Origin of the sequence: Lysinibacillus macroides (genome assembly GCF_001281525.1) — a bacterium.
In the GTDB taxonomy this organism is placed as follows: domain Bacteria; phylum Bacillota; class Bacilli; order Bacillales_A; family Planococcaceae; genus Lysinibacillus; species Lysinibacillus macroides.
In genome coordinates this window covers 1,053,583-1,111,253 of the sequence record NZ_LGCI01000005.1, presented here as the reverse complement: position 1 = coordinate 1,111,253, position 57,671 = coordinate 1,053,583, and the positions used below count along the sequence as shown (strand labels likewise).

General features: G+C 37.3%; 54 protein-coding genes (2 of these 54 only partly in view). 19 read left to right on the top strand and 35 right to left on the bottom strand.

Annotated features, from left to right (window positions below; genetic code table 11):
• The 3 genes from ADM90_RS08275 to ADM90_RS08265 form a co-directional block, all read left to right on the top strand.
• Positions 1-443 carry the 3' portion of a hypothetical protein gene (locus tag ADM90_RS08275; protein ID WP_053994505.1) on the top strand. 22 nt of this gene lie to the left of the window's left edge, so only the last 443 of its 465 coding nucleotides appear in the window; its start codon lies off the left edge, out of view; its stop codon occupies positions 441-443.
• A gap of 110 nt (positions 444-553) precedes the next feature.
• Positions 554-1,075, top strand: coding sequence for a hypothetical protein (locus ADM90_RS08270; protein ID WP_053994504.1), 522 nt, complete (start codon positions 554-556; stop codon positions 1,073-1,075).
• A 60-nt stretch (positions 1,076-1,135) separates the two neighbouring features.
• Positions 1,136-1,834 (top strand): response regulator transcription factor, encoded by a 699-nt coding sequence (locus ADM90_RS08265; RefSeq protein ID WP_053994503.1) that lies wholly within the window; start codon positions 1,136-1,138, stop codon positions 1,832-1,834.
• Between the two features lie 11 nt (positions 1,835-1,845).
• Here the strand turns inward: ADM90_RS08265 and ADM90_RS08260 are convergent, their stop codons facing one another.
• From ADM90_RS08260 to ADM90_RS25320, 4 genes are all read right to left on the bottom strand, one after another.
• Complete coding sequence (locus ADM90_RS08260) at positions 1,846-6,966, bottom strand: sensor histidine kinase (RefSeq protein ID WP_053994502.1); 5,121 nt, start codon at positions 6,964-6,966, stop codon at positions 1,846-1,848.
• Positions 6,959-7,348: a hypothetical protein gene (locus tag ADM90_RS08255; RefSeq protein ID WP_152927982.1), complete on the bottom strand. Its 390-nt coding sequence runs from the start codon at positions 7,346-7,348 to the stop codon at positions 6,959-6,961. The genes ADM90_RS08260 and ADM90_RS08255 overlap by 8 nt, the downstream gene beginning before the upstream one ends.
• Before the next feature lie 240 nt (positions 7,349-7,588).
• Positions 7,589-8,269, bottom strand: a complete 681-nt coding sequence (locus ADM90_RS08250) for a helix-turn-helix transcriptional regulator (RefSeq protein ID WP_235473379.1) — start codon at positions 8,267-8,269, stop codon at positions 7,589-7,591.
• Positions 8,270-8,338: 69 nt separating this feature from the next.
• A complete protein-coding gene (locus tag ADM90_RS25320) occupies positions 8,339-8,470 on the bottom strand; it encodes a hypothetical protein (protein ID WP_268766608.1) in 132 nt (43 codons plus the stop codon).
• 107 nt (positions 8,471-8,577) lie between these two features.
• Here ADM90_RS25320 and ADM90_RS08245 point away from each other — a divergent pair, with 107 nt between their 5' ends.
• Both ADM90_RS08245 and ADM90_RS08240 read left to right on the top strand, forming a co-directional pair.
• On the top strand, positions 8,578-9,501 hold the full coding sequence (locus ADM90_RS08245; RefSeq protein WP_053994500.1) for an EamA family transporter: 924 nt from the start codon (positions 8,578-8,580) through the stop codon (positions 9,499-9,501).
• 135 nt (positions 9,502-9,636) lie between these two features.
• Positions 9,637-10,683, top strand: a complete 1,047-nt coding sequence (locus tag ADM90_RS08240; RefSeq protein ID WP_053994499.1) for a Cj0069 family protein — start codon at positions 9,637-9,639, stop codon at positions 10,681-10,683.
• A gap of 66 nt (positions 10,684-10,749) precedes the next feature.
• Here ADM90_RS08240 and ADM90_RS08235 read toward each other — a convergent pair whose 3' ends face one another.
• Entirely contained in the window at positions 10,750-11,382 is a 633-nt protein-coding gene (locus tag ADM90_RS08235; RefSeq protein WP_053994498.1) for a LysE family transporter, read from the bottom strand.
• Positions 11,383-12,325: 943 nt separating this feature from the next.
• Here ADM90_RS08235 and ADM90_RS24470 point away from each other — a divergent pair.
• Positions 12,326-12,499, top strand: a complete 174-nt coding sequence (locus tag ADM90_RS24470) for a hypothetical protein (RefSeq protein WP_161804062.1) — start codon at positions 12,326-12,328, stop codon at positions 12,497-12,499.
• Positions 12,500-12,784: 285 nt separating this feature from the next.
• Here ADM90_RS24470 and ADM90_RS08230 read toward each other — a convergent pair whose 3' ends face one another.
• Genes ADM90_RS08230 through ADM90_RS08220 form a run of 3 tightly spaced genes read right to left on the bottom strand, consistent with a single transcriptional unit; the run spans position 12,785 to position 17,884 of the window.
• The gene (locus ADM90_RS08230) at positions 12,785-15,253 is read right to left on the bottom strand and encodes an FtsX-like permease family protein (protein ID WP_053994497.1); all 2,469 of its coding nucleotides are present in this window, start codon (positions 15,251-15,253) and stop codon (positions 12,785-12,787) included.
• The gene (locus tag ADM90_RS08225; RefSeq protein WP_053994496.1) at positions 15,250-16,014 is read right to left on the bottom strand and encodes an ABC transporter ATP-binding protein; all 765 of its coding nucleotides are present in this window, start codon (positions 16,012-16,014) and stop codon (positions 15,250-15,252) included. Before ADM90_RS08225 ends, ADM90_RS08230 begins: the two co-directional genes overlap by 4 nt.
• Complete coding sequence (locus tag ADM90_RS08220) at positions 16,004-17,884, bottom strand: ABC transporter ATP-binding protein (RefSeq protein WP_235473377.1); 1,881 nt, start codon at positions 17,882-17,884, stop codon at positions 16,004-16,006. Before ADM90_RS08220 ends, ADM90_RS08225 begins: the two co-directional genes overlap by 11 nt.
• A gap of 63 nt (positions 17,885-17,947) precedes the next feature.
• Between ADM90_RS08220 and ADM90_RS08215 the strand changes: the two genes are divergently transcribed.
• Positions 17,948-19,072: an IS4 family transposase gene (locus ADM90_RS08215; RefSeq protein WP_053994495.1), complete on the top strand. Its 1,125-nt coding sequence runs from the start codon at positions 17,948-17,950 to the stop codon at positions 19,070-19,072.
• Between the two features lie 183 nt (positions 19,073-19,255).
• Here ADM90_RS08215 and ADM90_RS08210 read toward each other — a convergent pair whose 3' ends face one another.
• From ADM90_RS08210 to ADM90_RS08180, 6 genes are all read right to left on the bottom strand, one after another.
• A complete protein-coding gene (locus ADM90_RS08210; RefSeq protein ID WP_053994494.1) occupies positions 19,256-19,765 on the bottom strand; it encodes a hypothetical protein in 510 nt (169 codons plus the stop codon).
• Between the two features lie 18 nt (positions 19,766-19,783).
• The gene (locus ADM90_RS08205; RefSeq protein ID WP_053994493.1) at positions 19,784-20,314 is read right to left on the bottom strand and encodes a MauE/DoxX family redox-associated membrane protein; all 531 of its coding nucleotides are present in this window, start codon (positions 20,312-20,314) and stop codon (positions 19,784-19,786) included.
• 89 nt (positions 20,315-20,403) lie between these two features.
• Positions 20,404-21,442 (bottom strand): IS630 family transposase gene (locus ADM90_RS23765; protein ID WP_152927960.1). Its coding sequence is split into 2 segments (ribosomal slippage): positions 20,404-20,943 and positions 20,945-21,442, totalling 1,038 coding nucleotides; the frame shifts between segments, so codons are not numbered across the junction.
• Positions 21,443-21,514: 72 nt separating this feature from the next.
• Entirely contained in the window at positions 21,515-21,883 is a 369-nt protein-coding gene (locus ADM90_RS25515) for a MauE/DoxX family redox-associated membrane protein (protein ID WP_053994492.1), read from the bottom strand.
• Positions 21,876-22,325, bottom strand: coding sequence for a hypothetical protein (locus ADM90_RS08185; RefSeq protein WP_053994491.1), 450 nt, complete (start codon positions 22,323-22,325; stop codon positions 21,876-21,878). The genes ADM90_RS25515 and ADM90_RS08185 overlap by 8 nt, the downstream gene beginning before the upstream one ends.
• A 105-nt stretch (positions 22,326-22,430) precedes the next feature.
• A complete protein-coding gene (locus ADM90_RS08180) occupies positions 22,431-22,655 on the bottom strand; it encodes a hypothetical protein (protein WP_053994490.1) in 225 nt (74 codons plus the stop codon).
• A gap of 409 nt (positions 22,656-23,064) precedes the next feature.
• On the opposite strand from ADM90_RS08180, the gene ADM90_RS08175 reads away from it, so the two are divergent.
• The gene (locus ADM90_RS08175; protein ID WP_053994489.1) at positions 23,065-24,612 is read left to right on the top strand and encodes an ISL3 family transposase; all 1,548 of its coding nucleotides are present in this window, start codon (positions 23,065-23,067) and stop codon (positions 24,610-24,612) included.
• A 163-nt stretch (positions 24,613-24,775) separates the two neighbouring features.
• Here ADM90_RS08175 and ADM90_RS08170 read toward each other — a convergent pair whose 3' ends face one another.
• Positions 24,776-25,984, bottom strand: a complete 1,209-nt coding sequence (locus ADM90_RS08170; protein ID WP_053994488.1) for an asparagine synthase-related protein — start codon at positions 25,982-25,984, stop codon at positions 24,776-24,778.
• 224 nt (positions 25,985-26,208) lie between these two features.
• Between ADM90_RS08170 and ADM90_RS08165 the strand changes: the two genes are divergently transcribed.
• Positions 26,209-27,561 carry a transposase gene (locus ADM90_RS08165; RefSeq protein ID WP_053994487.1) on the top strand — a complete coding sequence of 451 codons (1,353 nt, stop codon included), beginning with the start codon at positions 26,209-26,211 and terminating at the stop codon, positions 27,559-27,561.
• 56 nt (positions 27,562-27,617) lie between these two features.
• On the opposite strand, the gene ADM90_RS08160 is transcribed toward ADM90_RS08165, so the two are convergent.
• The 3 genes from ADM90_RS08160 to ADM90_RS08150 are packed head-to-tail and all read right to left on the bottom strand — an operon-like array spanning position 27,618 to position 28,795.
• Positions 27,618-28,133, bottom strand: a complete 516-nt coding sequence (locus ADM90_RS08160) for a hypothetical protein (RefSeq protein WP_053994486.1) — start codon at positions 28,131-28,133, stop codon at positions 27,618-27,620.
• Positions 28,114-28,542: a lasso peptide biosynthesis B2 protein gene (locus tag ADM90_RS08155; RefSeq protein WP_053994485.1), complete on the bottom strand. Its 429-nt coding sequence runs from the start codon at positions 28,540-28,542 to the stop codon at positions 28,114-28,116. Before ADM90_RS08155 ends, ADM90_RS08160 begins: the two co-directional genes overlap by 20 nt.
• Positions 28,535-28,795 carry a PqqD family protein gene (locus ADM90_RS08150; protein WP_053994484.1) on the bottom strand — a complete coding sequence of 87 codons (261 nt, stop codon included), beginning with the start codon at positions 28,793-28,795 and terminating at the stop codon, positions 28,535-28,537. The genes ADM90_RS08155 and ADM90_RS08150 overlap by 8 nt, the downstream gene beginning before the upstream one ends.
• A 69-nt stretch (positions 28,796-28,864) precedes the next feature.
• Here ADM90_RS08150 and ADM90_RS08145 point away from each other — a divergent pair, with 69 nt between their 5' ends.
• The 5 genes from ADM90_RS08145 to ADM90_RS08130 all read left to right on the top strand — a co-directional run bounded on the left by ADM90_RS08145 (position 28,865) and on the right by ADM90_RS08130 (position 33,313).
• Entirely contained in the window at positions 28,865-30,061 is a 1,197-nt protein-coding gene (locus ADM90_RS08145; protein WP_053993757.1) for an IS256 family transposase, read from the top strand.
• Between the two features lie 506 nt (positions 30,062-30,567).
• Complete coding sequence (locus tag ADM90_RS08140; RefSeq protein WP_053994483.1) at positions 30,568-31,131, top strand: accessory gene regulator ArgB-like protein; 564 nt, start codon at positions 30,568-30,570, stop codon at positions 31,129-31,131.
• A 1-nt stretch (position 31,132) separates the two neighbouring features.
• Complete coding sequence (locus tag ADM90_RS24240) at positions 31,133-31,282, top strand: AgrD family cyclic lactone autoinducer peptide (RefSeq protein ID WP_152927980.1); 150 nt, start codon at positions 31,133-31,135, stop codon at positions 31,280-31,282.
• Positions 31,283-31,741: 459 nt separating this feature from the next.
• Positions 31,742-32,548, top strand: a complete 807-nt coding sequence (locus ADM90_RS24465; RefSeq protein WP_161804061.1) for a GHKL domain-containing protein — start codon at positions 31,742-31,744, stop codon at positions 32,546-32,548.
• Positions 32,549-32,560: 12 nt separating this feature from the next.
• Positions 32,561-33,313: a LytR/AlgR family response regulator transcription factor gene (locus ADM90_RS08130; RefSeq protein WP_053994481.1), complete on the top strand. Its 753-nt coding sequence runs from the start codon at positions 32,561-32,563 to the stop codon at positions 33,311-33,313.
• Positions 33,314-33,406: 93 nt separating this feature from the next.
• On the opposite strand, the gene ADM90_RS08125 is transcribed toward ADM90_RS08130, so the two are convergent.
• Positions 33,407-34,147, bottom strand: coding sequence for a tetratricopeptide repeat protein (locus ADM90_RS08125; RefSeq protein WP_235473375.1), 741 nt, complete (start codon positions 34,145-34,147; stop codon positions 33,407-33,409).
• Between the two features lie 87 nt (positions 34,148-34,234).
• Complete coding sequence (locus ADM90_RS08120) at positions 34,235-35,944, bottom strand: methyl-accepting chemotaxis protein (protein ID WP_053994480.1); 1,710 nt, start codon at positions 35,942-35,944, stop codon at positions 34,235-34,237.
• A gap of 202 nt (positions 35,945-36,146) precedes the next feature.
• Here ADM90_RS08120 and ADM90_RS08115 point away from each other — a divergent pair, with 202 nt between their 5' ends.
• The 4 genes from ADM90_RS08115 to catA all read left to right on the top strand — a co-directional run bounded on the left by ADM90_RS08115 (position 36,147) and on the right by catA (position 39,833).
• Positions 36,147-36,344 carry a hypothetical protein gene (locus ADM90_RS08115; protein WP_053994479.1) on the top strand — a complete coding sequence of 66 codons (198 nt, stop codon included), beginning with the start codon at positions 36,147-36,149 and terminating at the stop codon, positions 36,342-36,344.
• A gap of 155 nt (positions 36,345-36,499) precedes the next feature.
• Positions 36,500-37,729, top strand: coding sequence for a saccharopine dehydrogenase family protein (locus ADM90_RS08110; protein WP_053994478.1), 1,230 nt, complete (start codon positions 36,500-36,502; stop codon positions 37,727-37,729).
• Positions 37,726-38,865, top strand: coding sequence for a carboxynorspermidine decarboxylase (gene nspC / locus ADM90_RS08105; RefSeq protein WP_053994477.1), 1,140 nt, complete (start codon positions 37,726-37,728; stop codon positions 38,863-38,865). Before ADM90_RS08110 ends, nspC begins: the two co-directional genes overlap by 4 nt.
• Positions 38,866-39,182: 317 nt before the next feature.
• A complete protein-coding gene (catA, locus tag ADM90_RS08100) occupies positions 39,183-39,833 on the top strand; it encodes a type A chloramphenicol O-acetyltransferase (protein ID WP_053994476.1) in 651 nt (216 codons plus the stop codon).
• Positions 39,834-39,888: 55 nt separating this feature from the next.
• Here the strand turns inward: catA and ADM90_RS08095 are convergent, their stop codons facing one another.
• From ADM90_RS08095 to mce, 5 genes are all read right to left on the bottom strand, one after another.
• Positions 39,889-40,371, bottom strand: coding sequence for a chemotaxis protein CheW (locus ADM90_RS08095; RefSeq protein ID WP_053994475.1), 483 nt, complete (start codon positions 40,369-40,371; stop codon positions 39,889-39,891).
• Between the two features lie 25 nt (positions 40,372-40,396).
• Positions 40,397-41,512: a M20/M25/M40 family metallo-hydrolase gene (locus ADM90_RS08090; RefSeq protein WP_053994474.1), complete on the bottom strand. Its 1,116-nt coding sequence runs from the start codon at positions 41,510-41,512 to the stop codon at positions 40,397-40,399.
• Between the two features lie 144 nt (positions 41,513-41,656).
• Positions 41,657-42,610, bottom strand: coding sequence for a hypothetical protein (locus ADM90_RS08085; RefSeq protein ID WP_053994473.1), 954 nt, complete (start codon positions 42,608-42,610; stop codon positions 41,657-41,659).
• A 133-nt stretch (positions 42,611-42,743) separates the two neighbouring features.
• On the bottom strand, positions 42,744-44,291 hold the full coding sequence (locus ADM90_RS08080) for an acyl-CoA carboxylase subunit beta (RefSeq protein ID WP_053994472.1): 1,548 nt from the start codon (positions 44,289-44,291) through the stop codon (positions 42,744-42,746).
• A gap of 5 nt (positions 44,292-44,296) precedes the next feature.
• A complete protein-coding gene (gene mce, locus ADM90_RS08075; protein ID WP_053994471.1) occupies positions 44,297-44,710 on the bottom strand; it encodes a methylmalonyl-CoA epimerase in 414 nt (137 codons plus the stop codon).
• Positions 44,711-44,835: 125 nt separating this feature from the next.
• On the opposite strand from mce, the gene prli42 reads away from it, so the two are divergent.
• Positions 44,836-44,931, top strand: a complete 96-nt coding sequence (gene prli42, locus ADM90_RS24235; RefSeq protein WP_152927979.1) for a stressosome-associated protein Prli42 — start codon at positions 44,836-44,838, stop codon at positions 44,929-44,931.
• Between the two features lie 24 nt (positions 44,932-44,955).
• On the opposite strand, the gene ADM90_RS08070 is transcribed toward prli42, so the two are convergent.
• The 10 genes from ADM90_RS08070 to ADM90_RS08025 form a co-directional block, all read right to left on the bottom strand.
• Complete coding sequence (locus ADM90_RS08070; RefSeq protein WP_053994470.1) at positions 44,956-45,930, bottom strand: aromatic acid exporter family protein; 975 nt, start codon at positions 45,928-45,930, stop codon at positions 44,956-44,958.
• Positions 45,931-46,103: 173 nt separating this feature from the next.
• Positions 46,104-46,544: a BrxA/BrxB family bacilliredoxin gene (locus tag ADM90_RS08065; protein ID WP_004231203.1), complete on the bottom strand. Its 441-nt coding sequence runs from the start codon at positions 46,542-46,544 to the stop codon at positions 46,104-46,106.
• Positions 46,545-46,680: 136 nt separating this feature from the next.
• The gene (gene meaB / locus ADM90_RS08060) at positions 46,681-47,778 is read right to left on the bottom strand and encodes a methylmalonyl Co-A mutase-associated GTPase MeaB (protein ID WP_053994469.1); all 1,098 of its coding nucleotides are present in this window, start codon (positions 47,776-47,778) and stop codon (positions 46,681-46,683) included.
• Positions 47,778-49,931 (bottom strand): methylmalonyl-CoA mutase, encoded by a 2,154-nt coding sequence (gene scpA, locus ADM90_RS08055; RefSeq protein ID WP_053994468.1) that lies wholly within the window; start codon positions 49,929-49,931, stop codon positions 47,778-47,780. Before scpA ends, meaB begins: the two co-directional genes overlap by 1 nt.
• On the bottom strand, positions 49,928-51,631 hold the full coding sequence (locus ADM90_RS08050; protein ID WP_053994467.1) for a methylmalonyl-CoA mutase family protein: 1,704 nt from the start codon (positions 51,629-51,631) through the stop codon (positions 49,928-49,930). Before ADM90_RS08050 ends, scpA begins: the two co-directional genes overlap by 4 nt.
• 121 nt (positions 51,632-51,752) lie before the next feature.
• Complete coding sequence (locus ADM90_RS08045; RefSeq protein WP_053994466.1) at positions 51,753-53,090, bottom strand: dihydrolipoamide acetyltransferase family protein; 1,338 nt, start codon at positions 53,088-53,090, stop codon at positions 51,753-51,755.
• Positions 53,091-53,194: 104 nt separating this feature from the next.
• The gene (locus ADM90_RS08040) at positions 53,195-54,178 is read right to left on the bottom strand and encodes an alpha-ketoacid dehydrogenase subunit beta (RefSeq protein ID WP_053994465.1); all 984 of its coding nucleotides are present in this window, start codon (positions 54,176-54,178) and stop codon (positions 53,195-53,197) included.
• Complete coding sequence (locus ADM90_RS08035) at positions 54,178-55,194, bottom strand: thiamine pyrophosphate-dependent dehydrogenase E1 component subunit alpha (RefSeq protein ID WP_053994464.1); 1,017 nt, start codon at positions 55,192-55,194, stop codon at positions 54,178-54,180. The genes ADM90_RS08040 and ADM90_RS08035 overlap by 1 nt, the downstream gene beginning before the upstream one ends.
• Positions 55,195-55,241: 47 nt before the next feature.
• Positions 55,242-56,669, bottom strand: coding sequence for a dihydrolipoyl dehydrogenase (gene lpdA, locus ADM90_RS08030; RefSeq protein ID WP_053994463.1), 1,428 nt, complete (start codon positions 56,667-56,669; stop codon positions 55,242-55,244).
• A gap of 196 nt (positions 56,670-56,865) precedes the next feature.
• Positions 56,866-57,671, bottom strand: the 3' portion of a protein-coding gene (locus ADM90_RS08025; protein ID WP_053994462.1) for a Leu/Phe/Val dehydrogenase. 271 nt of this gene lie beyond the right edge of the window; only the last 806 of its 1,077 coding nucleotides appear in the window; its start codon lies off the right edge, out of view — the gene reads right to left on this strand; the stop codon is at positions 56,866-56,868.

Here is a 57,671-nt window from a genome sequence, read left to right as displayed (position 1 = left end):
CAGAGAAGGTCATGGATACGTATGAACAAATGCAGACAATCTTAAAATCTTTTCTTACCTATGATTTAAGAGAATTGCCTTCTCGCTATGAATTTTGGTATCGTGTAGCTATTCGCCAGGAGGAATTGCGAACATTACAGGCAGCGCATCGAGCAAAAATTTCAATGATCTCTGCGGTTGGTCGCTTTCATCAAGTCCAATATAATAGCATCACACAAAAATTAGCTAAGCTGGAGCGTTTAGCTGATATTTATAAAATGTTTTGTATAGAGGAGGAACGTGAGGTACTCAACCATCGACTACACTTTCATAAAGAAACGATTGCTGCTTTATACGAGCATATTCAGCAGAAAGAGCTGTACACCTATTGTGATACAGTCCAGCAGCAATTTTGGGAGGCTGTCCGTGAAGATCTTCTCAACGCGGTTGCCCATCTCGACTGATAGAAAGGTATAACAGCTCTTAAACTACTTGGCTCCATTTTAAGGATGCGTTGACTATTTTTCATACTTTTAGCGATCTATTACTTTACTAGAAATGAGAGGAACGAATAATGATACCTTGGATTATAGCGGCGGAAATTGCCTTTTGGATTGTCATTATCATAGGGCTAATTAGTCGCTATGTATTGAAAATGCCAAAGTTAAGCATTTTCTTCTTTGCGTTAACACCTGTTATTGATTTACTGCTAATTATCCTGACAACCATTGATTTAAAAAGAGGGACACCTGCTTCGACTTCTCATGGCATTGCGGCGATTTATATCGGTGTGTCCATCGCATATGGGAAAACCATGATTGCCTGGGCAGATGAAAAATTCCAACAATGGTTTTTCAAAAAGCCGAAAAAAACACCACTCACTGGCAAGGCTAAAGGTCTATATGATATGAAAATGCTTGTGCGTCATATTAGTGCATTTGCCATCGGTGCTGGCTGCTTATATGGCATGATCCGATTTGCTGGTACAGCTACCGATACATCTCCGTTACTGCAAATAATGAAAGTCTGGGGCATTGTTTTAGTAATTGATGCCGTTATTAGTTTGTCGTATGTCATTTTCCCAAGTCGAAAATAATGTCCCTCTACTCTGCATCGACATTTGTATGGCTACAATGGAAGGAGCTACCTCACGAGAATGAACGAAAAAATTTTAATAGTAGAAGATGATATTGATATTATGGAGGTGCTTTCTCTAACAGTTGCTAAGGCAAACTATACCGTACTAAAAGCAACATCCATTGCGCAAGGCTGGCATATGGCTATTACTGAACAGCCCGATTTAATTTTATTAGATGTCAATTTGCCAGATGGCACAGGCTTTGAGCTGGCGAAAAAGGTTCGTGATCAATCAGATGCCATTATTATTTTTGTCACGGTTAATCATTTTATTGACCAAAAACTTGAAGGCTTTGAAGTTGGTGCAGATGACTATATTACAAAGCCATTTATCCCAAAGGAATTACTGGCACGTGTACAAGCGAATTTAAAGAGAAAATCATTATCAAGAAAAAGCAATATTATACATATTGATAATTTATCGATTCATTTTGATGAAAAAAATGTTTATAAAGATGGCAAACTTTTAAATTTATTTACAAAGGAAAAGCTATTGTTATTCTTTTTGATTGAGCATGTCAATCAAGTCGTTACAATCGAGCAATTAATTAACCATGTATGGGGATACGATGGGGTAGCCGATTCAAAAACACTTTCTGTTCATATAAGTACCCTTCGGCGTAAAATTGAGAACACACCCGCTAAGCCAAAATATATTCAAACGGTGAGAGGATTTGGCTACCAATTTGTCTATCAAAAAGAGAGTGATGAGCCCTAGCTAGAGCCCCATCACTCTCTATAAACCATTGCTGTGACCAGTGGTAATGTAAAGCTAAAGACCGTTCCCTTTTGTTCCAGGCTTTCAACAGTGATTTCTCCATTATGCTGTGTAATAATTTGCTTACAAATAGCCAAGCCAATACCATGTGAAGTTGCTTGATTCATCGAGGTAGCCCGATAGTAGCTATCAAAAATAAAGGGCAAATCACTCTTAGCTATCCCAATGCCACTATCCGTTATCGAACAGCGTACATACAACTCCTCTACATGGATAGAAAATTGAATACTGCCGTCTGTTGTATATTTCATCGCATTGGTCATTAAATTTTCAATTACTTGTGTGATCCGCATCTCATCCATCAATAATCGTGCCTCTGGATAGCCGTCAAAGTATGCACTGTAGCTTAAACCTAATTGCTTTACATCATCCTCGTAGCGGTAGGCAAATCGTTGAAAGTATTCCTTAGCTGTCATTTCTGTATAAGTAAATTCGGCTCTGCCTGCCTCTAAATTGGCTAAATCAAATAAATCTTGAATCAGTCGATTTAGTGACAATAGCCTTTCCTTACTTCTGATTAAATACTTCTCTTTTGCTGCCTCGTCTTCAATTACACCCTCTAGCATTAATTCGATATAGCCTAAAGTAGAGGTTAATGGTGAGCGCAATTCATGGGAAATACTATGCAATAGCTTTTTGCGCTCTAATTCATTTTTTTCTAAGCGCTCATTCACTGTTTTTAAGTCTCGATTGGTTTCGTCTAATTCCTTTGTACGCAGATGCACCCGCTGTTCTAATTCGGCATATATTTTAGCATTTTCAATGGATACAGCAATTTGTGCAGCGATTACTTGCAGCAAATGAATATGGGACGGATGAAATGCATTGGTCATTAATGTATTCTCGAAATATAAAGCCGCAATAACCTCATTTTTATGAACAATCGGTAGACATAGAATGGATTTAGCAGAGGAGTATGTCAACAATTGATGATAGCCCTGTCCATTTTGCATAATGATATGCTCTTTACTTTTCAGCACATAACGTAATATGGACTGCATCGTCGCACTGACATCCTCTATTTTTTTATCCTCATACATCGTAAATGTTGTCGCCAGTGCTTCTGCTTTTGCTAATACCATAAATTGTTGCTGCTGTTTATGGATAAAATAGCCAACATCTGCCCCAATATGCTTTAATAATGAAAATAAGCTTTTATGCAATAAATCCTCCATCCGTATAGCCGTAGCAAAGGATTGTGTCGTTTCAAAAACCGTCATCATATCAACGGTAAGTGCTTGTTTACTTTGACTTTCTGGTATATGCTGCACCTGATAAGCATTCTCCCATCTCCTCGCAATGGCTTCCGCTCCCCATGCCTGCATACTCTGAATCGCATTAATAATATAATGCCTTGCTGTTTTAGGCTGCTGTTTGGAATAATAGTAATTGGCTGCACGTTCATAGGCAAGCCCTGCATCCTGGACAAAATGATGCAGATTGGCTAATTGAATAGCCCTATCATAATAAAGCTCAGCATCCTTATCTTTCTTTTTCAAACGATAATATTCAGCCATTAATAAGGCATAAAGGTGCTCATAATTCTCGGCAGCATATCGTGACCATTTTTTAAATTTTTTAATGCTTTGGTGAATGTCAGCGTAATACACTCTTCTTTCCTGCTTACTACATTTTTGCTGATAAAGCAAAGACAATTGCCACATGGCCCGATAAAAATAATAGATAGTAGTAGTCGGCAGTGTATACGTTTCCTTGCTTAATTCCTTTAATTCCTTTAAAATTGCCTTTCCTTGCTGTTCATCGCCTAATAAAAAAGACATCTGCAAGCGTACTGCATAATGGGTAATTTTAATGGCGGGTTGATCCTGTATTCTAAAGGGATAGGCCCAATGGACAGGATGGTAGGGATAGCGAAGGATCTTCATCCATCTCCCCATTTCAGCTAAAAAGTCTATGGATAACGTGCTTGCTTGGCTGGAAAACTCCTCCTGCTGATGTCTAATTTCCTGCTGCAAATCTTGAAGGGTCGTGCCTTGAATCAATCTTATTACAACAATAAAACAGGAGGCGGAGGACACTAAATGATATAAGCCAATTTCCTGGTTTTTTTGTTGAGCCGTACTAATATATTGAATACTGGTCTCATATGGCTCGGTCCAGTGGCTAATAAATACACCATATACATAATACGTATGGCCTTTAATATATATACTCTCCTGCCTGTCAGCAACCGTGATGGCAAGCTTGCCAAAACGAGTGGCTTCGTTGACATTGTCAAAGCCTGCATTCAACAGCAGAGCATAGTTAATGAATACCAAACCACTTTTCGATGTTGTACCATACTTTAATTGCAAGCGTAGCCCTTTCATTAGAAGAAGGCCTGTTAAGTTAGGATTTAGTAGAAAGGCACTTGCTGTCATATTAATAATTAAATGAATTAATACATCAATTTCCTTATTATCTGTTGCTGGATGCTGCAATAAATCCTGATCAGACATCTGTCGTAAAGCCAATTTTAGCAATAAAAATTCCTTTAAAAGCTGTGATTTTTTTGGATGTTTTGTAATGTTTATACGAGCGACTTGTAAACCTGCTAGCCCCGCCTCCAAACCAATCGTAGGATTATCAGACTCAATATATAGCACGGTTTTTAAATTATTAACCAGTAGCTTTTCTAGTACGGTTTCGGAATGCTGTAAAGCTTCTGTTAAATGGATTTCTGAGAGGTCATAGTACCCTGCTATATACTCACACTCTCCTAAGTTGGCATATAGTTTAACAGACTGTTCTCTGAGAGCTGTCCAATGATTCGGCGGCAATAGCTCCTTACTCATTCTAAAATAATAAAGTGCATTGTCAAAAAGCCCCATTCGCTTCGCCTCAAGCCCTAGTTTATAATTCCAGCTCACTAATCGCTGCTTTTCCTCCCTATTTAATAATTCCTGGGCATAATTATAATGCTTAACAATGTCATTTAAGCGATAATAATCTCCCATATTTGTCTCGTCCTCTGTTAATAGCTTACCAATTTGATAATGTAGCTTCATACGCTCCTGCACTGGTAAATCATGATAGGCTACCTGCTGAATTCGATCATGGACAAATTGAAACTTCAGCGGAATCGTGTGCAAGATTCCCTCATGCTCAAACTTACTAGCCCATTTAAAATGAGCATCCAATGGTATAATGAAGCCGTTTTCCATCAGGATATCCATAAACCTTAGTAATTCCTGTGCGGAGATAGCCACAAGCTTTAAAACAGCACTTAGCTCAAACTGGCGACCAAAACAGGCGATCATCCGCAATAGATGATGAGCGTCTATCGTTAATGTAGACATTCTATTTTCAATAAAGGCTAGGAGCTCCTTGTTTAAAAATAATTGATTGAATTTTTGAAGACTAAACTGCCACTCCTTTCGCTCAGCATGAAAATAGATGGTGTTATTTTGCTGCAATGAACGAACAGCTTCTTTAATAAATAATGGATTCCCTTTTGTTACATGAAATAATTGCTGCGAAATCAACTGGATCGTCTCTGGCTTCGCATGAAAGGATGCTTCCAACCATTGCTGTACAGCCTCTTTCTTCAAAGGTGGTAAATGAATGCGATCCCCAGAAACAATAGGCAGTCCTTTTGACATGTTCATCTCATTCGATCGAAATGTGCCAATAATCATAAAATATCCAGCTCGATGCTGCTCAAAAATTTGTGACATAATATCCATCGTACTGCTAGTTGCCCAATGTAAATCATCCACAAACCATACAACTGGCTTTTTTTGCAGCGCAAAGGTTAATAATATTTTTTGAATCGACAACAGCATATAAGAATGAAGCTGTTTTGTATTTTCACGAACCTCCTGTTGAATCTCCGTTTCTTTATTGATAAACCATTTGAGTTCAGGCAGTAAATGGACTAACTCATCGGTTATAACAAGCTTTACATCCTGAAATAACTTTTGCCATAATTGAACAGATTTTTCACCCTCCATATAAATTAGCTTCAATAAGTTTCGTAATGGATGGGCATCAATCGTATAGTCGTTTTCCAGCTGTAACTGCTCATACTTCGTTGTGATAAAATATCCTTTCGCCGCTGCTATTTCTCCCTTTAGCTCATAAACAAGCCTCGATTTGCCATAGCCAGCCTCACCTAAAATCGTCACTAGCTTTTTATCGCCTCTTGCTACCTGCTGAAAGATCGAAGAAAGCGCTGCAAATTGCTGCTCTCTGCCATAGAGCTTCGTTGATAGCCCACTACTTAACTGCATATCCTGTTCGCCTAAGGGAAAGTTCTCAAGTGGCTCATCTGCCAATAACTTTTGCTGAATATAAAGCAAATCCTCCTTTAGCCCAATGGCACTTTGATAACGTAAATCTGGATTTTTTGCTAACAGCTTATCGATGACCTTCCAAAGCATAGGTGGAAAGCTACTTTGAGCACTTACCAATGCATCTGGATTTTTTGTGATAATTTCATAAATAAGATCAACAGCGTCCTTCGCCTGAAAAGGTAAGTGTCCCCTTACTATTTCATAAAAAATAATACCAAGCGCATATAAATCAGAACGGTAATCTACAGCTACATTCACTCTTCCTGTTTGTTCTGGCGCATAATAAGGCAATTGTTCGATGTGCTCATAGGGATTTTCTATGACCACTGGTGACTCAGCATCATATTTTGCACTATACGTTGAGCTTAATAGCCTTATCTTTAAGGAATTTGGATTGATTAAGATTTGCCGCGGATTTAGATGCAAATAGAGCAATTCACTTTGCTGCATTTTTATACAAATATTGGCCAATTCAATAGCTATTTGTAAAAATTGATGCAAAGAAATATGATGATAGGTCAATTGCTTTAAGGGCACGCCATTAAAATTCTCATAAATAATTGCATATTGACTATCAATATAATCGACGGCAATCGGCTTTAACAGCCAAGGGTTTTGCTCCTGTGCAAATAAAGAAAATTCATATTGTAGCTTTGCTCTTTTTTCAGCAGAGTTATGGTGAATGCTTTTAACAAGGACCAAGCTATTGTATTTTTGCATATACATTCTTTGCAAATGCCAATCCTGTGTCGACTGTAAAAGAATACAATCATTCATCAGCAAGCCCTCCTTCCACGCTAGTATTTATGATAGTTGTCGCTGTTTGATAGTTTTCTACTGCTTGCCTAATATTTATTTTCTGCTCTGATAAACCAGCAAAACTAAAAACAAATTGCTCTAATTTCTCCGCAGTCATATGGTATAGCTTCCATTTTTGATGTGGCATATCTATTAGCTTCTTGTGTTTACTAAACACAAATATAGCTTTTGCCTCACAATAGTCTGCTATTTTTAATAATTCATCCCTTGTTGTATTCTCCAAAATCATTGGATATAGCCCCTTTGAATAAAAAATTCCTTCTACTAACAACAATGGAATACTAGATCTGAATTCTTGATCGATCCAAAAAATAATAGCACTTCCCTTTTTCATTAACAAACGATTTTCACATATAAATCCTCACCTAGTACAGAGCCTTCCTGTAGATCAGCTATTTTTATTGGCATGACTCTCACATCAAACACTCCTCCTACTTTCTATATATTTACTACTATAAAAAATGAAGGTTAAAATTGGGTTAAACTATTGAAATTTTTTCGAAACGATAAAATAGGGATTGTCTGCTACTTTGTCAGTCAGCTAATAATGGAAGTACTCCTTAGAAATCGTGAAATGTGTTTATGGTAAAAATTTTTTTCGATATATGTGTGGTGGATAGCCTGTATATTCTTTGAATTTTTCAATATAGTAGCTTACTGTACTAAAGTCCATCATCGCCGCAATCGTTGTAATGGAGTGCTCTCGATTCTGCAATAGCGCAATGCTTTTGCGAAGTCGATAGTGTAAGAGATAGGTAAAGGGTGTCAGCCCCACGATCTTTTTAAAAAAGCGACTGCATTCTGCTGGGCTTACATAAACATGTGCGGCTAAATCTGCCAATGTGATTTTTTGGTGGTAATGCGTATGTAAAAAATCCAACATAGCCTTTGGCCGTTCGTGCTGCACAATTGTAGAGGGTGCCATGATATCCTCTGTTAGCATGGATTGTGCGAGCATAGATTCCCATATCCCTAGCAGCTCTCCCCAAACCTTCAGCTCGAAAAATGGGGCTTGCTCTTGCAATAAATTAGCCATGTGCTTCACTTTTTGGGATAATTCATCTGTTAGTTTTCTATAAGATAGTCGATTATTTGTTATATATGGCTGAATGTACTTTGCCATTATAATGCTGTCCTCACGTCCTCCTATAAGCAGAGGGTCTATATTCACACAATAGGTAACAGCCTGCTCAACGTGATATGGCTTTGCTTCATGGAGCCTTGATGTATTAATAAATAACCCTTCCCCTGTTTCAAGCACCACTACATCCGCCTCTATTCGATACTGTACACAGCCGCTTTTGATATAGACAAATTGTATTTCCTTATGTCAATGCAGAGGGAGAACATCCATACTTGCTAAACGTAGAGTGGTTTCATACAAGGCAACTGGAAATTCCTTTGAACCATATAATGTCAGCTCCTGTAAATCTCTGGCGATTTTAATATGGGTTAAAGGCATTTAGATCACCTCAATATATTGAAATTTTTAACCCTATAATTCGTTATTTATTTCGATTGAAACCTTTTATAATTATCTTATATTGATAGTTTAGGAGATGTGATCATGTGAAGCAAATTATCGAGAAAAAACGTACACTTGGCTTGCTACTCGTTATTTTAGGAGCGAGCTTTTGGGGAATTGGTGGAACGGTAGCACAACGGCTGTTTCAGCAGGACAATATCGCTGTAGAATGGCTTGTATCTAGCCGTTTATTGTTAGCGGGTATCTTACTGATCGCACTCTATAAAATAACCCACCGTCAAGCATCCATATTTGTCATATGGCGCACGAAGCAAACAGCCTTTCGACAAATTTTATTTAGTTTACTTGGTATGCTAGCTGTTCAATATACATATATGATGTCGATTGCGATTGGGAATTCCGCAGTAGCAACACTGCTACAATATCTAGCACCGCTATTTATTATGGCATATTATTTGCTTACAAGGCACAGCGCATTGACAAGGCAGGATGGCATTGCCGTAACACTAACACTTGTTGGGACATTTTTATTGTTAACAAATGGCTCCTTCTCCACACTGTCTGTTCCCTTTATGGCCGTGTTTTGGGGAATATTATCAGGGCTATCGCTCGCCTTTTATTCCATCTATGCTGTTCCACTTTTACAGCAATTTCATTCATTGCTTGTGGTCGGCTGGTCCATGCTGATTGGTGGAACAGTTATGAGCTTTTTCCATCAGCCGTGGCTTATTGATCTCTCCACTTGGACATTTTCCACAGTGCTTTATTATCTTTTTATTATTATTTTTGGCACGATGCTTGCCTTTTGGTTTTATATTGCGAGTTTACGTTATTTATCACCAAAGGAGGCAAGCTTACTAGGTAGCCTCGAACCATTAACAGCCGTTATTACAAGTGTATGGTGGCTAAAAATTTCCTTTGGCGGCTATCAATTTATGGGCACATTACTGATTTTACTCATGATTTTATATCTCACTGTCTTTCAGAAAAAACAACGAGAAAGATAGTTAGCCATAGTGAATACCTCCTAAAAAGATGTAGGAAACTATAAAATTATACATAAAATTTACATATTTCATATATCTTTTTTCCTTATTCCACGATTATACTAAATGTAATAATGGATAAAGGGAGGTATTTTTATGGATAAAAAGGTGATTTTCTTTGAGGTTGAGGGTGGCACAGATAAAGGGCCTGACGGCTATCGTCCTGATACAATGCCAATGGTGGATGCATTAAAGAAACGTGGGCAGGAGGCAGAGGTGATTTTCTTTGATGTGACGAAAAAGCAGCAAATTTTTGATTACGTAAAGGAACATGCTATTGCTTATGTATCACGTATTAATCCTGGCAACTTACAGCATGAAGAAGAATATTTCGCCATGTTACGAGAGCTATGCCAAACAGGAATTATTGGGATGCCACATCCAGATGCGATGATTAGCTATGGTTCGAAGGATGTCTTATCGAAGCTTACTGCTACAAATTTAGTGCCTGATGATACATTTGCTTACTATACAATTGAAGCGTTTAAAGCACAATTCCCTGCTTCCTTAGCTTTAACAGAACGAGTACTCAAGCAAAATCGTGGCTCAACAGGTGAAGGTATTTGGCGTGTAAAATTAGCTGAACCGCTAGCAGACGGCGCTACGAAAGTCCCGCTTGATGCAAAAATTAAATGCACAGAAGCGAAGGACAACCATGTAGAATATTGGCAGCTTGGCGATTTTATGACTTTCTGTGAGCAGTATATTACAGGGACAAACGGGATGCTAATTGATATGCGCTTCCTGCCACGTATTACAGAGGGCGAAATCCGCTTATTAATGCTGCGCCATCATCCTGTCCATGTGGTACATAAAAAGCCCGCAGACACGGAAGATGCTTTTAGTGCAACACTGTTCTCAGGCGCACAATATCGCTATGACACGCCTGAGGACTGGGCAGAGCTGGTGCAAAACTTTTTAGCACAGCTGCCTCAAGTAACTAGCTTATTAGGCAATTATGACCTACCGCTTATTTGGACAGCAGATTTTATGCTAGATACGAATGAAGCTGGTGAAGACTGCTATATTTTAGGCGAAATGAATTGCTCCTGTGTTGGCTTTACTTCAGAATTATCACTTGCCCATCAAGTGGCAGAGGAAATTTTAGCTTATATCCATGAAAGTACCAAAGTGACTTCATAACCTACCAACCTCCATCGCGTTAACATAATAAAAATCCACATACACGTGGATTTTTATTTGTTATATTTATCTATAGACCTTTATTGCTTGTATAAATTCGTAAATAAAATATCCTGCAAAGCCAATTAATAAAAAGCCTGCTAGCATCGTCAATGTTTTAATCATCTTACGGTTCAATGCTTTACGTGTCATTGAGACAATCGTTAGTAAACCAATATCATGGAGTAAAATCCCACTTAACACACCCGCCGCAATAATTAAAAAGTTTGTTGGCTGTCCTTGACTATAAGATTTTGCCAGCACTACGCCAAATACATTGACCCAAAACACAAGATTACCAGGCGAGATAGCGACCAATAGACCATTAAAATAAGAGGCAAAAATAGATTTTGTGACTTTTTCTCCTGCCAATGTAATATCCTGATCTGCATTCTTAATGGAATCATAGCCCAATAAGAATAAAAAGCCTGCACCGATCAGCCACATTGGCAACTGAATCATAGGCATCGCTAAAATGGAGGCTAGTCCCATATACAGGGCAAACACCAACACAACATCAATGGTCATACCCCCAAGCCCTACAGCCCAGCCATGCATAAAACCATTTTTGAGCCCTTGCTTGGTCATTTCCACTGTAATAGCCCCTACAGGCATCGCAATCGCAAGTCCTACTAATACATATGCTACATATAAACTCAAACAAACAACTTCTTTCATCTTATCGATAAGCTTCATACGTCCGTTTATTTGCTTAATATAGCATAAATATACCGAAATTGAAATAATTATTAACAATTCTTATTGGAGCCAGTTTTCTTCTCCACGTTTCCCTTTTCTATATTCATCTCAAATTCCCATAATAGACTGCATCCATTAGTTAGTAGGATTCATCTTGCTTCTCAGGCTTTAGTAGATTACTTTTTAGGTGAATTCACCATTGTCTTTATAAAACAAATCATACTCACATTTTTCTGTACACCATCTATTTTAATGGACATCGGATGTGTCATAGAAACACCCTGATAACTTTTGCCATCATAATGGACAACCAACGCTCCATCGCTCTGCTCATCAATCGATATTAAATCCTATGAGTATGGAGTCACTGTTTCATAGTGATAAATAATATGAAAAGCTACTAATAATAGAAAAGCTGTTATGAAAACAGCAACATTAACAAGCCTAACCTTTTACACAATCATCTTTTTTCACCTTTTCTAGCAATCTCACTTTATTTTTTACAGGCATCGTTAATGTTTGTATGAGCCGTTCATATTCCTTTTGACAAGTTGGACATTTGGCTAGATGCTGACTCCTCACTCACCACATCATCTACATACAATGGCAAAATATCTTGAATGATTGTACATTTAATCTTGTTCATGTTGCTTCCCTTCATATACGCCATAATTTTCTTTTTACCCGATAAAATGTCACCTTGCCAGCTATCATTTTTCCCAAAAAGTAAACCGATTTTGTCAAAGGGCCGCTCGCCAAAAACACATAAAGTAGAGACCTCTTTAACCCGTATTAACAGGCTGTAAGACCCCTACTTTAAAATAGTTAATGAAAACAAAATAATTAAGTGAGGGTTCAAACAGGCTGTAAAAACCCATTTGGTGAAACGTTCAATCAGTGGAGGATGAGGAAAACCCCACTGATTGAAGGTTCACTTTATACTGATCATCCATTGTATGCAGGTAATGATGCACAGCAAAAGCCGCTTCTTCATCCATTAAATGCTCCACCAATCGAATTTATAATACGGGGTTCTCTATCTGTTGTGTATAACGTTGTTGCTTTTTATAATGTGTAAAGTATGGATTTTTTGCAATCGTAAACAGACATGCATGCACATCCTTTTTTCCATCAAACTGATGAATGGATTTCAGTGACTTAAAAAGTTTCCTGTGTGATTTCCTCTGCGATATGCTTATCTGTCATCAATGATTTCATATTATAAATACACATCATGAAAATATACTTGATACATTTCCTCCACATCCATCAATTAAACTCCCTTCTCTGAACTACCAAACTTTAATTTTGTTATAGAAAATAGACATATTCACTTTAGCTGAATACGTCTATTGGAGCTTTATTATTTATTGTCTTTTGTTAGTTCTTCTGATACTGATTGCCTGCTTAACTTTATAGAAACTGGAATTGACAAGATAACACTCATCAGAAGCATACCTCCTCCAACTAGAAAAATGAGAGTATAGTTAATCGCAAGTGGAGTTTGGTCAATAACTAAGACTGAAAAAGTCAAAATTAAACCGGCTAAAGTTCCCAGGCATAGACCAATTAATACATATGTTATAATTTGTGTCATAATTACTTTCATGATTCCTATAGGATGCACACCCATCACCCTTAATACGGCAAATTCTTTTCTTTTAGAATAGATGTTATTGATCAGAGTGCTAAAAGTACCTGCTAAAACTAAAATAAATATTGATGCGAGAATAACTATAAAAATTGACCACCTCTGATAAAACATTTCAGTAGCTTGTTCTACTGTTTCTCTATAGCTGTTTACCTGCAGTTCAGGATACTGCTTCTTTAAATCATTCAGGGCAGCTAAAGTACTTGCAGAGTGAGTCGGTGTAACAAATAGTTTATGGAATGTAGTGAATTCGTTCCTAAATGCTTGATTCGACCAGTCTAAATAAGCATCCCCTCTATGAATCTGACTTATTCCGCCAACGACAAAATCGTTTATAGGTAAGATTCTTTGTTGCTCCTCTGAGTAAAGTCCAAGATTCATATGATCTCCAATTTTTAATTCAAAACGTTCTGCTAAATCATTAGATATAACAATAATATCCCTATTATTTCTCTCAATAGAAGAAATAATCCCCTGTTTTTCTAACCCTTCTAAATCTGCTAATGCATAACTAAATGGTAACGGTTTTTCTTCATTTAAAAACTCAGCTTCAAACATGGTACTTACTGTACTGGCTGCTGAAATGTTTGGAAGCTCGGTTATCTTTTGTAACAATTCCTCAGGATTAATAGATGATTCATACATCAGACGACTACTCACTACAATAGAAGTGGGGTAGTCCCTTTTTAGCTGATTCAGTTCATTTTGCTGAATCGTTTTAAGTATAACCGAACCAAAAACAGCAATCATTATCAGCATACTAATTGTTAAAATGATAAATGTGTTTTTTCGTACTTGAGGCAATAAGTTTTTAATAGCAATATATGATTCTTTTCCAAGTATCCTTTGTAAAAAAGGCAGAACTCTTTTTAGGATTTCCGGAAGATAAATGGGAAATAAAGTAAAAATACTGATTAGCAAAAGTAGTGAAGCCCCGAGTATAACACCAACACTCTTTCCGTCATCTGGAACAACTGCTCCAGCTATCAGTAGTAAAATACTGATGATGCCTATCAATTTCCCCATTTTTTTCCGATTTTTTTTATAACTAAAATCCAAACTTTCATTCTCCTGAATAACTTTAAGAGGTAAAATTTTTACCACCTTAAATAACGGAATCATTAAAAACAATTGAATAATAATCGCACTAGCAGCAACTATAAAAAGGGCTGCCTTTATGTCAAACATAACCGAAGAAGTCGTAAAAGAAAATAGTTTTTCTAGCCAGCCATGCATAAATTGCTGACTCCCCCATGACAATAAAAAGCCAAATAAAACCCCAGTCAGATTTATTAAACTGCTTTGGACAAAAATAATAACGACTAGTTGTTTTGCTGTAGCTCCTATTGACCGTAAAATAGCTAACTGGTTCTTATTTTTATAAAGAAGTAAATCAAAATTAGATACAATTAAAAGCGAAGTGACACATAAAACAATAATGGATAATATCTTTACAAAAATCGTCAAAGAGTTGATATTAGATTTAAGAAATTCATCTTCTTCTACAATCGTAACTTTCACATCAGAATTATTTTCAATGATTTTATTAGACAACGCCATAAAATCTATGTTTTGTAATGTTTTTATCATCACAATGTAAGTAGGAGGCGTATCATATTCCTTCTGTTCGTGGATAAATGAAAGTACACTTTCTCTTGAAAAAATCATTCGATCTGGTGCTATTCCAGTTTCTTTTAAATCACTGATAATATCTGTCAAAATGAATGTTTTCTGCTCAATCTTGACTTGTTCTCCCACTTTTAGATTAAGTGCTTCTGCTAAGCTTTCATTCATGACAACAGATTTATTATTCAAGTCTCGGTTAAACTTATAACGACTTTTAGCTAGTGAATCATTTTCAACGCCTACTGTGTAAATATCCGCTTGTAAGGAATCTACCTGAGCCTGTGTAACAATCACCTTAGATATTTCTTCTATTTCCGGGGTCTTTTCGAGAAAACGATAAAAAGTTGATTCTGTTTCTTGCGTATATTCCACATATAAATCCATTTCACCATAAAGGTCTTTAATCTCTTGGCTAACAGTCTTTTTCGCACTTTCTGCATACAAAACAATTGTAATGAAAAGACAAACAGCAACTGCAATACCAAAAACTGAGGAAAACACGATAAATTTATTTGTTTTAAATAAACGTAAAGCTACCCCATATATTGTTTTCATACACTTTTCTTCCCTAATATATTCTGAAACTTACCCATAATCTCCTCAATATCTCCTGTTCCACTACAATGATATTCATCAATAATTTGACCATCATGAAAAAATAGTACACGATCTGCATAGGTAGCAACTAGAGGGTCATGTGTGACTAATAAAATGCTTTGCGTAAATTGTTTTTTCATATCGACAAGCACTTTCAGCACCTCAGTAGATGTATTAAAATCCAAATTACCTGTTAGTTCATCTGCTAGAATGATAGGTGGTGTTGTAATGATTGCTCTTCCAATAGCTACACGCTGTTGTTGACCTCCTGATAGCTCTACAGGGCGGTGATTCTTCCATTTTGTTAACCCCATCAACTCTATCATTTCATTCACTTTTTGTTCAATCTCTTTGCTATTGTATTTTTGTAAGATAAGTGGAAGAGTAATATTTTCAGCAACAGATAAATCCTTTAATAAATTGAAATTTTGGAAAATAAAACCTATATTCTCACGGCGATAATCCGTAGCTCTAGGTTCATCAAAAATATCATTGGAGTCTATACCATTTAGTTTTATTTTTCCCGAACTGGGTTGATCAAGTGCTCCGAGAATATTCAGTAATGTACTTTTCCCAGATCCACTTGTACCCATAATTGCAAGCATTTCACCCTTACGCAGCTGAAAACATATATTTTTGAGTGCATGTACATTTGATTCTGCACTTTCATATATCTTTGATATTTTTTCAACAGACAACACTATCTGACTATTTACCATATGTCACCTCATCAATATTCGTATCTTGATACCAACTTAATTGAGAAATATACATCTCATAATATAAACCCTTACGTAACATTAACTCTTCATAATTACCTTCTTCTACAATTTTCCCTTTATCCATCACAACAATTCTATCTGCGTATTTGGTAGGACCTAATCTATGTGAGATAGTAATACTTGTCTTATCTTTAGATAACTCGTTGAATATTCTAAATATCTCTAATTCGGATACTGGGTCCATAGCAGCGGTAGGTTCATCTAAAATAATTAAATCCGCATCTTTCATAAAGCCTCTTGCAATAGCTATCTTCTGCCACTCTCCCCCTGACAGATCTTCACCGTCTGGCATCTCACGGGTCAAATAAGTTTCTAATAAATGGTCCAAAGAATTAACTTTATCATATAAATTTACATGTTTAAGTAATCTGTATATATGACTATCATCTTCTCGTTTCTTAAGATCTCCAAATCCAATGTTATCCCTAATACTAAATTTATATTTGAAAAAATCCTGGAATATGGCGGAGATAAAAGAAAAATAATTCTCCTTTTTAATTGAACGTGTATCTATCCCATTAACGTATATAGAACCATCAGTTACTTCATATAAACCTGACAAACATTTAATTAGTGTGGTTTTCCCAGATCCGTTATACCCTACTATTGAAACTTTTTCACCTTTATTAAATGTAAGTGATAAGTCATCAAGAACTTTCTGTTTATTTGAGGGATAGGAAAAAGATATGTTTTTTAGTTCAATTTTTTGAATTTTTTCAATTTCATAGGTTAAAGCCTTTTTATCAGCATGACCCTTTTCTTGATAATTTAATATCTCTATTAAAGCTTCATTGAAAATAGCAGTTTCAAATATAGAACCCAGGTTACCACCAATTGAAGAAAAAATTGCCTGTACAGTAACAACTGATCCTAAAAGAGCGACATAATCACCAATTGTTAAGTTATTCTGTGTAATTTGTATCACCAGCAAAACTGATACGCCCAAACTAGCTAGCTGTAAAAAAAGCACAGCTAGTACCTGTGTTTTAGCTTCCCAAAATTCAACATCTAAATTTTTCTTTTGAATTTGTTTATATAAAATAGACCACCTTCCAATTAAATAGGGTCCTAAACCAAATAATTTCAATTCTTTAATTGAACTCTTGTTGATAAATAGGCTATCCGTAAATTCTAATTCTCTTGATACGGCTGATGTAGAAACTGCCATTTTATAATTCTTCAATTTAACTATAAAGATTAATATGATCCCTGGAAGAGTGGATAGAAATAAAGCTATAGGCATGGTCCAATGAATAGTTAACAAAATAACAAAAACACTAATTAAAGATATTAAATTTCTTAATACCCCAATTATAGATCCTATTACTTTAATACCATTTCCACTTATAGCTGAATTAGCTAAATTTATACGGTCAAAAAATCTGTTATTTTCATACTCCTCTAATGGCATATATATTAGTTTAGATAGCATCATCTTTTTTAAAACAAAATTTACTGTTTGTGCCATCCTACTTAGAAGATATTTTTCTATAGTTCTAATAAAGGCTTCACAATACTGTAGAACAAAGTTTAATAATAGAAGGGAAAGAGCATATTTGTAATAACTTGAATCTGTTCCGAGTTTGGTAATAGTGTCAATCGTATTTTTATTTAGTAAAATTAATATTGCTGGAATACCCGCACTTAACATAGATAATACAAAGAAGGAAATAAAGCTTATTGGATGTTCTTTATAAATATGCTTAAAAAAATACTTTTGACTTTCATAAAATACCACTAGTGTCGCATTAAAATGATTCACCTTTATTGAATAAATTAAATTTTCTGTAATTTTATTTATGCACAAAAAAATCCTTTATAATGGTTGGGCGGTAGTAAACCATCCAAATCCAAAATAAAGGACATACGCATGGATAAGTTTACACGAAAAACATCATTTGAACAATGGCTTTCGCCGATTTCCACTACACAATTAGAAGAACTGGTTGAAGCCCATCAATTAAATTACTATACAAAGAAGCTACACATCGCTTCATTTTTGAAATTACTCCTGTTTGCGCAGTTGAATGAAACAGAAAGTCTGCGTGCAGTCAGTGAGACATTGTTTTCAGATGACCTTCAAAAAGCAACAGAATTAGATTCCATCAGCTTTTCGCAATTAGGACGCCGATTAAATCAAGTGCCGACAGAGGTATTCCAACAGATATTTTTAGATTTAGTTATCCAAATTCATGAAAAGTCTCAGTATGAACAACGTCGTAAAAACACGACACCGCTGAAAATCATTGATTCGAGTACGTTACCATTGAATTTAAACAACCATAAATGGGCGGAGTTTCGCAAAACAAAATCAGGAATCAAGCTTCATTTGCGCCTTGTATACTTAGAAAAAGGCTGTTCCTATCCAGACAAAGCGGTTTTAACAAACGCGATTGAACATGATCGTGGTCAACTAGAGGTACTCGTTGATGACAAGGATTGCCTTTACGTTTTTGACCGTGGTTACTTAGATTATGAGCGATTTGACCGCATGACGGACGATGGTTATTTTTTCGTTTCGCGCTTACGAAAAAACGCGGTTATCCGTGTAATCGAGCCGTTTGAGCTGCCAGAAGATTCACTTGTTTCATCCGATGAAATGGTGATCATTGGCACAACACAAAATCGAGCAGAAAATGTCTTTCGTCTTATCAAAGTATTGGATTCAAAAGGAAACGAACTGCAGCTTATCACAAATCGTTTCGACCTAAGTGCGGATGAAATCGCTGAACTGTACAAATCACGCTGGGCAATTGAGCTGTTTTTCAAATGGCTAAAGCAGCACTTGAACATCAAAAAGTTCTACGCACAAAGCGAACAAGGCGTTCATAATCAAGTGTACATCGCGATGATTGTGTATTGTTTACATGTCCTGGCACAACTGAACACAAACAGCTCGAAAACGTACTTGAAAATCAGTCGTTTACTCAAAGCATCCCCGTGGAAATCGGCTCACTTATGGATACGAAAAATCGGTGGGAAAGTGGTCCCCTAAAGGTTTTTCCGCTTCTGTTACTCAGATTAAAGGTTATAGTAAAAAAATGGATGATTACTACCTCTGTCCAAGTGTCTTTGTTTTTCTTCTAAAATGGAAAATAAATAAAACAGAAAATTCAATTAAAATTCACGCGACGCTAGTGATAAAATACTAAAAATTTATTTTTATTTGCTTTTAAAATCATAAAATAGAATCCTCTAATTCTACAAGATTAAGTATATTGCTTACATTTATTAATCCTTTTGATATAAGCTTTTTGCTAGGATCAACTTTTATATATAAAGGAAAACCTTTTATCTCAAATTGTTCTAATAATCTCTCATCAATCAAAAAGGTTCTATTTTTATGAGAAGATTTTTTAATTTCTTTAGTGTTATTATTATTTTTTACTATAAGTAATCGTATATTTTCAAAGTATCTATCATTTAACAAATCTAATTTTTTTAAAATTTTCTTACATTCCCCACAATCTATATCTAATAGTAAATAAATGATCTTTTTTTTATTCTCAAATAGACTTACATTATTCCCTTCCAAATCTTCGATTAATAAGCTTGAGGGGATAGATAAATTTTTTTCTAAACCTACTTTATCGCTAATGCTTATTTTTTTTAGAACAAGATATAAAAGTCCCATTAAAACTATAGTTATCATTATTAAACAATATGTAGCTGTTGTTACAATAGACATTTGTTAAGTTCCTCCAGCCTATAGTTTACCCAGTAAATTATTATTTATTGTGTCGATTGTTGATCTGATGAAAATTAATGTGATTGTTCCGAGAACTGAAACTATTACAACTAGTATTAGCTCATGCAAAATTATTTTGTTATTAACAAGCATAAGAAATCCTGGCTTTTCAGTTCCTATATTTAAAAATACAATAATCAACATAATAAGAGACTGAACTATACCTCCATAACCTAACTCTGTTTTTAACAACTTCCCGAAACAAGAACAACTTTTCTTCTCTTTATTCGTTAAAGATTTAATATTCACTAGTAAAAATATTGAAAAAATTATTACTGAAATAATATTAACTAGTAAACTTTCACTTACTAAAAAAAGAGAAATGGCTAAAAAAATTTCTACAATAGAGAATAAGATACCTAAAAGTTTTGATAGCTGGAAAGAATTGAGCCCTAATTCAACAAATAAGTTTGCTGCAGAGTTAGGGGTTAACATTTTCATAACTCCCGAAAGTAATAATAGAAAACCAACAGACATGCTAAAGATCATAATAATCAAAAGACTCCTTTTTATCCTCTGTTCTCTAATCCAAATATTAGAATAAAAATAAATAAAATAAATAAATTATAGATTGAACTTTAGAACCTAACACAAAGTCGGTCGATTATACCTTGTGTATCTTCACTTTGACAACGGATAAATTCACGAACAGCGAGTTTGATTTGCGATGTACTTGAAAAAAAGACATTATGAATGACGCTGTCTTTCAACCATTTCCATAGCCCCTCAATTAAATTCAATTGCGGGCTGTAAGGTGGTAAAAACACCAGTTGTAATCGATTTTGATGCAGCTTTAAAAAAGGCTGAATGAGCTTCGCATGATGAATGCGAGCGTTATCGAGGATCATGACAATTTTTCCATTTGGGTAATGAGCAATGACTTTTTCTAAGAAACGCAGGAAGACTTCTGCATCGTATTTCTCTTCTTCGACGCAGAAGATTTCACCTGTTTCATAATTTAACGTACCGATTAATTTCACGCCTTGATGCTTACCGTATGTGGGGATTTGACGCTGTTTCCCTTTTGGAAACCATGACTTTTGAATGGCTTGGTAGTCACGAATCATGGACTCATCTTGAAAGAGAAGGTGATCGATTTCCTCATACAATAGCTTTTTTTAAAGCAGGAAATGTTTCTTCTTTAAATGTTTTTTGCTTTTCTGGGTCCGCATTCGCCAACGTATAGGTAGGGCGCGTATGACTAAATTGCATGCGTTCTAATAATTTAGACATGCCACGTAAAGAATAGGACACAGCCCATTCACGTTTCACGAGTGAAACGAGTAACGCGAGCGTCCAATTCGTATACGGTGCAAATCCCACATCAGCAGGCGTTTTCGTTGTGACAATCTCAGCCAACTCAGCACGTTGTTCGATGGTCAAACGATGTGGTTTACCTGTAGAAATCCCCATGCGTAAACCTGTTATGCCTTCTTTTTTATAGGCTTTAATATATTCACCAACAGTTGCTCGATTGCGTTGAATGATCATCGCAATTTCAACGTTATTTTTTCCTTCAAGGTGTAGAAATACAGTCTGATACCGCTCAAATAGTCGCTTATCCTTTGTTTGTCGCATCGCCGTTTGAAGTTCTTCTCGTTGTTCATTGCGTAACATGTGGGATCATCCTTTCGACAATAAGTTTGTATTCTTTACCCATTTTGAAGGAGATAGAAGCTTTAGTTCAATTTATATAGTAAGTAAATTTTTTAACGATACTTCCTTTGGAACATTTAAAGGAAAGCAGCCACAGTTATTCGAAAAACTTTTATTAATATTCATAATCATTATTAACAAATAAATAGATTGTAAAAATATACCTAGAGATAAAATTATCTTTAAATTAACTGGATATAATAGACCTAACGAAAGAATAACTTCTAAGCTCAAAAAAAATGATACTACTATTCTTAATATCTTCTGTTCTTTAAAAAAATTGTAACTTTCAAAAGCTAAATAAAGTTGATAAGGTTTCCTCAATTTAGAAATACTACTTTTCAAGAAAAGTAACCCTAGGGGAATACTAACTACTTTGGTTAATATTGCGGCACTATCCATTCATTATTTCCTTTCTATCATGGAAATTTATGATTTTTTTTATAAGTGATGTAGCATCATCAAATTCAGCGAAATTAATAATTTCTGTAACTTTTCCATCTTGAAAATAGAGAATACTGGGAATAGTATTCAAACTTAATTTTTCTAAAATATTCAAATCAAACATTGTATCTCTATCAGCAAGCGAGATATCAAGAAGTAAACAACTTCTTTCTGAACTTAATTTTTGGTTGATTATTTTAAAAAGGCTTATATCATTTATGTATGTTTCTTTTGATCCTACAATAATATAGCCCTCGTATCCTTCAAGATCTAAATTGTATTTATCACTTTTTACTATATTTTTTAGAAATTTATGATTATTAGCAAGCGAATAATACGTATAAAAATAGCTAAAAATAAACACAAATATAAGAATGAAGTCTACAAAACTCATTTCCATTTTGTTTTCACCTTTATTTAAGTAGTATTGATTTTCAGATTTATTAAAGAACTGTGATATTTGTACAAGGGTTTGTTATTTATATTAGTACTTAAACAAAATTAATTAACAATTATTTGATTCACTGCTACAAGCTTTTGTCCACTTACATTGATAGACAGCAACCAATCCAGGCAACCATCCGACGTGAACTTCCTTTTTTCTAGTCGTCCAGTAAGTACCTGTTTTATCTAATGTCAAATTTTCTGCACCGAAACCACATTCACCTTGAATTAATTTTTCACTTTTTCCTAGTTTAATCATTGTTGGCTTTACATATTGCGTCATCATTATTGATAACCTCCTTGTTTTTCCCTTGTACAAATAATAGAATTCTCTTATATTAATTTTTGTTGCAGGAAGTATAAACACCATTTTAAGTATGTACAAAACATTCGTTTAACCGTGTACATTTTTGATTCCCAGTGTCTATTACAATTTTACTTGGAGAGGCGAGCATGATAGCCTTGTTTGGTCAGCCAGCTCTTGGAATAACTGGCTTTTGGTTAATGAATCATACGAGTAGAGGTCTCCAGGTCAAGTTGTAATTATTCATACACATGTATAGAGAAACACACTTTGAGCGAAAGTGTACATGCTTAGTCAAGCAAAAATGTACATTCTCGTGGTTCTTACGCTCTTTTGGTGAAAGCAACGACTACTTGTTTTTCGGGTATAGTATTAAAAAGGACTGATTTTCATGTTGATACCTTGGCAGGCACCTGAAAAACAGCTTTCGCTTTATTCACTTCAAACAACAGAAACAGCTGTTATCCTTTATTTACAACTGACAAAAACATATGCATTTTGTCCATCGTGTGGCTCGCAAAGTAAGCACCAACACAGTTTTTATACACGTGAACTACAAGATCTCTCCGTTGGTAGTCAACATGTTCTTATCCGTTTACAATCGAGAAAATGGTTTTGTACAGAAATTTATTGTCAACAGCGTATTTTTACAGAACGCTTTTCATGGCTTCTACCGTACGCAAGGAGAACGGAACGACTTCAACAGTTCTTAAGAAAATTAGCCTTTTCAATGAGCTGCCGACAAGCCGAGCGAGTAGCCCAATCCTACTTAAGAAGAATCAGCCACGATACTTTTCTAAGGCTGATTCGTTCAACAATGATTGCAATACCACAGACAACCGCAATTGGTATCGATGATTTCGCTTTTCGAAAAGGTCATAATTATGGGACGCTTATTTGTGATTTAAAAACACATCAACCCCTTGCCATTTTACCTAGCAGAACGAGCAAACTCATTGAATCTTGGCTCGTAGCGCGACCACATATTCAAACCGTTAGTAGGGACGGCTCTAAAACGTATCGAGAAGCCATCACCAATGCAAACGTTGCAATCCAACAAATAAGTGATCGCTGGCATTTGATTAAAAATGCAAAAGAAGCGTTAATTAAATGGCTTGATCAAAAACTGCCTGCACAAATTGAATGGTCGATTGAACCAAATCAAATAATTGAATTACCTAAAGAAAAGCCTATAGATGAACTACGCTGGCAGTTGATTCAGCAAGTACAAGACGATTACAAAGAAGGTGTACGGATTTCGTACCTAGCTAAAAAATATGAATTAAGTCGTGGCACCATTTACAAATATTTAAAACAAGTCACGCCTCCACGGAAAACAAAGCGTAAAACAAAGCCAGCACAAGCAAAGCTACAGCCCTATTATGAGTTGATTGTAGCGTATGATACCGAGCATCTTACAACCGATCAAATTCTCAAGAAAATCCGTTTAGCAGGCTACAACGGCAGTCTTTCTGCTCTTCGCCATTTTATAGAGCCTTATCGTGCAAACAAAAAGAAAGGAATTACTCAAGCGTTGATTCAACAAATTTCAAGAGCAAAAATTTCACAATGGATTTGGCGAGGTTTTCAGCAATTGAATGATGAGCAGAAGCAAGTGTTGGAGAAGTGCCAGCATCTATATTCATTTCTTGAACCACTCGAAAAAATAGTACAAGAATATCGAACTATATTCGAGAACAGAGCGATCGAGCCTTTAATCGATTGGATGCACACACAACTGGCGAATAAAAATTCACCTTTTCATAGTTATAGTACCGGACTTCGTTTAGATTTAGCGGCTGTAAAAAATGCTTTTGCATCCCCCTATTCAAATGGTTTATTGGAGGGACAAGTAAATCGATTAAAATGGATTAAACGCATGATGTATGGTCGCGCAAAACCAGATTTACTGGAAAAACGGATGCAATATCGGTTTTGATTGTATTCTGAAATAACTTTGAATTGTAGTTATACATAAGTCTGAATGTTTTCACCAACTTTGCGTAAAAACCTTCTCGTACGGACATTTATACAGGAAGTGACCAATCAATAATTTTTTGATTAATTTCAATTGGTCAACTATATTTTTTAAAGAAAACTCTTTATGTTATAGAAAGAGCATTCTTACTTTTATTCTTATACTGAATAAACCACACTTCCATCGCAAAAAGTGTCCAAAAATCCTCGCGTGTTTCTACACCATTTCTCCACTTTATTAACTCTTCATTCCAAACTTCCCTCGATACCAAGTTTAATTCATTTACAATATAAGGGTCCCCTATAGATCGGTAAATCAAATCCCAATTTTTCCTAATTCCTTTGTATGTATAAACTAAATGGGTTGTTTTGTTTCTTCGATGAATAATTTCTTTAGGCAGATAAGGTTCCATTGATTTACGAAGAATGTATTTAGTCGTTTGCCCATCCTTAAGTTTTAAATTTCCAGGAATTTTATATACGAATTCAATTAATCTTCTATCTAAGAAAGGATGATGAAGACTTGATTTAGTTAATGAACCAATGACCCTATCCGTATATAAATGTGTCTTTGCATTCGAAATTTGGAAATACATTTGTTTTTGATGATAATGCTTAATTTCTTTCATTTTTCTCTTAATCTCAAAATAATAATTGCTATTTTTAATTTGGATACTATCATTCAAAACATTTGGTAATAAGGCAAATTTTAAAAAATTATTTAAGGCAGAAGTATTAGAACCAATTGAATAGTTTGTTACGTATGAAAAAACTTCCTTTATTCTTCCTCTTTTCAAAAGATCGTTTGCTACATATAATGAACCAGTTAAAAGATGATCACCAGCATAACCACTAAGAATATTATTAAAACCTTTTTTGGCCGCCTCTAAAACAATATTAAATGTGAAGTTAAATGTAATGGTATTTACATGTGGTTCAAAAGTAAAAGGTACAGAATACGGGAAATCATCAAACATTAGAATATTGTCAAAATTCAAACTATTAGTTTTGTCGTCATATAAATCCATCAATATATTGATATAATATCTCTCATCACACTCCTCTAATTCATCAAAAACTGCACTGAAACCTTTAATTTCGGTTTCTTTTTTTTCTATGTTCTTTGCTAATGCATATATAGAAGTAGAATCTAGTCCTCCACTCAGCAGAATAGAATTCTTTTGACCTTTAGCTATTCTAGATTCTACAGCCTGACTTAAAATTGAAGAAAACTCTTCAATATACTCTTCCTCACTGATATACTGTAATGTCGTTTTTATAGATGTAAGATCCCAATACTTAATCAAATTCTGATGATTTGAATTTAGACTCAAATAATGGCCACTTGGAATTCTATTTACTTCTTTATATGGAGTTAGAACTGTGTCAATTACGCCATTTCTTAAAAAGTATTCTTTAAAATATTCTGTACTTGAGTTAATTTCATAATTCTAATCCCTTTAATATCAAGGGCTAAAATTAAATAAAAATGAGGCACCTCCCCAAATTCGGTATAATGGTAGCGACTAAACAACCCACCGAAAAGGAATGATGCCTCATGACTATTGTAAAACAAATGAGCCTATTTGACATCCGTGAATTATTGAAAATGGAAAGTTCTCGTCGTTTTGATGCTATTTTAGCCACTTTCGATGTGCAGCCAATCTTTCAACTATTTCGAAAGAAGACGATGCGTGGTGCTCCACGAGAATTAAACTACGGTGCGATGATTCAATCATTGATGATCCGCATTGTCGAGCGTATCCCTACCGTTAAAGATTTGGTCAATCGATTAACGCATGATTTCGTCTTTCGCTTAGATTGTGGCTTTTTAGTTTCGGACACGGTGCCATCTGAAGCCTCGTATTCACGTATGGTCGACGTGATTAGTCAATCAGATGTCTTAGATCGCATGCACGATGAACTTATTCAAGCTGCCTTTACAGAAGGTTTTCTTGAAGAGGAACACCTTAGTTTTGATGCAACACATTTTGAAGCGAGAGATGCCGCAAAACCAGCAGAGAAAAAAGAAACACAACCGAAAAAACGTGGTCGTAAATCAAAAGAAGAACGTGCTGCCTGGCTCGCTGAACAAGCAGAACTTGAAGCGAATCAAACGACTTTTGAAAAGAAGTTGGAAGCACAATTAACCATTCCATTGACGACTCTATGGCAAGACATCCCCATTGAACCAAAGTGGGGCATCAAGAAAAACAGCGATGGTAAAAACACATTCTGGTACGGCTTTAAAGGGCATTTAGCTGTTTCGACAAAAAGCCAATATATCGTGGCGCGTCTAATGTCTTCCGGCAATCTGAGTGATAGTAAAGCGGCGATTCCGTTACTAAAAAAGATGAACCATATCATGCCTAACCATTTCACAACGGCTATTTTCGATGCAGGTTATGACTATGAAGCAATTTACCGCCAGATTTCAATACAAGAGATGAAAGCTGTGATTCCATATGTGAAAAGACGTGAGGGCGAAATGATCGGTTTTGATGAACATTTCCGTCCAACCTGTGTGCGTGAACATAGCTACTGTTACGACAGCTTTGATGAAAAGTATCAAACGCTTAAGTTCACACGTCCAAAAGATTGCGCAACCTGTCCATTACGTGATGACTCGCTCTGTCAAAAGGTGTTTAAAATCAAGTGTGAAACCGATATCCGCAAATACACGTTTCCAGCACGTGGCTCCGAGCTATGGAAGAAACTTTACAAGGAACGCACAGCTGTCGAACGAGTAAATGCTTATTTAAAGCAATTTTTTCAGTTAAACAACGTCCGTCACAAAACCGGTAGAAAAGCTAAACTGCACTTCAACCTTGTGACGTTTATTTATAATGCCTGCAAATTAGCAGTCGATCGGATGAATGTACGTTTACAGCTACAAAACAACGCAGCTTAAATTTTAAAAAACAAAAATCAGACACAGGAGCAGTCTAAGCTCTTGAAAAAATCGATTTATGAAATTGATTCACTTATATCATTAAAATTAAAATAAGGTTGTAGAAGGAAGATATCACTAGCGATAACATATCCATAATCTTTTCTTAACCAAAAAATTGTTTTTACTCCAATTTGATCTCTAACAATGTAAAATTTGAATTTCACTATATCGATCAAAACAAATGAAAATTCCCCTACTAAATCTTTTACACAATCTATCCCATTTTTGTTATACATATGAGATATAATTTCTTGGTCTTCGATATTCTTATGTATCCTATATTTTTCAAATAACTCACTTTTATTATGTATCGATATATCTCCAAGAATAAGAATATTTTTAAAATTGATCTTAGTTTTTGCTACCTTATTAAGGTCTGTATAACAAAAGTAAAACTCATCAATCTTTTCATATATACTCGCAGCACTCACATTGTATTCTGTTGATAGTATATCTTCATATGTCTTCCTCTCAATCGGTACTCCTACCGTTGCTAAAAACCATTTAATTTTAACCACCGTCCCTTTCATATTTTGTATTCATAATAATCTTGAAATGAGCTGTATCTTCCTCATCATATAAAAAGTTCATATCATTATAAACAAGCCAAGCATGTGCTGCGAATGGATATTTTCTTATTCCAATTGCTATTTCGACTGGAATAGCATATTTTTTTCTGAGTAATCTGTAACCTAAAAATGACTTCTGGATACAATCTGCTTTTCTCGGATACCAAGTACACACAATATCCATCATTTCTAAATATTCCTCGATGGCATTCTTATCACTTTCATTATTTACAACCATTATTTCTTTTACATTATTAAATTTTTGAGAATAATTTTTAAAAGTTTTATTGAAACCTTTATAGGATAATTCAATATCAAAAACAATCAAATGTATGAGTATGGATAGAAAAAGGTGTATTTTCCTAATCATTTATTTCTATCACTCCTGCTTTCTCTAATTCATTGATAAATTCAGTTACATCTATATATATTTCGTCTTTATCCACATTAAAAACCCTGACTAAACTTTTAAAAATGGCTTCTAACTCTTGGTGCTTAGATATTTCTCTCCATATAATAGAGCCAATATAATCTAGTGCATAAAAGCTGTTTTCTACAATATTAATTATTATAATTTCTTCCTCTGAGAGTATAAAATATTTTGTGTAAATAGAAAATTCCATAGAAAAAGGAAGACCCTTTCTTGGTAGAATTAAGTCACCACAACCAATCCTAGAAAAGAGGTCTTCCCTATGAATCAGTTTACAACAGAAATTGTCGATGCACTAGTCAAAAAACAAGATATTACCGAGGTTTTTCGTTCGCACTTGGAAATGGCGATCAACTCGCTACTGGCGACAGAGCTGACGGAATTTTTGGATTACGAAAAATACGATCGTATCGGGTTCAACTCAGGCAATTCTCGCAATGGGTCTTATTCGCGTACACTTCACACGGAGTACGGCGATTTAACGCTTCAAATCCCGCGGGATCGCAACGGTGAGTTTAAACAACAGACAGTGGTACCATATAAGCGCTCGAACGATACGCTGGAAGAAACGGTCATTCACTTGTTCAAAAAAGGCATTACGATGGCGGAAATTGCGCAATTAATTGAGAAAATGTATGGGCATCACTATACGCCGCAAACGATTTCGAATATGACAAAGGCTGTTTCAGAAACGGTAGAAGCCTTTAATAACCGTCCTTTGCACAATCGTTACGTATGCGTGTATTTAGACGCGACGTATATTGCCGTGCGTCGTGATACGGTGTCAAAAGAGGCCGTCTATATTGCAGTTGGTATTCGTGAAGACGGCTCTAAAGAAGTGCTTGGCTATACGATTGCCCCAACAGAATCGGCCTACAACTGGCAGGAGCTACTACAAGAGCTCAAAGACCGTGGTGTAGAAGACGTACTTTTATTCGTATCAGACGGCTTAAAAGGCATGGCAGACGCTGTGTTTAATGTGTTTCCAAAGGCAAAATATCAGGTGTGCCTTGTCCATGTGGCACGCAATATCATGCATAAAGTCCGAGTAGAAGATCGCAAGGAAGTGTGCGAGGATTTTAAAACGATTCACCAGGCAAAGAACGCTGAAGCAGCGAAAAAAGCGCTCGAGACGTTCTGCGAAAAATGGGGCAAATCGTATAAAAAAGTCGCACAAGGCTTACTCGAAAACCCGTATTTACTGACGTTTTACGGCTTTCCCAAGGCGATTTGGCGAAGCATCTACTCGACGAATTTAATCGAGTCGTTCAATAAGCAAATCAAAAAATATACAAAGCGCAAGGAACAGTTCCCGAACGAAGAATCGTTGGAGCGCTTTTTAGTGACGCAGTTCGAAGACTATAATCAACGTTTCGCCACACGCTGCCACATCGGCTTCAATCAGGCCCGTGCAAAGCTAGAAGAAATGTTTGAGCAGCTGCACGAACCGGCAAACTAGACCGGGACGCGCCAGCGCGAAATTTGAGTGTGTAGGAAAGGGCTAGCCCTTTCCTACACACTCAAATCAACACTTCGAACAAGTACAATTGAATACACAGGTGATGAGTTCCCTTGAACGGGTGAATCGTCATTTACACAAAAATATTGACAGTACCCTTCCTCTTCTTCATATGTAATGATATTCTTATTGGTTTTTATCTCCATAAAACTACCTCTTAATTTAATTTTTTTTTTTGGTTATAGCTCAAATTTTATTATTTTTGTAGTAGTACTATTGAGAACGTTGAACTTAGATATGTAATTTGCTAGCTAAATCATATCTTACATGTAGAATACACAAAAAATTTATTACACAGCTTATTTTTCCCTTAAAAATAACTTATTCTTCCTAAACACTAGACTTTTCGACATTCTGAATTATTAGGAAGAAAAAACAGCATTTCAGGAATTTTTATCCCATTTTTTATAAAATTTATGTAGAATAGGAAGGTAAAGGGGGCATTTATGAAATATATAGAAAATCATTTAGTCAATCTATTCACGTTTGAATCCCATACCCAAACGGAGAGGCTAAAAATTGAATATGGTGTTAAAGTAATTGTGTCAGAGGCAAGTAGACTGTTTGTTGTCTATATGATTACCATTTTAATAGGGTGTTTAGTAGAAGTCCTTATTACTCATCTAACCTTTTATATATTAAGACAAGTATGCTTTGGCTATCATTTTCCAACAAGTAAACAATGTCTAATAGGAAGTATTTTATTATTTCCTATCCTATGTAAGCTGACTACATATATAGAGGTAGATATACTATTTTTGTATATAGTGACATTCCTAAGCTTATTATTAATAGTAGTTTTAGCACCCCGAGGTACTAAAAAACACTCTATTCTTAATGCTGCACATAGAGACTATTTGAAAAAGAAAATCTATCAACGTGCTATCATTTTATACGGTATCTATTTACTATTTCCTAATAATTTACTAAAATTCATTACATTAGGTATTTTTTTAGAGCTTTTCATGCTTTTATTAGAAATCTATAATCAGAAGAAGGAGACTGTTTAATATGAATTATCTTGAAACAATTATTAAAAAAATGTCAAATCTTATTATGTCTATCACTCAAAAGGATATGGTTTATGTTTGTAGAGCCTTTGCTTATGAAGAAGAATTACCTGATACTTTAAAAAAAGAACATCCCTTCCATCAAGGTTAATTCATTATGCTTTTATTCATAGTAAGAGATTTCACACTTGCGTTTGGAGCATTGTTCTACCTGCTCACTATCCGACCAACTAAAACAATGCTTGTGCAATCTGTTAGCTTTGTAGTAATACCATCTTGCTTACTATTAATATATGTTCCACAACTTATTGCTATCGGCTATTTATTCATTGCAGCTAGTTGGTTATTTTACTCATTCAAAAAAAATGTTATAACCATTTTTGATGTAATCGTTGTTCTAATGCTTATGGTTTTTTCAGATAATTTAGCACAGCTTATCAATAATCAACTTAATACTCATTCAGTCTTATTTGAAACACTTTGGTTTATACTATGCTTTATATCACTCAGCATCCTATATAAAATCTTTATAAAAAAGAGGTTATATTTGCTGCTTCTTCCTTTCAAAATACAACTATTACTAATTTTTATTGGGAGCCTAACACTTATTATGTTCTACCTAAATGTCTTCTTTTTAGGTGTACAGGATAATAAAGCATTAACGACAGCGAATTTCTTTATTCAAATTATCTATATTGTATTAGTTGTACTAGCTGTTTCTTTATTTATTAAAGGTCTTCAGCAAATGCAAATGATCCGACAAAAGGAAATAGCACAGCAGCAGTTTTTTGATTATATGCAGGCGTTGGAGCAAGTGAATACAGATATGCAAAAGTTTCGCCATGATTATATAAATATTTTAATGTCGTTACAAGATTATATAGAAAATAAGGATTTACAGGGGTTACAGCACTATTTTTATACGGATATTATGCAAATGGAGCAGCAGACTTTATTTCAAAGTAAGATGATTGGTACATTGGAAAATTTAGAAGTTGTTGAGCTAAAAGGCTTGCTATCCTCAAAGCTATTATTTGCAAATCGTTTACAACAAAAACTTGTCATAGAAATTCCGCAGACGATATCCTCTGTTAGGATGAACCTTATTGACTTAACAAGGGTACTTGGCATTTTAATTGATAACGCGATTGAAGCAAGTGTAGAGATCGCTAATTCTGTCGTACACGTTGCTATTCTACACTCTCACGAACAAGCTGTGGTTATTATCATTGATAATCCCTTACAAGATGCTAATTTAAATATTTCTACTATCTTTGATTATCACGCCTCCTCTAAAGGAGAAGGGCGCGGTATTGGTTTAGTCAATGTCGAAGAAATCTTAAAAAATTATCCGAATGTTACATTAAATACGCGTATTGACAAACAATACTTTATTCAGGAACTACAAATTTTTTAGGGGGAATCTATTGTGAAAATTGTTATTTGTGAGGATGATGTACGACAACGAAAATTTTTACAATCAACGATTATCCACTCTTCTTTATTTCAATATGAGGATGTTGAAATTGCATTAGTTGCCTCCAATCCATCGGAGGTCTTTACCTACTTACAGGACAATCGAGCGGATTGTTTTTTACTAGATATTGAGCTTCAGCATGAGATAAACGGCTTAGAGCTAGCGAATGTTATACGTGAAAAAGACCCCTTAGCCACTATTATCTTTATTACAACCTATGCTGATAAATTAAGGTTAACCTTTACTTATAAAATTGCAGCATTGGATTTCATCGTGAAAAATGAGCCTAATTTAGCCGAAAACTTAATCAAAACTTTACAGATTGCCTATCAAAAACATCAAAGCATACACACCCAAAATATAGGCAAGCATTTTCAAATGAAGATAGGTGAGTATGTGAAGCTCATTCCCTTTGAGGATATTTATTGTTTTGCTACATCGGCCAACTCTCATAAAATTAAGATGCAGGAAAAAAGCGGTGTATATGAGTTTTTCAATAATTTAACGGATATTGAGCAGCAACTGGATGAACGCTTTTTCCGCTGTCATCGAGGGTATATTGTCAATTTGCAGCAGATTCAAAAGATTGACATAACAATGCGAACAATTACATTGAAAAATAGTTCTATATGCTACTATTCCCTGCGCTATAAAAAAGCACTCATGAAAGCACTCTCTTCTACCTCAACTATTATCTTTGAATAGTACTAGTACGATATCATTCTCAAAGAAGATGAAAAAAGGATTTGGAACATGGCTCCCAAATCCTTTTTATATTGTACTTAATGCCTAATCCTATTATAGCATTTGCTTTTTCCACTGCACTAACAGATCCTCAAACTTAGCAATATCCATTTTCAATGTGACCTGTTTAGCTGAACATCGTTTTTTCGCCTTAGTCCACGCTTCCTCTAAAGCAGGTAAATAGCTTAAATTTTTCGTAGCCGCCACTAGTTGGAAAAAAATATTGCCCTGAATATAGTGCCAGCGGGGGTTCATCCCGTCTAAATGAATCGCTTCTTCAATCAGGCGTAATGCCAAGTACGGATTGCCCTCTGTACGGTTTAAAAATTGAGCAAATGCGCCCCAGTATAGTGCCTTATTTGGTTGTAGCTTAATCGCCTCTGCAAATTGCAGCATCGCTTTATCATGCTCTTTTGTCAGAACATAGTATTCTGCCATCGTGTAATAGGCGGTTGCCTGTGCTGCCACCTCTCCTGCCAATAATTCATCGACTACGTTGCCAAACTGTTCATGATCCTTACTACCTATATAGGCAGCGAGGACATCTCGTTCAGGGTACGAGCCATCTGTCCGTTCCACACTTTGCTTTACCTTGTCATTCGTTGGAATAGGCATATTGGCATAACCATTCGCCTCAAGTAATGCAATATGCTGTTGGAGGAGCTGACGACTCTCATCCGCTATCGCTGGATCTTGGCTTAGTATGGCTTTTGCTAATTGATAGCTGTCCTTTACTTGCCCACTCACAAATAAATCATTGACTTGTTGAACTTGCTCATCCATCTGTTTTACCACGCTTAAAATCCTCACCTTCGCCAAACAAAAAATCTTATTGCCAGTGTACCATCTTTAGAGTGGAAGCAAAAGGTAGCCTTTCTACAATTATTTTAATTGAAAGGCCTTTACATGCTGCTCTAGTGTATGAGCCATCTGAGTGGTTTCATTAGAGCCTTTTGCTACCTCATCAATGCTTGCTGTTGTTTGCTGCGCAGCTACAGTAATCATATTCATCGTTTCTTCTATATCCCGTATCGATTCAGTGAGTTGTTGAATCATTTGCACAATTCGATCTGATTTTTCATTTTCCTTCGTCAACGCATTGGAAATCGCAATCATTTCCTCTACGGTTGTAGCAACGGCAGTAGAGATATCTCCCAAAGATTGCGCTGTTAAAAGGACGGTTTCTGTCCCTTTTTCAATATATTGCGTATTATCATTTGTTGATGCCATTACTTGCTGTACATGCTTCATAATATCCTGAATAAGCTGTTCAACCTGTAAAACCTCTTGATTTGACTGCTCCGCAAGCTTGCGTACCTCCTCCGCAACAACCGCAAAGCCCTTGCCATGCTCGCCTGCTCTAGCTGCCTCGATGGAAGCGTTTAGCGCTAATAGATTCGTTTGGGAGGCAATGCTTGCGATAGATGTGGTAATCGCTTGAATTTTTGTTGCAGATGTCACTAGGTTTTCGACCGTTTGTTTTACTTCATCTGAGCCTTTATGGATTAATGTCATATCATGGCTAATATCCTTTGCCAGTCGCTCCCCCTCTGTTGCAAGTTGCATTGTTGCTTGCGCATTGTGGGCACTATTAGTAGCATTACTTTGAATTCCTTGTAGGTCCTTCGCTAATGAAGTAAGAACATCCGTGGCATTTTCAGCATGATGCATTCCTGCTGTTACCGCGCTGGATGCTTCTTCAATATTATTGGCTACACCTTGAATTGTATTTGTCATATCGTTCAAGGTAGCAGCCGTTTCATCTGCATTCGTTACTAATGTTACAGAGGTTGAACGCATCATCATAATCATATTTTGTAAACTAGCTGTCATCTGATTCAGGGTATTGGCTAAATCCCCCACCTCGTCCTTACTGTTTACCTTTGTTTCTGCCACTGCTAAATTGCCGCTCGCAATCTCTTTTGCCTGCTGAATTAAAACACTAATAGGTCTGACTTTACGACGAATTAAAAAGCCCGTAATAATAGATGCAAGAAGCATTGGGAAAATACTAATTAAGATGCCACTTCTCACTACATCCCAAGTGCGTTCTTTTACAATATTGGCATCAAAATCAATGACACTGATAGCAATAATTTCTTTGCTTGGATCATGATCCTGATAAATTGGTGCATAACCAGATAAACGCTCCATATCAGCAAAATCATAAGGCTGTGAATAGGCTGGATGTCCATGTGTCAGCAGCATATCCATAGCTTCTTTATCGAGATAGAATGAATCACCAGGTGCGTAACCCTTCTCTGCTAAATTATTATCAAGCGCCAATATTGTGCCATCAAGCGCTAAAATATATTGTGTTTGAAAAATATCTTTATGGTTCGTTGTCCAATTTAAATCATTACCAATACGTGCCTGTGCCTCTTTATCGCCACGAATGGCCTTGCTTAGTTCTTCTGGTTTAATCAACCCTGTTGTAATATTGGCACATCCGTAGGCCTCTACACCGGCAGCATCATACAGTTTATTGTAAGCAGTTATGTATGTAGCAAACGATGTAATCCCTAGCATCACCACTAAAATACCAGCGATAATCGTTCCAAGCTGAAAAGTTAATGAATTGCGTAAGTTCACGATTCATCCTCTCCCCTTTCCTGTCATACTCATATAAGTACTCTCTGTTAGTTCCCATCATACTACAAAAAGATGTACTAAAAAAGCATCTTTAAAAATTCTAGCAAGCGAAAGTATTGGATAAAAATTCTGAATTATGAGATAATTGATAAAGTATATCTTTTAAACAGACTGACAATTACATCTATAGGAGGGCTTGTTTATGACTAGACGTTTTCATTTGATAGCACTTATTATAGGGAATTTATGCATAATTGGAGCTATTTTTATTTATGCCCTACAAAGTCAAGTGCAAATAGCCCTCAGCACATATGCTCTGGTGATCGGTTGTTTAAGTGCTTTACTGCTTATCTTCTTTTATATATGGGGAGATGAAAACCAGCAATATCCCATTAAGTAAGGGTCTTTTCATGATATTCTCCTGTGAATCTATCGTACAATTGTAGAAAAATAAATTTTTTTATAGAAATTTTAAAACAATGATTGAGTAGTATAGCAATTTTCTGTATAATCGGCTTGTTTGACAATACTTTTTATGAACTTGGGGGTAGACAATTGGGTAAAGCATTGATTATCGGAGCTGGCGGTGTTGCCAGTGTTGTGGTACACAAGTGTGTTCAAAATTCGGACGTATTTGAGGAAATTTGTATCGCAAGTAGAACTGTTTCAAAATGTGACGCTCTAAAAGAAAAACTTGATGGCGGAAAAACAAAGATTCAAACTGCACAGGTAGACGCAGATAATACTGAAGAGGTTATTGAGCTTATTAAATCTTTCGGACCAGATGTTGTCATTAACGTGGCTCTACCTTATCAGGACTTAACGATTATGGATGCTTGCTTAGCGACAGGTGTGCACTATGTGGATACTGCAAACTACGAGCCACCTGAAACGGCAAAATTTGAATATAAATGGCAATGGGCTTATAAAGAGAAGTTTGAAAAAGCTGGCTTAACTGCATTACTTGGTAGCGGTTTTGACCCAGGTGTAACAGGCGTTTTCACAGCTCATGCACAAAAACATGAATTTGATGAAATCCACTATATCGATATCGTGGATGCCAATGCAGGAGATCATGGTTATCATTTCGCAACAAACTTCAACCCAGAAATCAACATTCGTGAAATTACAGCGAATGGTCGTTACTGGAAAGAAGGTGAGTGGATTGAAACAGCACCACTTGAGAAAAAAGAAGTGTATAATCTGCCTGAAATCGGACCAAAGGATATTTATCTTCTATACCATGAAGAACTGGAATCACTTGCAAAAAATATCAAAGGCTTAAAACAAATCCGCTTCTGGATGACGTTCTCTGAAAAATACTTAACACATTTAAAAGTATTAGAAAACGTAGGTATGACATCAATTGAACCAATCGAATTTGAAGGGCAAATGATTCAACCAATCCACTTCCTTAAAGCGGTATTACCGGATCCAGCGTCACTTGGACCACGTACAAAAGGTAAAACAAACATCGGTTGTATCATTCGCGGTCTAAAAGATGGCAAAGAAAAAACGTATTATGTGTACAATGTTTGTGATCATGAAGAGTGCTACAACGAGGTTGGTTCACAAGCGATTTCTTACACAACTGGCGTACCAGCTATGATCGGTGCCATGCTTGTAATGAATGGTCAATGGCGTAAACCAGGTGTTTGGAACGTTGAAGAGTTTGATCCAGATCCATTTATGGATGCACTAAATAAATGGGGTCTACCATGGCAAGAAAGCCATAACCCAGAATTACTGGACCTTGATTTAAATGCAAAGGAAGTAAATCGATGAAACCACTTGATTTTTCAAAAGTTCCATCCCCTTCCTATGTAGTGGATGAGCGATTATTAACAAAGAATCTTGAGCTTTTAAAATCAATTCAAGAGCGTACAGGCTGCCGTATTTTACTTGCCCTGAAAGGCTTTTCTATGCATTCAACTTTCCCTTTAGTGGGGGAATACTTAGCAGGCATTACAGCTAGCTCCCTGCATGAAGCACGACTTGGCTATGAAAAAATGGGTAAGGAAGTGCATGTCTATGCACCTGCTTATATTGAGCATGAAATGGACGAGCTGCTAGGCTATGTGGACCATATTGTGTTTAACTCATTTAACCAATGGGCGCAGTACAAGGATAAAGTGAAATCTGCTGGCAAAGCAATTGAATGTGGTATTCGTGTAAATCCCGAATACTCTGAAATTGAAACAGCTCTTTACGATCCTTGCTACACAAACTCTCGCCTTGGTACAACATTGGCTAACTTTGATAAATCACAGCTTGATGGTATTGATGGCCTACACTTCCATGCGATGTGTGAACAAAATTCTGATACATTAGAGCGTATTATTGAAGTAGTTGAGGAAAAATTTGGTGATGTATTACACCAAATGAAATGGTTAAACTTCGGTGGCGGTCACCATATTACACGTGATGATTATGATGTAGAAAAACTTGTGAACATCATTACTTATATTCAAGAAAAGTATAACCTGCTTGTTTATCTCGAGCCAGGTGAAGCAGTAGCCCTTAATACAGGCTATTTAGTAGCAACTGTGCTAGATATTCAAGAAAATGGGATGGATCTTGCTATTTTAGATACATCAGCAACATGTCACATGCCTGATGTACTTGAAATGCCTTACCGTCCAATGATTATTGGTTCTGGACAAGCCAATGAATTCGCACACACATATCGCTTAGGCGGACTAACATGTCTAGCTGGTGATGTGATTGGCGATTATTCGTTTGAACAGCCATTAAAACCAGGTGATCGTCTTGTCTTTACAGATATGGCTCACTATTCGATGGTGAAAAATCATATGTTTAATGGTGTTAACTTACCTGCTATCGTTTCTTATAATGATGAAGAAGGTATGAAGGTCATTCGCGAATTTACATTTGAAGACTATAGCGGTCGACTATCCTAAGCCGCTCCTAAAGCCCCTCCCGCGCTAGATTGAGGGGCTTTAGTTTATCTCCTTTGCCCCCCTCCTCTCCTCTATCTATTGCTTTTTGCACTGCTATCTGCTGCTTCTTCTCTATCCATCACTTTGCCTCTTCTATCCGTCACTTTTGCCATGCTATCCGCCTTTTCGAACCTGCTATCCGCTGTTTTTGCAATGTTATCCATCACTATATGTTATGATTAACTTATATGAAGTAAAGGAAATGATACACATGAAAAAAGCGGATGAATTAGCCTTCTAAAATTATAGAACATGCAAATTTTAGGAGGCACTTAAAAATGAAATTCAATAAAATTGATATAAACCATTGGGAGCGTAAAGAAGTTTTTCATCATTTCTTCAACCAACAAACCAGCTTCAGCATTACCAAGAACATTGATATTACTGAACTCTATAACACCTCAAAAGAAAAAGGCTATAAATTCTATCCTGCCTTTATCTTTCTCATTACTCATATAGCTAATTCAAATGGGCATTTTAGAATGAGCTTCAATTCGGAAGGAGCGCTTGGTTACTGGGAGAAGGTCGTGCCGATGTATACAATCTTTGATAAGCCATCAACCCTATTTTCTGCTCTTTCTACAAATACAGATACAGGCTTTCAAAACTTTTATGTTAACTATATTGCTGATACGGAAAAATACAGTAACACAGGGAAAATGTTTCCGCAAACAGTTCTTCCTAAAAATATCATTAATATCTCTATGATTCCTTGGACTTCCTTTACTGGTTTTACCTTAAATGTGAATAACAGCCCCAACTACCTTCTGCCAATTGTTACGGCGGGGGAATTTATTGAGAACAATAAGTCAATTTATTTACCTTTGTCATTACAGGTGCATCATGCTGTCTGTGATGGTTACCATGCAGCTCTGTTTATGAATAAATTCCAGACTCTCGCAAATCATCCACAAGAGTTGCTTAAATAAAAGAAAAACCCAAACCATCTACCAAAAAATTTCTGGCACGGTTTGGGTTTTCACTTTATGCTTCTTCCTTTTCATTTTCAAGCATTTTATGTAAATAATTGATAATTTCACGAATGCCCTCTAATGAATTGACTAGTATTTTCGGGTCAACATACGTAATCATACGGTTTTCAAGATTAGCTACAGCTGTAAAATAGCGCGTTTTTGCATAATTAACAAGACCTAATTGCTGCAATACAGAATCATCGAAATCAAGAATCTCACGCGCCTCTGTGACAAGTAAGCCGTAATTAACAACATCTGTATTTAAAACGATCACACGAGCCGTTTCTGGGTTGGATGAACGATTGTACAAAATTCGTTCAAAATCAAGCACAGGCACAAGCTCGCCTCGAATTCTTGTAAAGCCTAGAAGATAGTTCGGTAAATGAGGAATAGGTGTTACCCGCTCTAATTTTTCAATAGAAATGGTTTGCTCCACAGGTACTGCATATTCCTCTGTACCACACGCAAAAACGACTGCTTTTACACTCTCCATACGTTCACTTCCTTCTATTCAGCTATTATTTCTTAGCGGATTCCTTCACAATTTCAACCAGTAGATCTGCTAATTTTTCTAATTCTTCTACAGGGATTTTTTCATTTGTTGTATGAATATCTTCATAGCCAACAGATAGATTTACCGTTGGAATACCGAAGCCTGCAATCACATTCGCATCTGAGCCCCCACCTGAAATACCTAAGACAGGCGTACGGTCAATATTGCGTGCTGCTGCCATTGCTACTTGAACCACTTTATCTGATTCTGTTACACGGAAACCTGGATACATTAGCTTTACCTCTACTTCAGCACGTGCTCCTAAGGAAGCCGAAATTTGTTCAAATGTTTCCTGCATATGCTTTGTTTGTGCATCTAGCTTTACTTGGTCGATTGAGCGGGCTTCCGCTAAAATTGTTACTTCATCACAAACGATATTTGTCGCTTGCCCACCTTCAAAGCGCCCAATATTCGCTGTTGTTTCTTCATCAATTCGACCTAACTTCATTTGTGCGATGCATTTAGAGGCAACTGTAATGGCTGAAATGCCTTTTTCAGGTGCAACGCCTGCATGTGCAGTTTTCCCAATAATTTTGGCAAAAATTTTCGCTTGGAATGGGGCTGCTGTGACAATACCGCCTACTTTGCCATCGCTATCCACAGCAAAGCCGTATTTTGCTGTAATGTTTGATGGGTCCAACTCTTTTGCCCCAGCAAGACCGCTTTCTTCACCTGCTGTAATAATTAATTCAATATCACCGTGCTCAATTTGCTGCTCTTTTAAGCGCTTTACCATCTCCAATAGTGCTGCAACTCCGGCTTTATCATCTGCACCTAAAATTGTTGTACCATCGGATACAATATAGCCGTCTTCACGTAAGGATGGTTTAATGCCTTTTCCTGGTACAACTGTATCCATATGAGCAGTAAAGTAGATTGGCTCTACATTCAATGTACCTTTTAATGTAGCAATAATATTGCCAGCTCCATGTCCATTGCGCGTATCGGCATCGTCTTGGATAACTGTCAGCCCAAGTGCAGTTAACTTCTCTACAAGAATTGGTGCAATTACCTGTTCATGCTTGGTTTCTGAATCAATTTGAACAAGCTCAAAAAACTCTTCTACTAAACGACTTGTCATGCTGCAAAACTCCCTTAGTTTACGTGTTTTTCCACGTAATAGTCTACTCATTATTTTAGCACAACCTTCATAGAGTTGACATCCTTCAACCTAGCCTTTAGAAAAAGCCTGAGAAAAGAGGACCAATCTTTTCCCAGACTTTCTTTACCCATTCAAAATAGTATCTTTTTCTTGTTCTAGTGTTTGTAAGTAGTCAATAGCTTTTGTATGTTTGTCCTGTAAGCGTAAAATTGTATTATGTACATCGTCTTGGATACGTGAAACCTGTTCCCGTGCTGTTGAAATTTTAGAATGGACAGACCATGCTGAAAAAATATCATCGAAAAAGTAATCAGCAAATTTCACAAAACCATCTGTTTCCACATGGAGTGATTTTGTGGACATTTCATGAATATCTAATAATTCATTCTGAAAACGTTGTAACGCAATTTGAGCATTATGTAAATAATTCTCAGATTGATCCAACGCATCATGCTTTAAATGCGTAGCAATAAGCCCCCCACCAAAGAACGTATCCCAGGTAGAATAACCACTCGCCGAATGCAAGGAGGCTGCTGCTTGACCCAGCTTTGTAAGCGCTACTTCTCCTGCTTCCTCAGCCTCTCGAATTTCAAGCATTAGTTGTTTCGTTAACATCTCTTCCTCTGCTAAATGCTCAAGCCTTTGTGCCTGTGCTGGTTTATGAATTTGTAAGTAGCCTTTCTTTTTAGCATGAATGTGCTGTAGTTTCTGCTGTAATGCCTGTTTGTTTATTTGTGCTAATTTATGGGTTACTTGTGCCCGGTCGGCTGTTAAGTCTGCTTGCATTTTCTTGGCTTCGTTGATTTTTAATTCAAGCACTGCTGCTTTATCAATTTTTTCTGCACGTAATTCATCCTGCTGACCTGTCCATGTACGAATCATATTCATAAATGAGAAACCATCCAATTTATCAAGCTTTGTACGAAGTTGCTGAAGTGCTGTAGAATGTTTCGTTATTTCCTCCTGTGCATGTTCAATCTGCTTATCAATTAACAGACTTTGTTCATTTAACCTCGTTCTATTTCTTAACTGTGTAAAAATCTGTTCCTGCTCTTTTTGTAATTGCTTCCATTCCATTCAACTCAACTCCTCTTACTATATCAGTACGAATGAAAAGGAAAAATGTTTCAATTATTTGTTAATAACTTTCATTATTTTTGCTAAAAATCAAAAACCTAGCAACAGGGTAGTTGCTAGGCTTGGCCTTATATTATAGTGGAATATTTCCGTGTTTTTTCTCTGGACGTGTTTCGTGTTTATTTGATAGCATATCAAGCCCTTGAATCAGCTTAATACGTGTATCACGTGGATCAATAACATCATCTACCATACCACGAGAGGCTGCCACATATGGGTTTGCGAATTTTTCTTTATATTCTTCAATTTTTGCTGCACGTGTTGCTTCTGGGTCATCTGATTTCGCAATATCACGGGCAAAAATGATGTTTGCTGCTCCTGCAGCACCCATAACAGCAATCTCAGCATTTGGCCATGCGAAGACAAGGTCAGCACCGATTGATTTAGAGTTTAAGGCAACGTAAGCGCCTCCATAAGCTTTACGAAGAATCACTGTAATTTTCGGTACAGTCGCTTCTGAATAAGCATAAAGAATTTTTGCACCATGACGAATAATACCACCATGCTCTTGCTTAACACCTGGGAAGAAGCCAGAAACGTCTTCAAATGTGATAATTGGAATATTGTAAGCATCACATGTACGGATAAAACGAGCTGCCTTATCAGAAGAATCAATATCTAAGCCGCCTGCTAATACTTTTGGTTGGTTACACACAAGTCCAACTGATTCACCAGCAATACGTGCAAAGCCCACAACTACGTTTTTCGCAAACTCAGCATGTACTTCCATAAATGAACCTTCATCTACAACCTGCTCCACTACTTTACGTACATCGTATGGACGTGTTGTTTCAATCGGCACTGTATCCACGATTTCTGGACGGTAGTCATCTCCTTCAGGTCTAGCTTGACGAGGTGCCTTTTCTTTATTATTTTGTGGTAAATAGCTTAATAGTTTCTTAATTTCATCAATCGCTGCTTCTTCAGATGGTGCACGGAAATGAGCATTCCCACTTACCGCATTATTTACTTTCGAGCCACCTAAATCCTCCGCAGAAATTTTTTCACCTGTTACTGTTTCAATAACTTTTGGCCCTGTAATAAACATTTGAGATGTTTTATCAACCATTAAAATAAAGTCTGTAATCGCTGGCGAATAAACTGCCCCACCAGCACATGGTCCCATAATTACCGAAATTTGTGGAATAACGCCTGAATAAATAGCGTTACGGTAGAAAATATGACCATAGCCATCAAGTGATAGCACACCCTCTTGAATACGCGCTCCACCTGAATCATTGATACCGATAAATGGTGTACCATTTTTCGCTGCTAGATCCATAACTGTCGCCATTTTTTTCGCGTGCATTTCACCAAGCGCTCCACCAAATACTGTGAAATCTTGAGAGAATAAGTAGACTGGACGTCCATTAATTTTACCGAAACCAGTCACAACGCCGTCCCCTGGTCCTTCCAGCTTGTCCATACCAAAGTCTACTGTACGGTGTGTAATAAATGGATTGATTTCGAAAAATGTACCTTCGTCCAGCAATAATTCAATACGTTCACGAGCTGTTAATTTCCCCTTTTCATGCTGCTTATCGATGCGCTCATAGCCACCACCAAGCTCAATTACTATCTTACGGTCATACAAGTCATTAATTTTATCGAACATATCCATACTGATCACTTATCCCCTTTTCCACTTTTATCACATAATTCATATAACACCCCATATGAGGATTTAGGATGCATAAATGCAACCTCCGCACCGCCAGCTCCTGGTCCTGGTTCCTCAGATAGAAGACGTACACCTTTTTCACGCAGCTCTGCCATGCGCTCGCGAATACCTGTTACACCGAACGCAACATGGTGAATTCCTTCTCCACGTTTTTCAATAAACCCATAAATCGCACTTTTCTCACTCATTGGCTCCAATAGCTCAATTTTTACATTTCCTGCGTCGATAAATGCGACACGAACTTGCTGTGACTCTACTTCTTCTACTTTCATCAGCTTTAAACCTAAAGTTTCAGTATAATATGTAATGCGTTCATCTAGATCGCGCACCGCAATCCCAATATGGTCTACTTTATCCATGGGCACATCTCCTTCTGTTATGGTACATATTCTATTTTACAGACTTTTTTGTCAAAACTCTACTACTTGAGAAATTTTTCAGATTTGCTAAACTATTTATAAGAAAAGAAGGAGCGAACGAGCATATGAGTAATAAAAAGTTTCAAAAAGTTGTCGTCTATACAATGGTCATCATTATGCTAATTTCATCTTTAGCATTCGGCTTATCCATGTTTGTGTAAGACAAAACAGAGGCGTCCATAATTTTATGGGCGCTCTTTTTTGACTTTTAAACCCTTAAACGACTGCTTTATTTCTAAATACCTGTCCATTTCCTCCATAAATTGATAGAGGGCTGCCTGCGCGATAAATTGCTCATGATTTTGCGGCAGCGGTAGCTGAGAAAATTCATGCTTCACCTGATCTAGCTTCTCTCGGTAATGTCTTGCCGTATTTCCTGAATGTACGTGTTCGCTAAGATCTTGTAAAAAATCTGCCACAATTTCTGCCTCTTGTACTATAACAGGTAAGGTCGTCACTTTTGGTAACACTCTTTCAATAATTTCTAGCTGCTGCTCGCGCATATCAAAATAGACATAGTAGTCATTTTTGCGTCTCATAAAATGATTTTCAACATCTTTAAATGCCAATGACTTTGCATTCTCTAACATACGAACGGCCTCAATAATTTCTCGCCCATCCCATAGCGTATCGCCTTGACGTAAATAGCTAGCAATTTCTAAAAAAATCTTGCTATATAGTTCCTCAATTTTAACCCGGTAGTAATTTAATTCCTTTTGAATATCTGGCATATACATATTAATGGCTATACCTGTTCCATAACCAATAGCCATTAAAGCTAATTCATTATAAACAAGTGCTGACGAAAAGTTTCCAGCCGCATAAATATGCATGATAATGACGGTACTAGAAATAAATCCATCTGTAACCTTTAATGATACAATTGTTGGAATAAACACAAGTAGCATACCTGCTAATGTTAGTGGATGATAAGAAAAGAGCTCAAAGCTAAGAAATGCAAAAACCATCCCAATTGTACTTGCAACCAATCGTGTATAGGCCGCTTGTATGGATCTCTTTTTCGTTGGCTGCACACATAATATTGTCAAAATACCAGCAGATGCATATGAGGCTAAATCAAAATATTGAGCAATGGCAATCGAGATTGCCGCTCCAATAGCTGTTTTTAATGTACGATAGCCGATTGAAAATTTTTTCAAGCCGACTGCCTCCTATCCTATAATACGCTCTTCTTATTATTTAGCCAATATTACGAAAATTTTATATACATAGAAAAATCAGCGAGCTATCTATGGGCATAAGTAGTAAGCCTCTATAGATAGTAGCTATCTACGAGGCTTTTACTTATTTAATTTTTTATGCAAGCACTATACTATAGTTCATCACAGTATTCTTCAAAGTTTGCTTGTAGATTTGTGACAACAGACATTGGATCATGCCCTTCAATTTCATAGCGTCCAACCTCTGCCACTACTTGTCCATCTTTTAGAAGCACAAATGATGGAGAAGAAGGTAAATGGTCTTCACCAAAATGATAACGTGCCGCTGCAGTAGCTTCTTTATCTTGTCCTGCAAACACTGTTACTAAATGGTCTGGACGTTTATCATAATGCACACATTGTGCTGCCGCTGGACGAGCAATACCACCTGCACAGCCACATACTGAGTTCACCATAACTAATGTTGTGCCTGGACGCGCAAACGCCTCTTCCACAGCCTCTGGTGTTGTTAACTGTTCGTAACCAGCTGCCTCAATTTCAGCGCGTGCCGTTTTTAAAATTTCTTGCATAAATAAATCGTAATCCATATTCATATAGCGATAGCTCCTTTCAAGTTCGCGTCAGTTTCGTCTATTTATTGTAGTAGAGATATGACGCCTATACATCTCTTATCATAGCAGTTTGCAACAAATTTGTGCACCTACTTGCTCAAATCATGGCTATCGGTATTTACTTTTTTACTTGTTCATTGCTAAATAAATGATCGACACCCTGTGTAACAGTTAATTGTCCATTTAAAATTTGACGTTCTAGCAATTGTACCTGTGCTTTACGCTGCGGGTTGCCATAAAACCTATCAATTAAATGATCCGTAATCATGGATTGGAACCATTCTTTTGTTTGATTTTGACGTCGTGTAGCCCAATAATTATTGCTCTCCACAACTTGTTTAAATTCCTCAATTGTCTGCCAAACTTTATCAAGCCCTTGCTTTTCTAAGGAGCTAACAGGCATAGCCGTGGACATCCAGCCAGGTGTGGCAGGCTGTAGGAAATGCAAAATTTGTTTATATTCTGAAACTGTTTTTTTCGCCAGTCGCTTATTATCGCCATCTGCTTTATGCACCACAATGGCATCGGCTAGCTCCATAATGCCCTTTTTCATGCCTTGTAGCTCATCACCTGCTCCTGTTAAAACAAGCAGTAGGAAGAAATCGACCATACCACGGACATAGGTTTCACTTTGGCCAACACCAACGGTTTCGATTAAAATCACATCATAGCCGGCTGCCTCACAAATAAGCATAGTTTCACGTGTCTTTTTATGAACACCCCCTAGGGTACCTGCTGATGGGGAAGGTCGTACAAATGCATTGGGCTTTTTGACAAGCTCCTCCATGCGCGTTTTATCACCTAAAATACTTCCACCTGATAAAGATGAGCTTGGATCAATCGCTAGAACGGCTACCCGTTTTCCCATAGCGCACAGCATCGTGCCAAAAGCCTCGATAAACGAACTTTTCCCTGCACCAGGCACGCCTGTAATGCCAATGCGAACACTATTTCCTGTGTGTGGCAGTAGCTCCTGTAGAAGCTCTTGTGCTTGGACTTTATGTGTGCTATTTGAACTTTCAATTAAGGTAATGGCCTTTGATAAATGTGTGCGAGATCCTGCACGCACCTCTTGTGCAAGCGCTTGAATATTCAAATGCTCCGTCTTTTTCTTGCGGAATTTTTTCGGTGTACCGTATTGCATCCCATCGTGAGTTGCCTCAATTCCATCCATCACAAATAGTGCACTGTCCTCTACCTCTTTATTTTTGTCCATTATTCAGACACTTCCTCATAGCCTAAACGTTTGTAGATTTCTTCAATAATTTTTTGTGCCGATACAGGAATCACTGTACCTGGTCCAAAAATAGCTACTGCGCCAGCATCATAAAGGAATTCATAATCTTGTGCTGGTATAACACCGCCCACAATAATAATAATATCTTCACGTCCTAGCTTTTCTAGCTCCGCCACTAACTCAGGCACTAATGTTTTATGACCCGCTGCTAGGGAAGAAACACCGATCACATGTACATCGTTTTCTACAGCCATTTGTGCTGCCTCAGCAGGTGTCATAAATAATGGAGAAATATCCACATCGAAGCCTAAATCAGCATAGCCTGTTGCAACAACTTTCGCGCCACGATCATGTCCATCTTGACCCATTTTAGCGACTAAAATACGTGGACGACGTCCTTCATTTTCTAGGAATTCCTCTGTCATTTGTTTCACTTCGCTAATTTGCTCCTCATCAGAGAAGTTAGCAGAATAAACGCCAGAGATGGAACGGATCACAGCCTTATGACGACCAGACACAGACTCAATCGCATCTGAAATTTCACCTAATGATGCACGAGCGCGCGCTGCATCAACCGCTACTGCTAGTAAGTTTTCTTCACCATCTTGTGCCGCTCTTGTTAAACGAGCTAAATGCTTTTGAACTTCTGCCTCATCACGAGCAGCCTTCATCGCCTCTAAACGTTCAATTTGCTTTTGTCGAACAATTGTATTATCAATATCTAAAATATCAATTGGCTCTTCTTTTGTTAAGCGATATTTATTCACACCAACAATTGTTTCTGTTTTCGAATCAATTTTCGCCTGACGTTTTGCCGCAGCTTCCTCGACCTTCATTTTTGGCAATCCTGTTTCGATTGCTTTCGCCATTCCGCCCAGCTCTTCAATTTCTTCAATCAATGCCCAAGCAGATTTCGTAATTTCTTCTGTTAATTTCTCCACGTAGTATGAACCACCCCATGGATCAATTACTTTGGTCATTGCTGTTTCTTCCTGTAAAAATAGCTGTGTATTTCGTGCAATACGTGCCGAGAAATCTGTTGGTAAGGCAATCGCTTCATCCAACGCATTTGTATGAAGCGATTGTGTATGCCCCATTGCTGACGCATTTGCTTCAATTAATGTACGTGCCACATTATTAAATGGATCTTGCTCTGTTAGAGACCAGCCAGATGTTTGTGAATGCGTACGCAACGCTAATGTTTTTGGATTTTTCGGATTAAACGTTGACATCATTTGTGCCCAAATACGACGTGCTGCGCGCATTTTTGCAACTTCCATATAGTAGTTCATACCAATTGCCCAGAAGAATGACAGACGCGGTGCAAATGCATCGATGTCAATGCCTGCTTTTAGTCCTGTACGCACATACTCCAAGCCATCCGCTAATGTATAGGCAAGCTCAATATCATTTGTAGCGCCCGCTTCTTGAATATGGTAACCAGAAATCGAAATTGAGTTAAATTTTGGCATATATTTTGCTGTATATTCGAAAATATCCGCAATAATTTTCATCGACATTGCAGGTGGGTAAATATATGTATTACGCACCATATATTCTTTCAAAATATCATTTTGAATTGTCCCTGCTAATTTATCGGGCGTTACCCCTTGCTCCTCCGCTGCCACAATATAGAAAGCCAGCACTGGCAAAACAGCACCATTCATTGTCATGGAAACAGACATTTGATCTAATGGAATTTGATCAAACAGAATTTTCATATCCTCTACAGAGTCAATAGCAACCCCTGCTTTCCCTACATCCCCTGTTACACGTGGATGGTCTGAGTCATAGCCACGGTGCGTTGCTAAGTCAAACGCAACCGAAAGACCCTTTTGCCCCATTGCAAGGTTTCGCTTATAAAAGGCATTGGATTCTTCCGCTGTAGAGAAGCCTGCATATTGTCGGACTGTCCATGGACGTGCTACATACATCGTAGGGTATGGGCCACGTGTATTTGGGGCAATACCTGCTACATCGTTTAAATGCTTGACATCTTGAATATCTTCTTGTGTGTAAATATCTTTAATTTCAATGCCTTCATTTGTTAGAAACGTCTCCTCTGATGCTTGAGGTGCTTCTGTTGTTAACACTTTTTCGATTTCGATTGCACTAAAATTTGGCTTACTCATCGTTGGACCTCCTTCATGCTTGTGAACACGGACTGTAATTTTTCAATAATGTTCTGTCCTGCAAAAATAAAGCCGTTTAAGCCATTTGCTAACCAAGCCTGTTCTTCATCTTTAAATTTACCTGCCACATCGACAATAAGATGCGCTGGTTTTTCAGCTAAAATAGCAGCTACAAGTGCTTTTGTATCCTCATCACTGCCCGCAATTACTACATATTTAGCCTCTGTTGCCTTCAGCCATGCCACTGCCTCTTCAACAGTCGTAATCGGCTCACTTTTTTCTGGAACAAGACCAACTGTATTTAAGAAACCAGCGACAAAATCTGCGCGTGGCTTAGAGCTTTTTAGTGTGCCTAATGCTAAAATAGCTGTTTTCATATCGGCTGCTGTCACTTCTGCACGAAGCTTCTCAAATGGCGCTGCAATACGTTTAATATATCCAAACAACGGATTTGTGTCATGTTCAAGCACATCTGCTGGATTTGCATAAATATTCGTCCCAATTAATGATTGCTTACGTGTTTGTACAGCCTGAATGCGAGATTGATAGGATATTTCAATTTCCTCCGCAAGTTTGCCAGATGCTGTATAGGCGTCAATACCACCTGCTGCCTCAATCGTTAAAAATAAAGCCCATGCTTCTTTAACAAAATCTGCTGTTAACGACTCAATAAAGTAAGAGCCACCTGCTGGATCTGTCACCTTCAATACATTCGTCTCTTCTTTTAAAATTAATGATACATTGCGCGCAATACGAATGGACTGCTCTGTAGGCTTTGTTAATACATCGTGAGGATGCACGGTAAAGACATCCGCACCACCAATTAAGGCAGAAAGCGCTTCATTTGAAGAGCGTAGTAGATTCACATAGATATCTAATTTCGCAAAGCTTCTTAGTGATGTTTCAGCAACAGTTGGAATTTTGATCGTTTCTGCTACACCATATGCAGATGAGAACGCTTTCCATAGAACTTTAAAGGCACGAAGCTTGGCAATCTCTGCAAAGAATTGCGTATCAATCGCAAATGTGACAAAGAATTTCTTTGAAAATACTTCAAAGTTTTCTTCTTGCTCTGCAAATTTTGCAGCTAAAGCAAGTGCATAGGCTAATTCCTGTACGGCGTTAGCGCCTTGATAATGATAAGTCGTTGTGTCTGCATTGACTGAGCGCACGTTCGGAAATGCCTCTAAAGAGATAGGGTCTTGTGAAACAATAAAACCTTTCACTGTTTGTTGTTGATCAACAGCAATTTGGTCAAACACAGCTAATAATGGGTCCTGTGCATTGTTAACAGTAATTTTAAATGAATATTCTGAGAAATATGGTGCTAATTTTGCCAACACCTCATCTGTCCATTCAAACTGTACACGACTATCAATTGTCACAACTTCATTGCCTCGCGCTAGACTATCCTCTAACTGTGCAAAGAAGGCTTCACTTGTATCAGCATGAACTTGCTGTGCTACTTGAAAGACTGGGCTATTTTGTAGGGAACGAATAGTGGCAACCTGTCGATCAAGCTCATCACCAAGCTTTTCTAGTAAACTTTCCTGTGTGTAAAGAGGCTGTAATGTTACACCTTCACTTGTTGCCGTAAAAAGAGATTCAAATGGTTTTCCCTTTAAAGCTTTGATTGCTGCATCTTGCCAGTCTGAATAGGCTGGCTTTTCAAATTCAATATTTTTCATATTAGTTGACATGCGGACGCTTAATCAGCTTCCCCCCTTAGTGTTTTCTAACTGTTATTCTACATGACAAATTGTCGCTCGAAAAGCATAAAAAAAATCGGAAACCGTTAGACAACAGGCTTCCGACAAGTCATCAGTAGACTGACGTTAAAGATTTATTTGTATTTTCGAGTATTTCTTTCACTCTATTTAGGAATTTACCACATACAAGTCCATCAAGCACACGATGATCTAAAGATAAACATAAATTCACAATATCACGTGCAGCAAACATGCCACCAGGTAAAACAACAGGTTTCTTAACAATACTTTCCACCTGAAGAATAGCTGCTTGCGGGTAATTAATAATTCCCATCGATTGCACAGAGCCAAATGCCCCTGTATTGTTAACGGTGAATGTACCGCCTTTGATATCATCCATCGTTAATTTTCCTGCTCGAACTTTGACTGCAAGCTCATGAATTTCCTTAGCAATACCTTTTATGGATTTTTCATCAGCATGTTTGATGACAGGTACAAATAAAGCATCATCCGTTGCCACAGCAATCGAGATATTAATAGCATGCTTTTGAATAATTTTATCCTCAGCCCATGTAGAATTCATGATTGGGAACTCTTTTAAGGCTTGCGCGACCGCTTTTACAAAGAACGCGAAATAAGTAAGGTTAAAGCCTTCTTTGTGCTTAAATTCATGCTTTAAGCTATCTCGATAAGCCACTAAATCCGTTACATCCACCTCCATCATCATCCAGGCATGTGGGACCTCATGCACACTTTTCACCATATTATTAGCAATTGCGCGACGTACCTTCGTCACAGGAATTTCAACATCACCTACTTGAACAGATTGAGCAGGGGCTGCTGGTTGTTGCTGTGTTTCACGAACTGGTGATGCTGGCTCAGCTGGTGGTTGAGCAGCTGCTGGGGTAGACGCTGCCTCTCGAGCAGTAGGGATATTGCCACTGTCAATGAGTTTTAACAAGTCTTTTCTTGTGATACGTCCACCTTCACCCGTTCCAGTAACATGCTCTAGGGCAATATCATGCTCCTGTGCAAGTCGTAAAACGGCGGGTGAATAGCGTATTTTATCCTTACGCTCTTCCCTTGGTGCAGCAGGTGGTGGCGATGCTGGCGACTGTACCTCCTGTTTTCTTTGGATACCTGCATTTAAAATGGCTGTACTAACAGTTGATTTTTTTTCTGGAGGTGGAGAAGGCAAGTCATTATCCCCTGCAATTTCAATCGAGCATACAACTGCTCCGACGGGTAATGTTTGTCCTTCTTGTGCAATAAGCTCTGTAATCACCCCTTCAAACGATGATGGAATTTCTGCATTTACTTTATCTGTCACAACCTCTGCTAGTGGATCATATTTTTTCACCGTATCGCCAGGTTTCACAAGCCATTTTTCAATGGTACCTTCTGTGACACTTTCGCCAAGCTGTGGCATTGTAATATTTTGAACTGCCATCCTTTATTCCTCCCATCAATTAAACCTAAGCGTCATTGCGCCTGATGCAATAGGTTTTCAGCAGATATTGGTTTAAGCCAACATCTGCTTGCTATTTGCCAATATTAAAATGCTGCAAGTTGGCGCATTGCACGTTCAACTTTTTCAGGATTAATCATAAAATATTTCTCCATTGTTGGTGCATATGGCATTGCCGGTACATCAGGCCCTGCTAAACGTTGAATTGGTGCATCAAGCTCAAATAAACAATGTTCTGCAATAATCGCTGCAACTTCGCTCATAATACTGCCTTCTTTATTATCTTCTGTGACAAGCAACACTTTTCCTGTTTTACTTGCTGCCTCGATAATCGCCTCTTGATCGAGTGGATAGACTGTACGCAGATCAAGTATATGAGCAGAAATACCATCTGCTGCAAGACGCTCCGCTGCTTGGAGGGCAAAATGGACAGCTAAACCATAGGTAATGACTGTGATATCATCCCCTTCGCGTTTTACATCTGCTTTACCAATTGGCAATGTGTAGTCATCTAACGGCACTTCACCTTTAATTAAGCGATAGGCACGTTTATGCTCGAAAAATAATATTGGATCTTCATCGCGAATCGCTGCTTTCAATAAGCCTTTTGCATCATATGGTGTTGATGGAATAACAATTTTCAAACCTGGTGTCCCCGCAAAAAGCGCTTCGACGGATTGTGAATGATAGAGCGCCCCATGAATGCCTCCGCCAAATGGTGCACGAATGACCATTGGACAAGACCAGTCATTATTAGAACGATAACGAATTTTAGCTGCCTCAGAGACAATTTGATTCACCGCAGGCATAATAAAATCAGCGAATTGCATTTCGGCAATGGGACGCATACCATACATCGCAGCCCCAATACCTACCCCTGCTATCGCACTTTCAGCCAGCGGTGTATCTAGCACTCGATATTCACCAAATTGATCGTATAGACCTGTAGTAGCTTTAAATACGCCACCCTTACGACCAACGTCCTCTCCTAAAATAAAAACTCGCTCATCGCGCTCCATCTCTTCTTTCATCGCTAATGTAATCGCATCAATATAAGACATCACTGCCATTACGCGTCACCTCCGTCCACTGGTGCATAGACATATTTTAGTGCATGCTCTGGCTGTGCATAGGGAGCAGCCTCTGCATAATCGGTTGCTTCATTTACTTCAGCCATTACACGTTCTTCAATTTCAGCACGCACCTCTTCTGATAGTACACCTGCATCCATTAAATATTTTTCAAATAATAAAATCGGGTCTTTTGCCTTCCCTTCCGCAATATCCTCCGCTGTACGATATTGACGGTCATCATCATCTGAAGAATGAGCAGTTAGACGATATGTCACTGTCTCAATCAAGCTTGGGCCTTCTCCACGTCTTGCGCGATCTGCCGCCTCTTTAACAACCTTATAGACTTCAAGCGGATTTTTACCATCAACCGTTACCCCTGGCATACCATAGCCAATACCACGATCAGATACTTTTGCACAGCCTAATTGACGTTCCACTGGTACTGAAATTGCGTATTGATTGTTTTCTACCATAATAATTACAGGTAGCTTGTGGACGCCTGCAAAGTTTGCACCCTCATGAAAGTCCCCTTGGTTGGATGAACCTTCTCCAAGCGTTACAAACGTAATAAAATCCTGCTGCTGGATTTTCCCTGCGAGTGCTACACCGACTGCATGAGGCACTTGAGTTGTGACAGGAGATGAACCTGTTAAAATTCGATTTTTCTTTTGACCAAAATGACCTGGCATTTGACGTCCACCAGAGTTTGGATCTTCCGCTTTGGCAAAGGCAGATAACATTAACGCCTTTGGTGTCATCCCAAAATGTAAAACAACACCCATGTCACGATAGTATGGTGCGATATAGTCCTTTTGCTTATCAAGCGCAAAGGCTGCGCCAACCTGTGCTGCCTCCTGCCCCTGACACGAAATAACAAAGGGAATTTTGCCAGAACGGTTTAATAACCACATACGTTCATCTAGTCTTCTCGCCATTAACATTGTTTCGAACATCGCCAGTACATCTTCATTTGATAAACCTAAATCTTCATGCTTGATTTGAACATCTTGCATACGAACACCCCTTTCGTTTTACCAACAACCAATATGCCTACAGTTGACTAAAAATGGATAGCACGAGCATCCACCGCCAAGGCAGATTCCGCCAAAACCTCATTTAATGATGGATGTGGATGAATCGCCTGGCTCATTTCCCATGGTGTTGCATCAAGCACTTTCGCTAATGACGCCTCTCCAATTAAATCGGTCACATGTGGTCCTACCATATGAATGCCTAAAATATCATCTGTTTTTTGATCAGCAATAATTTTAACAAAGCCCTCTGTTTCACCATTCACTAACGCTTTACCAATTGCCTTAAATGGGAATTTACCAATTTTTAATGATAGGCCTTGGGCTTTGGCAGCTTTTTCTGTTAAGCCAATACTAGCCACCTCAGGATATGAATAGACGCATTTTGGTACTTTCAACACATCGATTGCCTCTGTTTTACCTGTTGCAATATGTTCAATGGCTGATAAACCTTCATGAGAAGCAACATGTGCTAATTGTAAGCCGCCAATCACATCCCCTATGGCATACATATGTGCTTCCTTCGTTTGATAACAATCATTCACGTTAATAAAGCCATTTACCACTTCAATTTCTGTATTTTCTAAGCCAATGCCTTGTGTATTTGCTTCACGTCCTACACATAACAATAGCTTCTCCGCTTCAAATATTTCGTCCTGCTCATCCATATTCGCAGAAATGAAAACGTTATCATTTTCAATTTTGAACGTATTTGTATCAAGTCGCACATTTGTCACAATACGAACGCCTCGTTTTTCCAACTGCTTGGTTACTTCTTTGACAATATCTGCATCCTCTGCTGGCAAAATAGTTGGTCCATATTCTAAAATTGTGACATCCACACCAAAATCACATAACATCGATGCCCATTCAATGCCGATCACGCCACCGCCAACAATCAATAAGGATGCTGGTAACTGCGCTAGCTCTAAGGCATGGTCTGAGTTCAATACATATTGACCGTCAACTGTTAAGCCTGCCATTCCTCTTGGCTTTGAGCCTGTTGCAATGACAACATTTGTGGGCACAAGCATTTCATTTTCTGTGCCATTTGCCATTTCAACAGATATAGTTCCTGGCATCGGTGAAAAAATAGATGGTCCTAAAATTCGACCTGTACCATGATAAACATCTATTTTTCCTTTTTTCATCAGTGCATTGACACCTTGGCTTAGTTGCTCAACAATGGCTTGTTTACGAGCCTGTACTTTATCGAATTGTAATGTCACACCTTCAATAGTAACACCATATTCACTAGCTGTTTTATTTGCCATACGATAGACTTCCGCACTTCGAAGTAAGGCTTTACTTGGAATACAACCCTTATGCAAGCATGTGCCCCCTAAACGCTCACGCTCCACAATCGCTGTTTTCAACCCTAGCTGTGCAGCACGAATCGCTGCAACATAACCGCCTGTACCTCCACCTAAAATGACAACATCATAATTTTGAGCCATATGGATTCCCCCTTTTGAGAAAAGTGCTAAAGTATCAATCTATTAATCTGTGCTTTAGTTTCACTTTATGGTGCTGTTAAAAATGAAGAGCTTTTTTATATAAGCTCTTCATAAAAATTTCGTTATAAATGGTAAAAATTTGCTTTATTTTTTGGCAAATATTACGCTGGATCAGTGCTTTTTACTCCGTCATCTTTTAACGACCATGTAAAATATTTTTTTCATTTTGTAAGAATTGGCTGCGAGATTTTGCTACACGAGCAATGCGTTCTTCCGCTAAACGATTAGCTGCCACATATGTCGGAATACCATCACGCTTTGATATCGCAAAGATTTTTTCAATGCTATCATAAATTCCATCAACACGCTTCATTGCACGCTCACGATTATAGCCATATAATTCATCCGCAACGTTAATTACCCCACCAGCATTAATCACATAGTCTGGCGCATAAACAATGCCTAAATCATGAAGGACATCCCCATGACGTGAATCCTTTAATTGGTTATTCGCTGATCCCGCCACAACCTTCGCCTTTAACTGTGGAATTGTTTCATCATTTAAAATTGCCCCTAATGCACAAGGCGAGAAGATATCAACTTCTTGTGCATAGATGTCATCAGGTGCTACTGCAATTGCCCCAAAGTCAGTGACAACTCGATCAATTGCTGCCTGATTAATATCTGTGACAACAAGTTTTGCTCCTTCATTATGTAAATACTCGCAAAGCTTGTAGGCTACATTTCCTAGGCCCTGTACAGACACTTTTCGTCCTTCCAATGAATCTGAACCGAATGCTTCCTTAGCGGCTGCTTTCATACCACGATAAACGCCATAAGCTGTTACTGGAGACGGATTGCCTGATGAACCAAATGCAGGAGAAATACCTGTTACATAATTTGTTTCCTCATGGATCAAATCCATATCTGTTACCGTTGTTCCAACATCTTCCGCTGTAATATAACGACCATTTAGCCCTTGAATAAAACGGCCTAAAGCAC

What these genes read in the sequence shown, in the direction of transcription:
- lpdA (WP_053994463.1), bottom strand. Translation starts at nt 56,669, where the DNA reads ATGGCTCAAAATTATGATGTTGTCATTTTAGGTGGAGGTACAGGCGGT.
- ADM90_RS08085 (WP_053994473.1), bottom strand. Translation starts at nt 42,610, where the DNA reads ATGGAATGGAAGCAATTACAAAAAGAGCAGGAACAGATTTTTACACAG.
- ADM90_RS08225 (WP_053994496.1), bottom strand. Translation starts at nt 16,014, where the DNA reads ATGGTAAATAGTCAGATAGTGTTGTCTGTTGAAAAAATATCAAAGATA.
- ADM90_RS08040 (WP_053994465.1), bottom strand. Translation starts at nt 54,178, where the DNA reads ATGGCAGTGATGTCTTATATTGATGCGATTACATTAGCGATGAAAGAA.
- mce (WP_053994471.1), bottom strand. Translation starts at nt 44,710, where the DNA reads ATGGATAAAGTAGACCATATTGGGATTGCGGTGCGCGATCTAGATGAA.
- catA (WP_053994476.1), top strand. Translation starts at nt 39,183, where the DNA reads ATGAAATTCAATAAAATTGATATAAACCATTGGGAGCGTAAAGAAGTT.
- ADM90_RS08240 (WP_053994499.1), top strand. Translation starts at nt 9,637, where the DNA reads ATGGATAAAAAGGTGATTTTCTTTGAGGTTGAGGGTGGCACAGATAAA.
- ADM90_RS08230 (WP_053994497.1), bottom strand. Translation starts at nt 15,253, where the DNA reads ATGAAAACAATATATGGGGTAGCTTTACGTTTATTTAAAACAAATAAA.
- ADM90_RS08050 (WP_053994467.1), bottom strand. Translation starts at nt 51,631, where the DNA reads ATGTCAACTAATATGAAAAATATTGAATTTGAAAAGCCAGCCTATTCA.
- ADM90_RS08180 (WP_053994490.1), bottom strand. Translation starts at nt 22,655, where the DNA reads ATGATGACGCAATATGTAAAGCCAACAATGATTAAACTAGGAAAAAGT.
- ADM90_RS08185 (WP_053994491.1), bottom strand. Translation starts at nt 22,325, where the DNA reads ATGGAAATGAGTTTTGTAGACTTCATTCTTATATTTGTGTTTATTTTT.
- ADM90_RS08215 (WP_053994495.1), top strand. Translation starts at nt 17,948, where the DNA reads ATGGATAAGTTTACACGAAAAACATCATTTGAACAATGGCTTTCGCCG.
- ADM90_RS08035 (WP_053994464.1), bottom strand. Translation starts at nt 55,194, where the DNA reads ATGCAAGATGTTCAAATCAAGCATGAAGATTTAGGTTTATCAAATGAA.
- ADM90_RS08260 (WP_053994502.1), bottom strand. Translation starts at nt 6,966, where the DNA reads ATGAATGATTGTATTCTTTTACAGTCGACACAGGATTGGCATTTGCAA.
- ADM90_RS24470 (WP_161804062.1), top strand. Translation starts at nt 12,326, where the DNA reads ATGAGGAAAACCCCACTGATTGAAGGTTCACTTTATACTGATCATCCA.
- ADM90_RS24240 (WP_152927980.1), top strand. Translation starts at nt 31,133, where the DNA reads ATGAATTATCTTGAAACAATTATTAAAAAAATGTCAAATCTTATTATG.
- ADM90_RS08150 (WP_053994484.1), bottom strand. Translation starts at nt 28,795, where the DNA reads ATGGAATTTTCTATTTACACAAAATATTTTATACTCTCAGAGGAAGAA.
- scpA (WP_053994468.1), bottom strand. Translation starts at nt 49,931, where the DNA reads ATGAGTAAGCCAAATTTTAGTGCAATCGAAATCGAAAAAGTGTTAACA.
- nspC (WP_053994477.1), top strand. Translation starts at nt 37,726, where the DNA reads ATGAAACCACTTGATTTTTCAAAAGTTCCATCCCCTTCCTATGTAGTG.
- ADM90_RS08160 (WP_053994486.1), bottom strand. Translation starts at nt 28,133, where the DNA reads ATGAAAGGGACGGTGGTTAAAATTAAATGGTTTTTAGCAACGGTAGGA.
- ADM90_RS08090 (WP_053994474.1), bottom strand. Translation starts at nt 41,512, where the DNA reads ATGACAAGTCGTTTAGTAGAAGAGTTTTTTGAGCTTGTTCAAATTGAT.
- ADM90_RS25515 (WP_053994492.1), bottom strand. Translation starts at nt 21,883, where the DNA reads ATGGATAGTGCCGCAATATTAACCAAAGTAGTTAGTATTCCCCTAGGG.
- ADM90_RS08205 (WP_053994493.1), bottom strand. Translation starts at nt 20,314, where the DNA reads ATGATCTTTAGCATGTCTGTTGGTTTTCTATTATTACTTTCGGGAGTT.
- ADM90_RS08045 (WP_053994466.1), bottom strand. Translation starts at nt 53,090, where the DNA reads ATGGCAGTTCAAAATATTACAATGCCACAGCTTGGCGAAAGTGTCACA.
- ADM90_RS08115 (WP_053994479.1), top strand. Translation starts at nt 36,147, where the DNA reads ATGACTAGACGTTTTCATTTGATAGCACTTATTATAGGGAATTTATGC.
- ADM90_RS08145 (WP_053993757.1), top strand. Translation starts at nt 28,865, where the DNA reads ATGAATCAGTTTACAACAGAAATTGTCGATGCACTAGTCAAAAAACAA.
- meaB (WP_053994469.1), bottom strand. Translation starts at nt 47,778, where the DNA reads ATGGACAAAAATAAAGAGGTAGAGGACAGTGCACTATTTGTGATGGAT.
- ADM90_RS25320 (WP_268766608.1), bottom strand. Translation starts at nt 8,470, where the DNA reads ATGCCTTTAACCCATATTAAAATCGCCAGAGATTTACAGGAGCTGACA.
- ADM90_RS08270 (WP_053994504.1), top strand. Translation starts at nt 554, where the DNA reads ATGATACCTTGGATTATAGCGGCGGAAATTGCCTTTTGGATTGTCATT.
- ADM90_RS08210 (WP_053994494.1), bottom strand. Translation starts at nt 19,765, where the DNA reads ATGTCTATTGTAACAACAGCTACATATTGTTTAATAATGATAACTATA.
- ADM90_RS08080 (WP_053994472.1), bottom strand. Translation starts at nt 44,291, where the DNA reads ATGGATATGTTCGATAAAATTAATGACTTGTATGACCGTAAGATAGTA.
- ADM90_RS24465 (WP_161804061.1), top strand. Translation starts at nt 31,742, where the DNA reads ATGTTCTACCTAAATGTCTTCTTTTTAGGTGTACAGGATAATAAAGCA.
- prli42 (WP_152927979.1), top strand. Translation starts at nt 44,836, where the DNA reads ATGAGTAATAAAAAGTTTCAAAAAGTTGTCGTCTATACAATGGTCATC.
- ADM90_RS08155 (WP_053994485.1), bottom strand. Translation starts at nt 28,542, where the DNA reads ATGATTAGGAAAATACACCTTTTTCTATCCATACTCATACATTTGATT.
- ADM90_RS08265 (WP_053994503.1), top strand. Translation starts at nt 1,136, where the DNA reads ATGAACGAAAAAATTTTAATAGTAGAAGATGATATTGATATTATGGAG.
- ADM90_RS08165 (WP_053994487.1), top strand. Translation starts at nt 26,209, where the DNA reads ATGACTATTGTAAAACAAATGAGCCTATTTGACATCCGTGAATTATTG.
- ADM90_RS08095 (WP_053994475.1), bottom strand. Translation starts at nt 40,371, where the DNA reads ATGGAGAGTGTAAAAGCAGTCGTTTTTGCGTGTGGTACAGAGGAATAT.
- ADM90_RS08140 (WP_053994483.1), top strand. Translation starts at nt 30,568, where the DNA reads ATGAAATATATAGAAAATCATTTAGTCAATCTATTCACGTTTGAATCC.
- ADM90_RS08175 (WP_053994489.1), top strand. Translation starts at nt 23,065, where the DNA reads ATGTTGATACCTTGGCAGGCACCTGAAAAACAGCTTTCGCTTTATTCA.
- ADM90_RS08065 (WP_004231203.1), bottom strand. Translation starts at nt 46,544, where the DNA reads ATGAATATGGATTACGATTTATTTATGCAAGAAATTTTAAAAACGGCA.